This window comes from Pseudomonas arsenicoxydans, from assembly GCF_900103875.1.
Taxonomy (GTDB): Bacteria; Pseudomonadota; Gammaproteobacteria; order Pseudomonadales; family Pseudomonadaceae; genus Aquipseudomonas; species Aquipseudomonas arsenicoxydans.
The window spans coordinates 5523386-5580115 of record NZ_LT629705.1 but is presented as its reverse complement, the minus strand read 5'-3'; the positions used below and the strand labels follow the sequence as shown (position 1 = coordinate 5580115).

At 58.8% G+C, this 56730-nt stretch carries 49 protein-coding genes, 2 tRNA genes, 3 rRNA genes and 2 pseudogenes (2 of these 56 only partly in view); 32 read left to right on the top strand and 24 right to left on the bottom strand.

What is annotated here, in order from left to right:
- Positions 1–91, bottom strand: the start of a protein-coding gene (locus BLQ41_RS26045; RefSeq protein ID WP_090186294.1) for a tetratricopeptide repeat protein. The gene continues 860 nt to the left of window position 1, outside the view; only the first 91 of its 951 coding nucleotides appear in the window; its start codon is at positions 89–91; its stop codon lies off the left edge, out of view.
- Between the two features lie 186 nt (positions 92–277).
- On the opposite strand from BLQ41_RS26045, the pseudogene BLQ41_RS31180 reads away from it, so the two are divergent.
- Positions 278–590 (top strand): annotated as a pseudogene (locus BLQ41_RS31180) (DNA-binding response regulator); the annotation flags it as partial.
- 43 nt (positions 591–633) lie between these two features.
- Here the strand turns inward: BLQ41_RS31180 and BLQ41_RS26035 are convergent.
- Positions 634–1410 (bottom strand): hypothetical protein, encoded by a 777-nt coding sequence (locus BLQ41_RS26035; RefSeq protein ID WP_090186291.1) that lies wholly within the window; start codon positions 1408–1410, stop codon positions 634–636.
- Between the two features lie 319 nt (positions 1411–1729).
- Here BLQ41_RS26035 and BLQ41_RS26030 point away from each other — a divergent pair, with 319 nt between their 5' ends.
- The 3 genes from BLQ41_RS26030 (at position 1730) to BLQ41_RS26020 (ending at position 4470) form a co-directional block, all read left to right on the top strand.
- Positions 1730–2413 (top strand): response regulator, encoded by a 684-nt coding sequence (locus BLQ41_RS26030; protein WP_090186288.1) that lies wholly within the window; start codon positions 1730–1732, stop codon positions 2411–2413.
- On the top strand, positions 2410–3735 hold the full coding sequence (locus BLQ41_RS26025) for an ATP-binding protein (RefSeq protein ID WP_090186287.1): 1326 nt from the start codon (positions 2410–2412) through the stop codon (positions 3733–3735). The genes BLQ41_RS26030 and BLQ41_RS26025 overlap by 4 nt, the downstream gene beginning before the upstream one ends.
- Before the next feature lie 222 nt (positions 3736–3957).
- On the top strand, positions 3958–4470 hold the full coding sequence (locus BLQ41_RS26020; protein WP_090186284.1) for a GNAT family N-acetyltransferase: 513 nt from the start codon (positions 3958–3960) through the stop codon (positions 4468–4470).
- A gap of 351 nt (positions 4471–4821) precedes the next feature.
- Here the strand turns inward: BLQ41_RS26020 and BLQ41_RS26015 are convergent.
- The 4 genes and pseudogenes from BLQ41_RS26015 to soxR all read right to left on the bottom strand — a co-directional run.
- Positions 4822–5349, bottom strand: a pseudogene (locus BLQ41_RS26015) (cation:dicarboxylate symporter family transporter); the annotation flags it as partial.
- Between the two features lie 97 nt (positions 5350–5446).
- Positions 5447–6322 carry an alpha/beta fold hydrolase gene (locus BLQ41_RS26010; RefSeq protein WP_090186281.1) on the bottom strand — a complete coding sequence of 292 codons (876 nt, stop codon included), beginning with the start codon at positions 6320–6322 and terminating at the stop codon, positions 5447–5449.
- Positions 6323–6562: 240 nt separating this feature from the next.
- On the bottom strand, positions 6563–7021 hold the full coding sequence (locus tag BLQ41_RS26005) for a VOC family protein (RefSeq protein WP_090186279.1): 459 nt from the start codon (positions 7019–7021) through the stop codon (positions 6563–6565).
- Between the two features lie 198 nt (positions 7022–7219).
- Positions 7220–7693, bottom strand: coding sequence for a redox-sensitive transcriptional activator SoxR (gene soxR, locus BLQ41_RS26000; RefSeq protein ID WP_090186275.1), 474 nt, complete (start codon positions 7691–7693; stop codon positions 7220–7222).
- Between the two features lie 95 nt (positions 7694–7788).
- Here soxR and BLQ41_RS25995 point away from each other — a divergent pair, with 95 nt between their 5' ends.
- Entirely contained in the window at positions 7789–8154 is a 366-nt protein-coding gene (locus BLQ41_RS25995; protein ID WP_090186272.1) for an antibiotic biosynthesis monooxygenase, read from the top strand.
- Between the two features lie 12 nt (positions 8155–8166).
- On the opposite strand, the gene BLQ41_RS25990 is transcribed toward BLQ41_RS25995, so the two are convergent.
- From BLQ41_RS25990 to msuE, 4 genes are all read right to left on the bottom strand, one after another.
- Positions 8167–9270 carry a sigma-54 interaction domain-containing protein gene (locus tag BLQ41_RS25990; RefSeq protein WP_090186269.1) on the bottom strand — a complete coding sequence of 368 codons (1104 nt, stop codon included), beginning with the start codon at positions 9268–9270 and terminating at the stop codon, positions 8167–8169.
- A gap of 24 nt (positions 9271–9294) precedes the next feature.
- Positions 9295–10482 (bottom strand): acyl-CoA dehydrogenase family protein, encoded by a 1188-nt coding sequence (locus BLQ41_RS25985; RefSeq protein WP_090186266.1) that lies wholly within the window; start codon positions 10480–10482, stop codon positions 9295–9297.
- Positions 10483–10629: 147 nt separating this feature from the next.
- Positions 10630–11775: an FMNH2-dependent alkanesulfonate monooxygenase gene (ssuD, locus tag BLQ41_RS25980; protein ID WP_090186264.1), complete on the bottom strand. Its 1146-nt coding sequence runs from the start codon at positions 11773–11775 to the stop codon at positions 10630–10632.
- Positions 11776–11785: 10 nt separating this feature from the next.
- Positions 11786–12349 (bottom strand): FMN reductase, encoded by a 564-nt coding sequence (gene msuE / locus BLQ41_RS25975; protein ID WP_090188837.1) that lies wholly within the window; start codon positions 12347–12349, stop codon positions 11786–11788.
- A gap of 401 nt (positions 12350–12750) precedes the next feature.
- Between msuE and BLQ41_RS25970 the strand changes: the two genes are divergently transcribed.
- The 4 genes from BLQ41_RS25970 (at position 12751) to BLQ41_RS25955 (ending at position 16973) form a co-directional block, all read left to right on the top strand.
- Complete coding sequence (locus BLQ41_RS25970) at positions 12751–13020, top strand: hypothetical protein (protein WP_090186262.1); 270 nt, start codon at positions 12751–12753, stop codon at positions 13018–13020.
- Positions 13021–13121: 101 nt separating this feature from the next.
- Positions 13122–13736 carry a LysE family translocator gene (locus BLQ41_RS25965; RefSeq protein WP_090186259.1) on the top strand — a complete coding sequence of 205 codons (615 nt, stop codon included), beginning with the start codon at positions 13122–13124 and terminating at the stop codon, positions 13734–13736.
- 204 nt (positions 13737–13940) lie between these two features.
- Positions 13941–15098: a cysteine desulfurase family protein gene (locus BLQ41_RS25960; protein ID WP_090186256.1), complete on the top strand. Its 1158-nt coding sequence runs from the start codon at positions 13941–13943 to the stop codon at positions 15096–15098.
- Between the two features lie 66 nt (positions 15099–15164).
- Complete coding sequence (locus BLQ41_RS25955) at positions 15165–16973, top strand: aminopeptidase P family protein (protein WP_090186254.1); 1809 nt, start codon at positions 15165–15167, stop codon at positions 16971–16973.
- A 101-nt stretch (positions 16974–17074) separates the two neighbouring features.
- On the opposite strand, the gene BLQ41_RS25950 is transcribed toward BLQ41_RS25955, so the two are convergent.
- Together BLQ41_RS25950 and BLQ41_RS25945 are read right to left on the bottom strand one after the other, a co-directional pair.
- Positions 17075–17665: a 2-hydroxychromene-2-carboxylate isomerase gene (locus tag BLQ41_RS25950; RefSeq protein ID WP_090186251.1), complete on the bottom strand. Its 591-nt coding sequence runs from the start codon at positions 17663–17665 to the stop codon at positions 17075–17077.
- Positions 17666–17701: 36 nt separating this feature from the next.
- Positions 17702–18430 carry an SDR family oxidoreductase gene (locus BLQ41_RS25945; protein WP_090186249.1) on the bottom strand — a complete coding sequence of 243 codons (729 nt, stop codon included), beginning with the start codon at positions 18428–18430 and terminating at the stop codon, positions 17702–17704.
- Positions 18431–18522: 92 nt separating this feature from the next.
- On the opposite strand from BLQ41_RS25945, the gene BLQ41_RS25940 reads away from it, so the two are divergent.
- A complete protein-coding gene (locus tag BLQ41_RS25940; RefSeq protein ID WP_090186246.1) occupies positions 18523–19095 on the top strand; it encodes a TetR/AcrR family transcriptional regulator in 573 nt (190 codons plus the stop codon).
- Here BLQ41_RS25940 and BLQ41_RS25935 read toward each other — a convergent pair.
- Complete coding sequence (locus BLQ41_RS25935) at positions 19082–19363, bottom strand: hypothetical protein (protein ID WP_090186244.1); 282 nt, start codon at positions 19361–19363, stop codon at positions 19082–19084. The genes BLQ41_RS25940 and BLQ41_RS25935 overlap by 14 nt on opposite strands.
- 168 nt (positions 19364–19531) lie before the next feature.
- Positions 19532–20419, bottom strand: a complete 888-nt coding sequence (gene rhtA / locus BLQ41_RS25930) for a threonine/homoserine exporter RhtA (protein WP_090186242.1) — start codon at positions 20417–20419, stop codon at positions 19532–19534.
- 663 nt (positions 20420–21082) lie between these two features.
- On the opposite strand from rhtA, the gene BLQ41_RS25920 reads away from it, so the two are divergent.
- The 5 genes from BLQ41_RS25920 (at position 21083) to rrf (ending at position 26337) form a co-directional block, all read left to right on the top strand.
- A 16S ribosomal RNA gene (locus BLQ41_RS25920) occupies positions 21083–22619 on the top strand.
- 122 nt (positions 22620–22741) lie between these two features.
- Positions 22742–22818, top strand: a tRNA-Ile gene (locus tag BLQ41_RS25915).
- 9 nt (positions 22819–22827) lie between these two features.
- Positions 22828–22903, top strand: a tRNA-Ala gene (locus BLQ41_RS25910).
- A 250-nt stretch (positions 22904–23153) separates the two neighbouring features.
- Positions 23154–26045 (top strand): 23S ribosomal RNA (locus BLQ41_RS25905).
- Between the two features lie 176 nt (positions 26046–26221).
- Positions 26222–26337 (top strand): 5S ribosomal RNA (rrf, locus tag BLQ41_RS25900).
- Together the 16S, 23S and 5S rRNA genes with 2 tRNA genes alongside form the textbook arrangement of a ribosomal RNA operon.
- A 111-nt stretch (positions 26338–26448) precedes the next feature.
- Here rrf and BLQ41_RS25895 read toward each other — a convergent pair.
- Entirely contained in the window at positions 26449–27372 is a 924-nt protein-coding gene (locus BLQ41_RS25895) for a TIGR03571 family LLM class oxidoreductase (RefSeq protein WP_090188834.1), read from the bottom strand.
- 274 nt (positions 27373–27646) lie between these two features.
- On the opposite strand from BLQ41_RS25895, the gene mrdA reads away from it, so the two are divergent.
- From mrdA to qhpG, 5 genes are all read left to right on the top strand, one after another.
- A complete protein-coding gene (gene mrdA, locus BLQ41_RS25890) occupies positions 27647–29539 on the top strand; it encodes a penicillin-binding protein 2 (RefSeq protein WP_090186240.1) in 1893 nt (630 codons plus the stop codon).
- A gap of 141 nt (positions 29540–29680) precedes the next feature.
- A complete protein-coding gene (locus BLQ41_RS25885; protein WP_090186237.1) occupies positions 29681–31585 on the top strand; it encodes a sigma-54-dependent Fis family transcriptional regulator in 1905 nt (634 codons plus the stop codon).
- Positions 31585–33303 carry an ABC transporter ATP-binding protein gene (locus BLQ41_RS25880; protein WP_090186234.1) on the top strand — a complete coding sequence of 573 codons (1719 nt, stop codon included), beginning with the start codon at positions 31585–31587 and terminating at the stop codon, positions 33301–33303. The genes BLQ41_RS25885 and BLQ41_RS25880 overlap by 1 nt, the downstream gene beginning before the upstream one ends.
- A complete protein-coding gene (gene qhpE, locus BLQ41_RS25875) occupies positions 33293–33970 on the top strand; it encodes a subtilisin-like serine protease QhpE (RefSeq protein ID WP_090186231.1) in 678 nt (225 codons plus the stop codon). The genes BLQ41_RS25880 and qhpE overlap by 11 nt, the downstream gene beginning before the upstream one ends.
- Positions 33967–35256, top strand: a complete 1290-nt coding sequence (qhpG, locus tag BLQ41_RS25870) for a flavin-dependent monooxygenase QhpG (protein WP_090186228.1) — start codon at positions 33967–33969, stop codon at positions 35254–35256. Before qhpE ends, qhpG begins: the two co-directional genes overlap by 4 nt.
- A 139-nt stretch (positions 35257–35395) precedes the next feature.
- Here qhpG and BLQ41_RS25865 read toward each other — a convergent pair whose 3' ends face one another.
- Complete coding sequence (locus BLQ41_RS25865; protein ID WP_090186225.1) at positions 35396–36886, bottom strand: aldehyde dehydrogenase family protein; 1491 nt, start codon at positions 36884–36886, stop codon at positions 35396–35398.
- Positions 36887–37161: 275 nt separating this feature from the next.
- Here BLQ41_RS25865 and BLQ41_RS25860 point away from each other — a divergent pair, with 275 nt between their 5' ends.
- A complete protein-coding gene (locus tag BLQ41_RS25860) occupies positions 37162–37416 on the top strand; it encodes a DUF1652 domain-containing protein (protein ID WP_090186222.1) in 255 nt (84 codons plus the stop codon).
- A gap of 48 nt (positions 37417–37464) precedes the next feature.
- Here BLQ41_RS25860 and BLQ41_RS25855 read toward each other — a convergent pair whose 3' ends face one another.
- Positions 37465–37821, bottom strand: a complete 357-nt coding sequence (locus tag BLQ41_RS25855; protein ID WP_090188832.1) for a hypothetical protein — start codon at positions 37819–37821, stop codon at positions 37465–37467.
- A 347-nt stretch (positions 37822–38168) separates the two neighbouring features.
- Here BLQ41_RS25855 and peaA point away from each other — a divergent pair, with 347 nt between their 5' ends.
- From peaA to peaD, 4 genes are all read left to right on the top strand, one after another.
- Positions 38169–39749 (top strand): quinohemoprotein amine dehydrogenase subunit alpha, encoded by a 1581-nt coding sequence (peaA, locus tag BLQ41_RS25850; RefSeq protein ID WP_090186219.1) that lies wholly within the window; start codon positions 38169–38171, stop codon positions 39747–39749.
- 81 nt (positions 39750–39830) lie between these two features.
- Positions 39831–41261: a quinohemoprotein amine dehydrogenase maturation protein gene (gene peaB, locus BLQ41_RS25845; protein WP_090186216.1), complete on the top strand. Its 1431-nt coding sequence runs from the start codon at positions 39831–39833 to the stop codon at positions 41259–41261.
- 1 nt (position 41262) lies between these two features.
- Positions 41263–41586 carry a quinohemoprotein amine dehydrogenase subunit gamma gene (qhpC, locus tag BLQ41_RS25840; protein ID WP_008145336.1) on the top strand — a complete coding sequence of 108 codons (324 nt, stop codon included), beginning with the start codon at positions 41263–41265 and terminating at the stop codon, positions 41584–41586.
- A gap of 25 nt (positions 41587–41611) precedes the next feature.
- Positions 41612–42730, top strand: coding sequence for a quinohemoprotein amine dehydrogenase subunit beta (gene peaD, locus BLQ41_RS25835; RefSeq protein ID WP_090186211.1), 1119 nt, complete (start codon positions 41612–41614; stop codon positions 42728–42730).
- 87 nt (positions 42731–42817) lie between these two features.
- Here the strand turns inward: peaD and BLQ41_RS25830 are convergent, their stop codons facing one another.
- Both BLQ41_RS25830 and BLQ41_RS25825 read right to left on the bottom strand, forming a co-directional pair.
- Positions 42818–43219: a lysozyme inhibitor LprI family protein gene (locus tag BLQ41_RS25830; RefSeq protein ID WP_090186210.1), complete on the bottom strand. Its 402-nt coding sequence runs from the start codon at positions 43217–43219 to the stop codon at positions 42818–42820.
- A 63-nt stretch (positions 43220–43282) separates the two neighbouring features.
- Positions 43283–43681, bottom strand: coding sequence for a GFA family protein (locus BLQ41_RS25825; protein WP_090186207.1), 399 nt, complete (start codon positions 43679–43681; stop codon positions 43283–43285).
- 213 nt (positions 43682–43894) lie between these two features.
- Here BLQ41_RS25825 and BLQ41_RS25820 point away from each other — a divergent pair, with 213 nt between their 5' ends.
- Positions 43895–44383 carry an SRPBCC family protein gene (locus tag BLQ41_RS25820; protein ID WP_090186205.1) on the top strand — a complete coding sequence of 163 codons (489 nt, stop codon included), beginning with the start codon at positions 43895–43897 and terminating at the stop codon, positions 44381–44383.
- 585 nt (positions 44384–44968) lie between these two features.
- On the opposite strand, the gene inhA is transcribed toward BLQ41_RS25820, so the two are convergent.
- The gene (inhA, locus tag BLQ41_RS25810) at positions 44969–45646 is read right to left on the bottom strand and encodes an isonitrile hydratase (protein ID WP_090186200.1); all 678 of its coding nucleotides are present in this window, start codon (positions 45644–45646) and stop codon (positions 44969–44971) included.
- Between the two features lie 91 nt (positions 45647–45737).
- Here inhA and BLQ41_RS25805 point away from each other — a divergent pair, with 91 nt between their 5' ends.
- Complete coding sequence (locus BLQ41_RS25805) at positions 45738–46721, top strand: GlxA family transcriptional regulator (protein ID WP_090186198.1); 984 nt, start codon at positions 45738–45740, stop codon at positions 46719–46721.
- On the opposite strand, the gene BLQ41_RS25800 is transcribed toward BLQ41_RS25805, so the two are convergent.
- The 4 genes from BLQ41_RS25800 to BLQ41_RS25785 form a co-directional block, all read right to left on the bottom strand.
- Positions 46690–47592, bottom strand: coding sequence for an alpha/beta fold hydrolase (locus tag BLQ41_RS25800; protein ID WP_090186195.1), 903 nt, complete (start codon positions 47590–47592; stop codon positions 46690–46692). The two genes, BLQ41_RS25805 and BLQ41_RS25800, sit on opposite strands and share 32 nt — an antisense overlap.
- Before the next feature lie 34 nt (positions 47593–47626).
- Positions 47627–48016 (bottom strand): hypothetical protein, encoded by a 390-nt coding sequence (locus BLQ41_RS25795; protein ID WP_090186193.1) that lies wholly within the window; start codon positions 48014–48016, stop codon positions 47627–47629.
- Positions 48017–48431: 415 nt separating this feature from the next.
- A complete protein-coding gene (locus tag BLQ41_RS25790; RefSeq protein ID WP_090186191.1) occupies positions 48432–50258 on the bottom strand; it encodes a glycoside hydrolase family 15 protein in 1827 nt (608 codons plus the stop codon).
- Entirely contained in the window at positions 50251–51051 is an 801-nt protein-coding gene (locus tag BLQ41_RS25785; RefSeq protein WP_090186188.1) for a glucose 1-dehydrogenase, read from the bottom strand. The genes BLQ41_RS25790 and BLQ41_RS25785 overlap by 8 nt, the downstream gene beginning before the upstream one ends.
- Before the next feature lie 166 nt (positions 51052–51217).
- Here BLQ41_RS25785 and BLQ41_RS25780 point away from each other — a divergent pair, with 166 nt between their 5' ends.
- The 5 genes from BLQ41_RS25780 to BLQ41_RS25755 form a co-directional block, all read left to right on the top strand.
- Positions 51218–51952: a thioesterase II family protein gene (locus tag BLQ41_RS25780; protein WP_090186185.1), complete on the top strand. Its 735-nt coding sequence runs from the start codon at positions 51218–51220 to the stop codon at positions 51950–51952.
- Positions 51953–52353: 401 nt separating this feature from the next.
- Positions 52354–55056 (top strand): magnesium-translocating P-type ATPase, encoded by a 2703-nt coding sequence (gene mgtA, locus BLQ41_RS25770; RefSeq protein ID WP_090186180.1) that lies wholly within the window; start codon positions 52354–52356, stop codon positions 55054–55056.
- A gap of 102 nt (positions 55057–55158) precedes the next feature.
- Positions 55159–55593 carry a chemotaxis protein CheY gene (locus BLQ41_RS25765; protein WP_090186177.1) on the top strand — a complete coding sequence of 145 codons (435 nt, stop codon included), beginning with the start codon at positions 55159–55161 and terminating at the stop codon, positions 55591–55593.
- 142 nt (positions 55594–55735) lie between these two features.
- Positions 55736–56356: a response regulator transcription factor gene (locus BLQ41_RS25760; protein ID WP_090186175.1), complete on the top strand. Its 621-nt coding sequence runs from the start codon at positions 55736–55738 to the stop codon at positions 56354–56356.
- A 47-nt stretch (positions 56357–56403) separates the two neighbouring features.
- Positions 56404–56730 carry the beginning of a transporter substrate-binding domain-containing protein gene (locus tag BLQ41_RS25755; protein WP_231997068.1) on the top strand. The gene runs 2847 nt beyond the window's last position, so 327 of the gene's 3174 nt are visible here — the first part of the coding sequence; the start codon lies at positions 56404–56406; its stop codon lies off the right edge, out of view.

The window sequence follows — 56730 nt, the reverse complement described above, 5'->3', positions numbered from 1 at the left end:
TTTCCTGCTGCTGTTGCACGGATTTGATCAATAAAGTCAGGTTTTCGAGAAAACCGAACAGCATCGTCAGTGCATCGGGATGGGTATACATCATTGATTCCTGTGTTCATGGAGGGTTGAGGTGCTACCCGACACAGGCTATTGAATGAAGAGAAGTGAAGTGCGGTACATAGTTACCGCATGCCATGAAATGACGACTTGCCGGGACAGCCATCGTTGACCGCGACATAATCCCGGGTTGATCGGTAGCCGTTTTAATCAACGCATTTGCACGGGTAGAGCGATGCTCAAGGTCGCCGAGCTTGACGTAATGGTGCTCGACCTTGGCTTGCCTGATGAAGACGGCCTGGGACTCGGTCACCGACAGTGTCGACGGCTTGCAGGCCGGCGCCGACGATTACCTGCTCAAGCCATTCGACCTGCGGGAACTGGCAGCACGCCTGCACACGCTGTTGCGGCGAGTGGCGGGGCGCAGCGTCAACCTGATCGAACACGGCCGTTTGACCACAATCGACGCATGGGTAAGCCTTTTCCCTGTGCAAGTGAGGTGCACAATGGGCAGCGGCAAACCGATTATTAACCATCGCCGGACTGCCCACGAAGTCGCTCATGGACAGTCATCAACTTCAATCCTTAATTGCGCAATAGCCCTGGCCAGGATTCGTCGTTCACTGAATGGGGGCCAGACACCAGAGCATTTTCAGGAATGTTGTATATCAGGTACTGATGGTCAGTCAGAAAAATATAGTAATAATTATCGGCAAGCGTACGGTCTTTTTGCATCCCTGTAATAATTCGGTCTTTATAGGGCGCCAGGCCTGGCCAGGTAGTCTCTGTGATAGGTTCAAGCCTTGTTGTTTGAGTGGGTGTCACTACCGGTTTAAAGAGGTTGTCGTCGTATTTGTCGCTCGCATAGTCGACTTTATGATTTTGAGGGGTTTCGCCCCAGTCCAGATAAAGAGAGTTTCCGTCGTTCAAGATGAATCGAAACAATGAACTGCGATTTACTTGCCACCATGTGCCGGTGATGATCCGGTCGAAATAGGGAAGCAGCCGTTTCCATTTGGTAGCTTCAACCGGCCTGGCGTCCATGACTTTGTCGGTGTCTTGATTATAGGCGCAGACCATAGGGGTCTCGTGCTCGTAATAGAACAGCCAGAGGATATCAAGATCAGAACGGTCCATTGGGCGGTCAAGCGTTAACGCCGTAGTCGAAAATCCAAATCGCAGGTTTTTTACGTGTTCGTCGAATGTCGCCCATCTTCCTTTAACCGTCCAGGGGTATCCATCCGCGACTTTATTGTCATCGATATCAAAGCGGGAGTAAGTGTTGGTGTTTTTGTAGAAAAAGTAGAACTTGTCTTTCCCTGCGCGCCAGTCGACGGCAACCACGTTAGTTAGTTTGGACATGATCTGAATCCTTTCAGTCAAATGAAGTTTTTGTTTGGGAGGTTTTTTAAATAGGCGGCTGGTTGTTTGTGCCGGGTTTAGATTATCGCAATGTAATCGCTGTTCGGTGTGATTTTTAAAGGGAGGTTGTTTCGGTTTGAGACCAGGCTATGTGTTGCCAACTAACGCCTAAAACAACTGGGCGATTATCAAATACCCTTCTGGTACGCTGGTGCGATGGCTGAACCGCAGGCCGCGCTTCTCGTTGGCAGTGGGGCTTGCCATAATTGCGGCTTAATCCTCGCCTGCTTCACTCGCGTTTTTAGCTCATGGAGCGCCCATGCACGTACTGGTTTGCGAAGACGATGAGCTGATTGCTAGCGGCATTGTCGCAGGGCTCACCGCCCAGGGTCTGACCGTGGAGCATGTCGCCACGGCGTCCGCTGCGCGGGCGATGCTCAAGGTCGCCGAGTTCGACGTAATGGTGCTCGACCTTGGCTTGCCTGATGAAGACGGTCTGAAGCTATTACAGCAGTTACGCCATCAAGGTCTGGAAATCCCCGTGCTGATTCTGACGGCCCGGGACTCGGTCACTGACCGTGTCGACGGCTTGCAGGCCGGCGCCGACGATTACCTGCTCAAGCCATTCGACCTGCGCGAACTGGCCGCGCGCCTGCACACGCTGCTGCGGCGAGTGGCGGGGCGCAGCGTCAACTTGATCGAACATGGCCGTTTGACCTACGACCCGAGCAGCCGCGAAACCATGCTGGGCGGTCAGCCGGTGGACTTGTCCCGTCGTGAGCAGTCGCTGTTGCAGGCCTTGTTGCATAACCGTGGTCGGGTGCTGTCGACCGAGCAACTGAAAGACAGCGTTTATGGTTTTAACGATGAGCTGGAAAGCAACGCCCTCAACGTGCATATCCATCACCTGCGGCGCAAGCTCGGCAATGGCATTGTCGAGACAGTGCGCGGCCTGGGCTATCGCCTGGGGCCGGCCGATGGCGGAGAGGAATTGAAAAAGTGATGAGCCTGCGTTTGCGCTTGAGCCTGACGCTCGGCGCCGCCTTTGCGTTGATCTGGGCCTTGGCGGCAGCCTGGATGCTCAGCGACTTGCGCAATCAGATGATGTTTTCCCTCGATCAGCGGCTGGTGGCGTCGGCGCGTATGGTCGCCGGCCTGATGGAGCAATTGCCGCCGCTGCCGACCAAGGGCGAGGGTACGCATTTCAGCGCCGAACAATTGAACATCCCCGGTGGCATGGCCTGCCAGGTCAGTTCCTTGCGTGGCGAAATCCTCGCCCGCAGTCACAGCGAGCCGCAACAAACACTGGAAGCCGAGAAACTGGGCTTCCACGATCAGATGATCGATGGCGCGCCGTGGCGCAGTTTCACCCTGTCGCGCGGTGATCTGCGCATCACCACCGCCGACCGGCAGATTGAGCGTGAAGCTCTAAACATGTCGATCCTGCTGGCCGCGTCGGTGCCGGTAGGCGTCGCATTGCTCGGCTGCCTGTGCCTGCTCTGGCTCGGAATCGGCCAAGGGCTGGCGCCGCTCAACCGGATGCGTGATGCGTTGATGCGGCGCAGCGCCGACTCCCTTGAACCGCTGCAAATCCAGCCGCTGCCCAGCGAGCTGCAACCGCTGTTGGACACCCAGAATCAACTGTTCCAGCGCATCGGCAAGACAATCGAACGCGAGCGACGCCTGACGGGTGACGCGGCGCATGAATTGCGCAGCCCGCTGACCGCGATCAAGACTCACCTGCAAGTGGCACGCATGACCGACGGCGCCGCGCGGGATCAGTCCCTGGCCCGGGCTGAAGAAGGCGCCGACCGCATGCACCGCACCCTGGAACAACTGCTGTTGCTGGCGCGTGTCGAAGGCAGTTTGTCGTTCGATGACGGTGTGCAATGCAGCGCCGAGCAAGTGGCGAAACTGGCGATTCAGGATGCGGCCAGTGGCGATCGTCAGCGGATCAAGTTCCAAACGCCGGCGAAGTTCTCCGTTGCACCGGTGCAAATGCCGGCCGTGTTGTCGATTGCGGCGTTGCGCAACCTGCTGGACAACGCCCTGCGCCATACTCCGGGTGAAGGGCCGGTTGAGCTGACCCTGGAGACCACCGGTAATCGAGTTCGCTTTCTGGTCCGCGATCACGGCCCGGGCATTGCCGAAGACGACCTGCAACACCTGACCCAGCGATTCTGGCGCAATGGCCAGAGCACCGGCTGCGGCCTGGGGCTGGCAATTGTCCAGGCGATCGTTCAGCGCTGTGGCTGCACGTTGCACTTCGACAGCCGACCGGACGGGTTGCGCGTTGAACTGACCATGCCATTACAACCGCTCTAACCAACACCACACCCCGTAGGAGCTGTCGAGTGAGACGAGGCTGCGATCTTTTGATCTTGATCTTAAAAAATCAAAGTCAAAAGATCGCAGCCTCGTTTCACTCGACAGCTCCTACATTGGTTTGGGTTGCACATTAAAAGTAACGTCTCTCCATTAGTCGCGGGGCTCGAACGGCGCTATCGTCCCCGGCAGCTTTTTCTCAATGGATTGAGGTACAGCGCCATGGATGCACCCCTGAATATCTGTCAGGCAACCCCCGCCGACGCCAGCATTATCAGCCGGATCGTCGAGCGTTCCATTCGCGTCGGTTGCGCGCTCGACCACCGCAACGACCCGCGAACCGTTGCCGCCTGGACCCACAACAAAACCACCGAGCACATACGGTCCTGGCTGACGGATCAACGGCTTTACCTGAACATCGCCCTGTTGCAGGACAAGCCGGTGGGGGTCGCGATGGCGGCGATCAACGACAAAGTTGCGTTCTGCTACGTGCAGCCTGAATGGTTTCGTCGTGGTGCTGGTGAGGCGCTGGTACGCGACCTCGAAGGCTGGTTGATCGAGCGGGGCGCGCGTCAGGCTAGGCTCAACAGCACTCGGACAAGCGAGGCTTTTTATCTGCATTTGGGTTATCGACCCTGCGCCGACACCTTCGCCGTGGCAGGTCTTCATGCCATTCCGATGCACAAGACATTGGTGCCCCGTTTATATACCCAACCCCAAAATATTCTTACGTGAGCAGCATTACCTGTGGGAGCGAGCCTGCTCGCGATAGCGTCCTTCATTCGATATAGATGTTGGCTGACTCACCGCAATCGCGGGCAAGCCCGCTCCCACAAAGAACCAGTATTCAGTTCAGATTGGGATATTGCTCGATCCAACACGAAACATGGTTCACGAGATCACTGTCCGGCCATTGATGGGCAAATCCGACTCCCTAAGATGGATCGTAGACGCCTGAACCCCGCGAGCCCGAGCGAGCCTCTCCATGACCTCAGCAAGAACCCTTTACGACAAACACATCGATTCCCACACGGTGTGTCGCCTCGATGACCAGGGCCACGTCCTGTTGTACATCGATCGCCAGGTCAAGGGCCGCCCCTTTTCGCCGACCATCACCAGCGCAATGCCGAACAGCACCGAAACGAACAGCACCGGCAAGATTTCGCCCTGGGAGAACGCCTCGAAAAACGTCGTCGGAATCATATGCAACAGAAACCCGGTCACGCCTTCGCCGTGTTGCGCCTGGCCGACAAAACCGGCGATGGCGGAGGTGTCGAGGGTCTTCACATCAATGTTGAAACCGGCGCCCGGATGCAGCGCATGGGCGGCCAGCAAGCCGATCAACAGCGCGATGCTCGAGACCACTTCGAAATACAGCAACGCCTTGCCGCCAACCCGGCCCACCTGTTTCACGTCGTGCATGCTGGTGATCCCGGAGACCACGGTGCAGAAGATAATCGGGCCGATGATCATCTTGATCAGCTTGATAAAACCGTCGCCCAACGGCTTGAGGTCGATGCCGACTTGCGGCCAGTAATACCCGATAGCGATGCCCAGCGCGATGGCGATAAGCACCTGCACATAGAGGGTTCCCAGCAGTTTTCTGATTGTCATTTTTATTATCTCCAGACGTTTTTTGGGCGTGACGATTCCGCGCGGGCCAGTGACGGCCCGCGGCGGAAGGTGGGTTCAGGTCAGTGAGACGCGGCTGTCAGCGCAGGAAGCCGAGGACTTCGGCGAGCAGCAATTCAGGGGCTTCTTCGGCGATGTAATGGCCGGCGGGCAGGGCTTTGCCACGCACGTCGGTGGCGACGAGTTGCCATTCCTTGAGCGGTTCGAAACACCGGCCAACCGTGCCTTCGGCGCCCCATAGCACCAGCAGCGGCAGGTTCAAATCACGCCCGGCGTCGATGTCGGCGCGGTCGTGTTCAAGGTCGATGCTGGCGCTGGCGCGATAGTCCTCGCAGATCCCGCGCGCGGTGCCCGGCAGTTTCAGGCAGCGCAGGTATTCGGCGAAGGCTTCAGGCGTGAAGGGTTTGAGCCCGGCGCTGCGGCTGCCCATGACGCTGCGCAAGTAGGCTTCAGGATCGGCTTCGATCAGGGTTTCCGGCAACGGCGCCGGGCGGATCAGGAAGAACCAGTGCCAATAAGCACGGGCGAAGGCTTCGTTGGTTTGCTCATACATCGACAAGGTCGGAGCGATGTCCAGCAGCACCATGCGTTGCACGGCATCGGGATGGTCCAGCGCCAGTCGATGGGCCACACGGGCGCCACGGTCGTGGGCCAGCACCGAAAACTGGTCGAAGCCCAGGGACTTCATCAACTCGACGCCGTCCTTGGCCATTTCGCGTTTGGAATAGTTGGTGTGGTGATCATTGGCGGGTGGTTTAGCGCTGTCGCCATAACCGCGCAGGTCGGCGGCAACCACGGTGAAATGCTCGGCCAACTGCTCAGCGATTTTGTGCCAGATGACGTGGGTTTGCGGATGACCGTGCAGCAACAGCAAGCCCGGCCCTGTGCCGCCGATGCGGTAGGCGATATCAACGCCATTGACGTGGCGCTGGTCTTTCAGGAATCCGGCGAACATGGGGAATGACTCCTTGTTGTAGTTGCCTGCATCCTGAAATTGTTCAGCGGTTAGGGCAAGGCGCAAAGCGTGGAGGGCTTGTTCATGAAGTGTGTTCAAGGAAGGCAAGATCGTTCCAACGCTCTGCGTGGGAATGCCTCAATGGACGCTCTGCGTCTACTTTTGGGACGCGGAGCGTCCCAGGCTGCATTCCCACGCAGAGCGTAGGAACGATCAGCCGCATGGGAACGATCGGTGGGCTCAGCCCTGCTTGAACATCTCTTTGGCCCGCTGCTCAATCTGCTCCTGCGTCAGGTCTTCCTTGCGCGTGGCCAGAAACCACAAATGCCCGTAAGGATCTTTCAAGGTCCCCGAGCGATCGCCATAAAACTGATCCTTGACCTCGGACACCACCGTGCCGCCGGCCGCAATCGCCTGTTTATAGGACTTGTCCACATCGTTCACATACAGATGCAGCCCCACGGAGGGCGACTTGTCCGGATTGCTCAACGGCCCCTGATCGCACGGCGTGCCCAGCATGATCGGACAATCGCCAATCCTCAGCTCGGCATGCCCGATGCCGCCATCCGGCATGGTCAGGCGCATGACTTCGGTCGCACCAAAGGCTTTCTTGTAAAACTCGATGGCTTCGGCCGCTTTCTGGATGCCCAGGTAAGGTGTGATGCTGTGATAGCCCTCTGGAATGGGTTTGACGCTCATGACGGTTCTCCCTTTTTGTTGTGAATTGAAGGTGTTCCTTCGCCGATTTCCGGTCGGATAACTATAGGTCAGCGCCTTTACTGCGACCGAGTGCCCGACGAGCAGCACCACTGTTCAGCGGTCACTAAGCCTTCAAAGTGAAGATCATCGGCAGTGTTCACAAAGCCCGTGTGGGACCGGGCTTGCTCGCGAAGGGGCTCAATTCGTTCCCAGATCAGCCTTCGATTCCAGCAGCTGCGCCCCCGGCCCTTGCTCTCCGAGCACATCACCGAAGTTACGCAACGGACACGCCTCCATCGACAAACACCCGCACCCGATGCAGCCATTGAGCTTGTCCCGCAGCAACGTCAATTGATTGATCCGCTCATCCAGATCCAGGCTCCACTGCGCCGACATTACCTTCCAGTCCGCCGCCGTGGGCGCGCGGTTATCCGGCAAGGCTTGCAATGCCTCGCCAATCTCCGCCAACGGAATCCCCAAGCGCTGAGCCACCTTGATCAACGCCACCCGCCGCAACACTTCCCGTGGATAACGCCGCTGATTGCCCTGGTTGCGATTGCTCTTGATCAGCCCCTTGGACTCATAAAAGTGCAGGGCCGTGACCGCTACGCCACTGCGCGCGGCCAGTTGGCCGACGGTGAGTTCCTTGTGCAGGTTTTGCGCGGTGATCATTTAGAAAATGCTCCTTGACCTCTAGTTAAGTCGAGGTTTTACCCTGCAGGCCTTCGGATCGCAAGCTCCGGCATTCACGTAAGTGGGGATTATTTATGCAGACGCCAGAGAAAAACCGCAGCTTTACCCAACTGATCGAATTCGAGATCGAACCCCATCAGCAACCCGCGCTCGTATCGGCCTTATCGAGACAGACTGAACGTCTGGCCCAGTGCAACAGCGGTTTTCTTAACGCCAGCATCCAGGCCAGCGAGGATGGCAGGCGTGTGCTCAACTACCTGCAATGGCAATCTCGCGAAGCGGGGGAGGCTGCGTTTCAAAGCTTTGAAAGCGGCGAGCAGGATTTCTGGCAGTTGATTCGCGCGCACCGGGCGAAAACCGTAACGTTCGGCTCGTTCCAGGTGTTGCACAGCCTGGAACGCAGCCACGACGACGCACTGCATTGCACTCTGGTGCCATGACGGGGTAAGGGCCTAAATCGACAACTGCATCAAGCGCTCACCCTGCACGTTTTCCGTAGGCCTGCGCTTGTTCACCGCCAGCTCGCCGATCTTGATCAGGCGCGTGCGCGTGACGTTGCGGCTCAAGCCGAGCAGGGCGGCGGTGTGCACCTGGTTGTAATGGCTGAAGCGATAGGCTGCTCGCAACAAGGCGTCTTCGACTTTCTCGTGCAGCGCACCGGCCTGTTCCTCGAAGAGCTTCTGAAAGGCCCGGTCGAGCAAGGCTTCCGGTGAGTCGTCGACATTGGTGTGGTAATCGTCCTGACGCTCGATACGCATGTTCGACAGGCGCAGGTCATCACGTTCGATCACGCCGTTGCGGCAGATCAGCAGGGTGTGGTGAATGACGTTTTCCAGTTCGCGGATGTTGCCTGGCCAACTGTAGCCGCGCAGCTTCAGCTCGGCCTCTTTGCTGATCGTCACGGTGCCGTAGCCGAGGCGCTGGCTGTAGGCTTCGACGAAATGTCGGGTCAGCGGCAGGATGTCGCCGGGACGGTCGCGCAACGGGCTCAGTTCCAGGCTGACGACGTCGAGGCGATAGTACAGGTCCTCGCGAAAATGCCCGGCGTTGATGGCTTTTTCCAACTGCACGTTGGTCGCCGCCAGCACCCGAACGTCGATGGGGATGCTCTTGCGCGAACCCAGGCGCACCACTTCGCGCTCCTGCAACACCCGCAGCAATTTAACCTGGATCGCCATCGGCAAATCGCCGATTTCATCGAGGAACAAGGTGCCGCCGTCGGCCTCTTCGAACCAGCCGGCCTTGGCGCTCAACGCGCCGGTGAACGCACCTTTCTCATGACCGAACAGCTCGGCTTCCACCAGGGATTCGGAGAACGCACCGCAGTTCACCGCCACGAACGGCCGGTTGCGGCGGGCGCTGAGGTTGTGGATATGCCGCGCCACCAGCTCCTTGCCGGTGCCGGTTTCGCCGATGATCAGCACGCTGGCTTCACTCGGTGCGACCTGTTGAATGTGGGCCAGCAAGGATTGGGATTTAGGGTCTTCGAACACCTGTGCGGTAGCGCGGATCGAAGTGGCCAGAGCGGGCGAGGGCGGTAGGGTCAGAAGTTGCATTGGGCAGGCTCCAGCAATGGAAGGCTATGAATAAAAAGTCGGGATCGGCAGGGACTGGTTCAACGCCCAGTCGCCCAGTTCATGGAGTTTGTAATCCACCGGATCGTGCAGGGTTTGCGTGCGCAAGTTGCGCCAGTGACGGTCCAGTCGCAGAGAGGCGTGAGTCGAGCGCGCCCCGGTGACTTCGAACAACCGGCTACAGATGTCCAGGCCGTTGCGCGTTGCCGCGACCTTGGCGGTGGCGATGGCGGTAGCCAGGTGGCCGCGTTCTTCGGCGCTTAGATTCGGGCCTCTTGCCCACGCCTTGTCGAGCAAATCGGCGGCGCGTTCCACCAGCAAGCGAACGCCTTCGAGGGCGACCCAGAACTCACCGTAGTGACCGAGCACATAAGGATCCTGACGCACATCCTGCGCGCTGGATTTGTGCCACGGTCGGGTTTCGGTCAGCGTGTATTGCCGCGCCTCTTCGAAGGCACCTTCGGCGATGCCGAGGAACATATGGGTGAACGTCAGCTGGGCAATCAACGGCCGCAGGCAGGCAAACGGCGTGCTCAGTGGGCCGGGGTCGAGCAGCAATTCCGATTCCTCGACACGGACTCGTTCGAACGTTGCGCTGCCGCTGTCGGTCTGGCGCTGGCCCATGTTGTTCCAGTCGTTGTGCAAGGTAATGCCGCTGCGACCGCTGGGAATCGCGGCGATCAACAGCTTGCCGCCGGCGCTTTCATCCACCGCCGAGGCGATCAGCATTTCTGAATCGCTGGCGCCTGAGCAGAAACTTTTCTTGCCGGAAAACTCACGCCAGCCGCCGAGGTTTTTCACTACGGTGCGAGTGTCCAGCGGGTTGAGGGCGTTGCCCCAGAACCAGTTTTTGCGCGCCGTCTGCTCGAACCAGGGTTGCCACTGTTCGGGCTTGGCGAACAGGCGCACGGTGGCGAGCATCAAGTGATGAAAACCGAAAACATGGGCAATCGAGCTGTCGACCTTGGCGAACTCGCGCACGATGCTCAGGGTGTCACTCCAGCTGGCGCCGAGGCCGCCGTACTGAGTGGGAATGCTTAACGCGAGCAGACCACTGTCGCGCAGCGCGTCACGCTCGGCCTTGGGTGTGCCGCCACGCTCGTCGCGCTCGACAGCGGTCAGGGCAAATCCGGCGGCCAGTTGGCGGGCGGTCTGCAAGGGTGATAACAGGGCGCTTTGCGGCTTGGCTGTCACGCGGAGTTCCTCATTTCTGACGACATACGCTGATCGTTCCCACGCTCCGCGTGGGAATGCAGCCCGTGACGCTCTGCGTCACTGGACGCGGAGCGTCCCTTGAGGCATTCCCACGCCGAGCGTGGGAACGATCAGCAGGAGAGGTTTTCAAGCCGTGGCTTTGGTGGGCAGCACGTCATTGGCGATCATTTCGCCGAACGGCCCGGTGAGGTTGGTGACGCCCCGCCCCGCCAGGCTCGCGTACGGCTCAGGCAGCAACGGGAACACCAGTTCGGCAAAGCGATACGCCTCTTCGAGGTGCGGGTAGCCGGAGAAGATAAAACTCTCGATGCCCAGGTCCGCGTATTCCTTGATCCGCGCCGCCACTTGCTGCGGATCGCCTACCAACGCCGTCCCGGCACCGCCACGCACCAGGCCGACACCGGCCCACAGGTTGGGTGCGATTTCCAGGTTGTCACGTCGCCCGTCATGCAGCGCTGCCATGCGTCGCTGGCCTTCGGAGTCGAAACGCGAGAAGGATTTCTGCGCGGCGGCAATGGTCTCGTCGCTGATGTGCTCGATCAGTTTGTCGGCGGCTTTCCAGGCCTCTTCGGCCGTTTCGCGAACGATCACGTGCAAGCGAATGCCGAATTTCACCGTGCGACCGTTTCGGGCTGCCCGCTCACGCACATCCGCGAGTTTTTCCGCCACGGCGGCCGGCGGCTCGCCCCAGGTCAGGTAGACATCGACCTGCTCGGCGGCGAGTTCATGGGCCGCTTCGGAGGAACCGCCGAAGTACAGCGGCGGATACGGTTTCTGCACCGGCGGATACAGCGCCTTGGCGTTCTGCACTTGCAGGTGTTTACCTTCGAAATCCACCGATTCGCCTTGCAGCACGCGGCGCCAGATCTGCAGGAACTCGTCGGTGACTTCATAGCGTTCGCTGTGATCGAGGAAGATCCCGTCACCGCGGTTTTCATCGGGATCACCGCCGGTCACAACGTTGATCAGCAAACGGCCATTGGACAGTCGATCCAGGGTGGCGGCCATGCGCGCCGAAACCGTTGGCGAGATGATCCCAGGACGGATCGCCACCAGATAACGCAGGCGTTCAGTCAGCGGCACCAACGCCGAGGCAATCACCCACGAATCCTCGCAGGAGCGCCCGGTCGGAATCAGCACGCCGTGGTAGCCGAGGCTGTCAGCGGCCTGTGCCACTTGTTTGAGGTAATTGAGAGTGACCGGGCGGGCGCCCTGGGTCGTGCCCAGGTAATGACCATCGCCGTGGGTCGGCAGAAACCAGAAAACATCCATGAAGAAATCCTTAAGCGATTTTCAGCAGATTTTTGGGGTGCACGCCAAACAACGGCGCGGCGCGTTCTGCAGCAAGGCGAATGCGGGCCTTCAAGGGCTCACTGGTTATTTGGTAATTGGAGAAATCGGCTTCGGTGGCGTAGACGCCAATCGGCAAGGTCAAGGCCTGGAAGAAACTGAACAGTGGCCGCAACTGATGATCGAGCATCAGCGCATGACGCTCGCTGCCACCGGTGGCGGCGAGCAGCACGGGGGTGTCGATCAGCGCATTGAGATCGATGAGGTCGAACAGATGTTTGAGCAGGCCAGGGTAGGAACCGCGATACACCGGCGCGGCAACGATCAGCAGGTCGGCGTTCTCGATGGCTTGCAGCTCGGTCTCGATCTCGGCACTCAGTTCCTGACGCGACAGGGCGGCGCCCAGTGGCCGGGCGATGTCGCCCAGTTCGATCAACGTGCTCTCGATCGGCAAATGCTCGGCCAACTCGGCCAACAGTGCCTGAGTCAGCACCAGGGTACGGGACGGACGCCAGGTTCCGCCGGAGAGGGCAACGACTTTCAATGGGCGCGACATGATCAGTTCCTTTTTAAACAGTTGCTCAGCGAGCAGTGAGTAGTCACAGGGCTTGAGCAAGAGCTGTACCAATCCTTCAAAGCCACGTTTTCCGGGGCTTGCAGCGTGTTGAGCCACATGCACTGTTCAATTGGTGAGGCTGTTTGTTGAAACGCTGTTGCCTGACAAACAGTTGCGTGGACAACAGTTGCGTTGGCACTGACGTTGTTTATAAAGGCTGATCGTTATTCCTCAAAAGACCTTAAATTAATATTTATAGATCGTTTGAATATATTAAGTGCTGAAGCTGACTGGCATTAGTCGTAGTCGATAGCGACTATCGAGAGCGTTGATTTCTGCCCGTCGAGGGGGCCGGGTAGCCTGTGTTCATTGACCCGAACCCAGATGCCAGGACGCCCGACATGAAACCTCTAATCGCCACTTTCTTGATGCTCGCAGTCTCCGTTCTCGCCGGATGCGCCAGCCATGTTTCGCCGGAATTGCGGCCGTACACAGCGGAAGAAACCAGGGAATTGGCATTGGAAGACTTGAACCGTCGCGGTCTGTCCTTCGAGGAATACCACGCGAAAAAAGCTCAATTGCTCGGTCAGCCGCAAAAGTCGTTCAGTTTCGACAAACAAGGCGAGATGAACGCCGGGCGTGCTGTACAGCTTCACGGTCGCTCAAGCTGATCGAAAACTGTACCGCTCGAAGTTTTACCCAACTGTCCGTGGGTTTCCCTCGGGGCGTGCGATAGGGTCAACATCTGACTGACCCTGACGGATTGCCGCTCATGACCCTCTCATTCGATCTGCTACTGGGTTTCGCCCTGTTTGCACTTGTCACCTCGATTACGCCTGGCCCCAACAACACCATGTTGCTGGCATCCGGTGTGAATTTCGGCTTTAACCGCACCATTCCGCACATGCTCGGTATTACCTGCGGTTTCTTCGTGCTCGTCGTGGCGGTCGGCTTTGGCCTGGGTGCAGTCTTTCAAACCTATCCCATGCTCTATACGGTTCTGCGTTACGTCGGTGCGGCGTATTTGCTGTACCTGGCGTGGAAAATTGCCCATTCCGGACCGGTCTCGGAAAGTGAAAAGGGCGAGAGCAAGCCGATCAGCTATTTGGACGCGGCGGCATTTCAGTGGGTCAACCCCAAGGCCTGGATCATGGCCATCGGTGCCATCAGCACCTACACGCCGATGCAGGGTTATTTCACCAACGTGATCGTGATTGCGGCGGTGTTTGCTTTGATCAATTTGCCGAGCGTCAGTGTCTGGGCCGGGTGTGGCACGTTGTTGCGCAACGTGTTGAAGGATCGCCGCTGGTTGCGGCTGTTCAACTGGGGCATGGCCTTGCTGTTGGTGGCTTCGCTGTATCCGTTGTTGATTGAAAGCTTTAGATGACGCATTGCTTCAACCGGTTGCCCGATGCCTGTTAAGCTCGACTTCAGGAGCGTTCCTACGCACTTTTAAATGAAGTTGTTCTTCTTTAACGGCCTCCGATCAGGTATTTCTAACGCTCTGAAATATCAGCGCAGCTCACGAGGCTGCGCGTTGGCGTTTCAGTGACGAGCTTCCTGATCCCGGAACACGCTCTGCGAGTCTTATATGAATAAACGTCCTCTGTATTTCGACTACGCCGCCACCACGCCGGTGGATGAGCGGGTCATCAAGGTCATGGTCGAGTGCCTGGGTTTCAACGGCAACTTCGGCAACCCGGCTTCCAGCTCCCATGCATTCGGCCAACAGGCCCGGCAAACGGTAGAGCTCGCGCGGCACCAGGTCGCCGAACTGGTGGGTGCCCAGGCCGAGCAGATCGTCTGGACCTCCGGTGCGACCGAATCCAACAACCTTGCACTCAAGGGCGTGGCCCAGGCGCGCGGCGTGTCCGGCGGCCACATCATCACCAGCCAGATTGAACACAAAGCGATTCTCGACACAGCGAAACAGCTGCAAGACACCGGCGTCGCCGTGACCTATCTGGTGCCGGACGCCGAAGGGTTGATTACCCCGCAAGCGGTCAGCGAAGCGATGCGCGAAGACACCTTTCTGGTGTCGCTGATGCTGGTCAACAACGAGTTGGGCACAGTCAACGACATCGCCGCCATCGGCCAGGTGGTGCGTGATCGCGATGCGTTGTTTCATGTCGACGCCGCCCAGGGCGCGGGTAAAGTGGCGATCGATCTGGCCCGGTTGCCGGTGGACCTGATGTCGTTTTCGGCGCACAAGCTCTACGGCCCCAAAGGCATCGGCGCGCTGTATGTCGGCCCTCGCGCGCAGCAGCGATTGCAGGCGCAGATTCACGGTGGCGGTCACGAGGGTGGCCTGCGTTCCGGCACCCTGGCGACTCACCAGATCGCAGCCATGGGCGTTGCATTCGCGTTGGCGGGCGATTCGTTCGACGATGAAAAGGCCAAGATCGTGCGGCTGCGCGAACGCTTGCTTGATCAACTGCTGAGCATTCCCGGCGTTCGCCTGAATGGCAGCCCGACCCAACGCATTCCCCATACCCTGAGCCTGACCTTCAACGAAGGCGAGTTCAATTCCGCGGCGTTGAGCCACTCGATCGCGTTTTCCGCGACCTCGGCCTGCAACTCGGCCAGCAATGCTCCGTCCCATGTGCTGCTGGCGCTGGGGCATGACGCCCGCGCGGCGGGCCGCACCATTCGCTTGAGTCTCGGCCGGTTCACCTCCGACCAGGACGTCGACCAGGCGGCACAACTGATTAAAGCGGCCTGCGCCAGTGCTCCGGCATTTTGGCAGTAGGGCCTGAAAGTGCCGGCGTTTGATCGGCACTCAACAATAATGATGCAGTGATTAGCAGGAGACACGATGAGTACGCAGCCTTCGATCAATGGATCGGTGCCCGAACGCCTGGCGCAAACCCGCGAACTGATGAGCCGGGAGGGCATTCATGCCCTGCTGGTGCCGTCGGCCGATCCGCACTTGTCGGAATACCTGCCGGGCTATTGGCAAGGACGGCAGTGGCTGTCGGGCTTTCATGGCTCGGTCGGCACACTGATCGTGACGCCGGACTTTGCCGGTGTGTGGGCCGACAGCCGTTACTGGGAACAAGCGACCAAGGAACTCAAAGGTAGCGGCATCGAGCTGGTCAAGCTGCAACCGGGCCAGCCCGGTCCGTTGGACTGGCTGGCCGAGCAAACCCCTGAAGGTGGCGTGGTCGCGGTAGACGGTGCGGTGATGGCCGTGGCCTCTGCGCGTACGCTGGGTGGCAAGCTCGAAGAACGTGGCGCTCGCCTGCGCACTGACATCGACCTGCTGAGCGAAGTGTGGCGCGACCGTCCAAGACTGCCGAACGAGCCGATTTATCAACACTTGCCACCTCAGGCGACTGTCAGTCGTGGTGAAAAACTCGCGAAATTGCGTGAGGTCCTGAAAGATCGCGGTGCCGACTGGCACTTCATCGCTACCCTCGACGACATCGCCTGGTTGTTCAACCTGCGTGGTGGCGACGTGTCGTTCAACCCGGTGTTCGTTTCCTTCGCCTTGATCAGCCGGGAGCAGGCCACCCTGTTCGTGGCACTGAGCAAGGTCAATGCCGAACTGCGTGCGGTCCTCGAGCAGGACGGCGTGACCCTGCGCGACTACAGCGAAGTGGCGGCTGCGTTGAGTGCCGTGCCGAGCGGCGCGAGCCTGCAAGTCGATCCGGCGCGGGTGACTGCCGGTTTGCTGGATAACCTGAACAGCGGCGTGAAACTGGTCGAAGGCCTGAACCCGACCACCCTGGCCAAGTCGCAGAAGAGCCTGGCCGATGCCGGGCACATTCGCCAGGCCATGGAGCAGGACGGCGCGGCGCTGTGCGAATTCTTCGCCTGGCTGGACACGGCGTTGGGGCGTGAGCGGATCACCGAGTTGACCATCGATGAACACCTGACGGCCGCGCGTACCCGCCGTCCGGGCTACGTGTCGCTGAGTTTCAACACCATTGCCGCGTTCAACGCCAACGGCGCGATGCCGCACTACCACGCCACCGAAGAAGAACATGCGGTGATCGAGGGCGACGGCTTGTTGCTGATCGACTCCGGCGGTCAATACCTGGGTGGCACCACTGATATCACGCGGATGGTGCCGGTCGGTACGCCGACCGCCGAACAGAAACGTGACTGCACCCGGGTACTCAAAGGCGTAATTGCGCTGTCCCGTGCGCAATTCCCGCGTGGCATTCTCTCGCCGTTGCTCGATTCGATCGCCCGTGCGCCGATCTGGGCTGAAAGCGTTGATTACGGTCACGGCACCGGTCATGGCGTCGGCTACTTCCTTAACGTCCACGAAGGTCCGCAGGTCATCGCCTATCAGGCCGCTGCAGCACCGCAAACCGCGATGCAGCCGGGCATGATCACTTCTATCGAGCCCGGCACTTACCGTCCGGGTCGCTGGGGCGTACGGATCGAGAATCTGGTGTTGAATCGTGAAGCTGGCAAAAGTGAGTTCGGCGAGTTTCTGAAATTCGAAACCCTGACCCTGTGCCCGATCGACACTCGCTGCCTGGAGCCTTCGCTGCTGACGGCAGACGAAAAGCAGTGGTTCAACGCCTACCATGCCGAGGTGCGCGAGCGCTTGAGCCCGTTGCTTGATGGCGCGGCCCTTGAGTGGTTGAACACCCGTACCGCGGCTATTTGACCGGAGCCGTTCAGGCGCTGTTTCGAGCGCCTGACAGCTGTCGTCGATAAAGGATTTGACTCAGGCGGCGCCTTTTCCATCAGGCGCCTGAATATCAGAAGTTAACTCAGGGCTTCAAGGATGAAGTCCAGCCGATCCTGACCGAAGAACATCTGGTCACCGACAAACATGCTCGGTGCGCCAAACACGCCTCGCTGGACCGCTTTCTCGGTATTGTCCTTTAGAGCAGCTTTGACTTCCTCATCGGTGGTGAGCGCCAACACTTCGTTTGGGTCGAAGCCGTTTTGCGTAAGCACTGCCGCGACAGTCGCAGGATCATTGAGATTACGCCCCTCAACCCAAAGCGCGTGGAACAGGCAATCGATAAACGCCGCAAAGCGCTCGGGATGGCGCAACTGCATGCCCGTGACGGCGCGCATGAGCATTAGGGTATTGATAGGGAAATCAGCGGTGAACTTCAAAGGCACGCCGTAGCGTTTGGCGTAACGGTCCAGGTCCTGAAACATGTAGCGACCCTTGGCCGGGACGGTGGCCGGTGATGCATTGCCGGTGGCTTTGAACACTCCACCCAGAAGCATCGGCGTGTAGATCAGCTGACTGTCAGTCTGCTCGCAGATTTTCGGCAGTTGGGTGTAGGCCAGGTAAGTGGCGGGGCTACCCAGATCGAAAAAAAACTCCACGGTTTTGCTCATGGTCGGTGCACTCTGCTTATTGTTGTAGGGGAGGGCTTACCAGCGTTCATTCCAGGGGCGCAGATCCAGCTCGAACGTCCAGGCGTCCCGAGGCTGGCTGTGCAGATACCAATAATTCTCGGCGATGTGCTCGGGGTTGAGGATGCCATCCTCGTCCTTGGTCGCGTACTTCTCTGGAAAGCTCTCGCGGATGAAGTCCGTATCGATGGCGCCGTCGACTACGACGTGAGCAACATGGATGTTCATCGGTCCCAGTTCGCGGGCCATGCTTTGGGCCAGTGCGCGAATGCCATGCTTGGCGCCGGCAAAAGCGGCAAAGCCGGCGGCGCCACGCATCCCGGCGGTAGCACCCGTGAACAGGATCGTACCTCGTTGCCGTTTGGCCATCCGCTTGGCGACTTCGCGTGCGTTGAGGAAACCTGAGAAGCAGGCCATTTCCCAGATCTTGAAATACTTGCGAGCAGTTTCTTCGAGGATGCTGCACGGCACGTTGGCGCCGATATTGAAAACGAATGCTTCAATGGGGCCAATGCGGGTTTCGATCTCCTCGACCAGCGCAATCACATCCTCTTCCTTGCGTGCATCGCAGGCGAACCCGTGCGCATCGCCGCCATTAGCCTTGATTGCATCGACCAGCGGCTGGAGTTTGTCCGCGCTGCGGCGCGTGACACAGGCAATGTAGCCTTCCTGCGCAAAACGCTTGGCAATCGCGCCGCCGGTAGCGTCACCCGCGCCGACAACCAGTACGACCTTCTTGTTATTCATGGGTTGATCCCTTTGATGAACGATCGTTAACTGAACGAACGTTATGCTACGATTTGGTAGGCGTCAAGGCGATCAATCCTGAGGGCAAGGCAATGCGTTACTCGGCCAGTCACAAGCTGGAAACCAAAGAAAAGCTGTTGCAGAGCTGCGCGGTGTCGGCGAAGAAGGTCGGGTTTTCAGCCGTGGGCGTGGATGGCTTGATGAAGGCGATTGGCTTGAGTGGGGCGGCTTTCTATAGCCACTTTACGTCCAAGGACCAGTTGTTCGCGTCCATCGTCGAGCGTGAGCTGAGTCAGAGTCTGGAGCGATTAGGCGCTGATCAGGACTGCGACAAACTCGAACGTTGCTTGAAGCAATACCTGAGCATGGCCCATGTCGAGCATCCTGAGTCCGGTTGCGCGTTACCGACATTGGGAGCCGAGATCGCCCGATCAGATGTTCTTGTGCGCGAGGAGGCGCAGGTCTGGATTTGTCGGTTGCAGGAGAGTTGGGCGAAGATCCTGCAAAGCGACAGTCTTGCGTGGGCCATTCTGTCGCAATGCGTTGGTGCGCTGGTCGTGGCGCGAATGCTGGCCTCGACGGATATTCAACGTACGGTGCTGCAATCCAGTCATGATGAGATTGGCCGCCAGATTGCCGGGCGGCATCAACCTATTTGCAAATGACGATCATGCTACGGCTGGTATAACCGGCGGGGTTGAGGCCGAACGGATAATCGCCAGGTTCTTCCACAGCATCCCCGGACTTGGCAATGACCTTGTAGCCTTTGGGCGCACACGAGTCGGCGGCGCTGGTGTAACACTTGTCCCAGGACGAGGACAGCCCGGAACAGTTGATATGGAGCCCTTTCTTGCCATGCTTGACCTGGGTTTTCGATGTCGCCGCACAGCCCGCAACTGCGAGTACGGCGATCAGTAGCAAAATTCGTTTCATTGCTGTCCTTATAGCGTTCCCGGATCTTGTGTCCGGGTCTGGCTGCATTCGCTTTCACTTTAAGCGTTCTGATATCCCTATCCTGAAAAATCCATGCCTGGCACTGGGTTGCGGGCCTAAACATGGCCTAATTGAGCGGCAAATACCAGACTTGCGTCAAATACGGCATCAATCCGCGGCGACCGCAGGCTTGGCAGCGCTTCCCATAGTCATGGTCGCACCGACAGACGCCAAAATGATGCACATGATGGCCATCCACTGTGACAGTGAGAGGTATTCATGAAGGAACAGCAGGCCCGATAGGGCGCCAAACGCAGGTTCTATGCTCATCAGCGTGCCGAAAGTCCGGGCTGGCATTCGGGTCAGCGCGACCATCTCCAGTGTGTAGGGCAGGGCGGTCGACAAAATGGCGACGCCGATGGCCACGGGGATCAGTGATGGAGTCAACAGGGCGGCGCCTGCATGGACGATACCGATAGGGGCGACGAACAACGCGGCGATCATCACGCCCAACGCAGCGGTCTGCACGCCGTTGTCAGCACCGGCTTTCTGGCCGAACAGAATGTAAAGCGCCCAGCAGGCACCTGCACCCAAGGCATAGGCTGCGCCCATCAGATCAATTCCCGCTGCCGTTGCACCTGTCGGTATCAATAGCAGCAAGCCGACGGCTGCCAGGGCTATCCATAAGAAGTCGATTGCTCGGCGTGAGGCATAGATAGCCACCGCCAGCGGTCCGGTGAATTCCAGGGCGACAGCGATACCCAGCGGGACAGTGCGTAAGGACATATAGAAGAGGAAGTTCATGCCGCCCAATGCCATCCCGTAGACGATGACGGTGCGCAGGGATTTTGCAGTGAGCTTTGCCCGCCAAGGGCGCAGCAGGATAATCATGATCAGGCTGGCGAAGATCAGCCGCAGGGTCGTAGTCCCTTGGGCGCCGATGATCGGGAACATACTCTTGGCCAGGGAGGCTCCGGACTGGATCGACGCCATGGCTATTAATAGCAGTCCGACCGAGAACAGGGTCGAAGCAAGGCTGCGAGGCTGGTCATTCATTGTGTGGCATCGTCCGAAGGGGGGAGGGAGTAATGTGCACTGGGCAATATACTGCGCATTCGCACGCGACGCGTCTATATATAAGCAATGATTTCGACTGTCCTGATAGAAAAGCATAAATAGGTGTTGACGGCAGATTCTGGAAGTCTATAATTCGCCCCACTTCCGGCGCAGTCGAAACGGAAAACTCCTTGGTAAACAAAGAGTTACGCAGTTTTCGACAGCGAGTTGCTTCAGGTCATCGAAGCCCAGAAGGAGTCGGTAAGGCAGGTGGGTTTGGCCTTATGGACGTTTCGATCTTCTCGGTCGAAAGCGGAGAAAAAGAGGTGTTGACAGCAGCGAGTAACGCTGTAGAATTCGCCTCCCGCTAACGAGAGATCGGAGGCGCAAGTGGTTGAAGTTGCAAAGGAAACTTTGAAAACTTCTGAAAATAACCGCTTGACAGCAACAGAGGCTGCTGTAGAATGCGCGCCTCGGTTGAGACGAAAGATCTTAACCAACCGCTCTTTAACAACTGAATCAAGCAATTCGTGTGGGTGCTTGTGGAGTCAGACTGATAGTCAACAAGATTATCAGCATCACAAGTTACTCCGCGAGAAATCAAAGATGTAACCAACGATTGCTGAGCCAAGTTTAGGGTTTCTTAAAAACCCAAAGATGTTTGAACTGAAGAGTTTGATCATGGCTCAGATTGAACGCTGGCGGCAGGCCTAACACATGCAAGTCGAGCGGTAGAGAGAAGCTTGCTTCTCTTGAGAGCGGCGGACGGGTGAGTAATGCCTAGGAATCTGCCTGGTAGTGGGGGATAACGCTCGGAAACGGACGCTAATACCGCATACGTCCTACGGGAGAAAGCAGGGGACCTTCGGGCCTTGCGCTATCAGATGAGCCTAGGTCGGATTAGCTAGTTGGTGAGGTAATGGCTCACCAAGGCGACGATCCGTAACTGGTCTGAGAGGATGATCAGTCACACTGGAACTGAGACACGGTCCAGACTCCTACGGGAGGCAGCAGTGGGGAATATTGGACAATGGGCGAAAGCCTGATCCAGCCATGCCGCGTGTGTGAAGAAGGTCTTCGGATTGTAAAGCACTTTAAGTTGGGAGGAAGGGCAGTTACCTAATACGTATCTGTTTTGACGTTACCGACAGAATAAGCACCGGCTAACTCTGTGCCAGCAGCCGCGGTAATACAGAGGGTGCAAGCGTTAATCGGAATTACTGGGCGTAAAGCGCGCGTAGGTGGTTTGTTAAGTTGGATGTGAAATCCCCGGGCTCAACCTGGGAACTGCATTCAAAACTGACAAGCTAGAGTATGGTAGAGGGTGGTGGAATTTCCTGTGTAGCGGTGAAATGCGTAGATATAGGAAGGAACACCAGTGGCGAAGGCGACCACCTGGACTGATACTGACACTGAGGTGCGAAAGCGTGGGGAGCAAACAGGATTAGATACCCTGGTAGTCCACGCCGTAAACGATGTCAACTAGCCGTTGGGAGCCTTGAGCTCTTAGTGGCGCAGCTAACGCATTAAGTTGACCGCCTGGGGAGTACGGCCGCAAGGTTAAAACTCAAATGAATTGACGGGGGCCCGCACAAGCGGTGGAGCATGTGGTTTAATTCGAAGCAACGCGAAGAACCTTACCAGGCCTTGACATCCAATGAACTTTCCAGAGATGGATTGGTGCCTTCGGGAACATTGAGACAGGTGCTGCATGGCTGTCGTCAGCTCGTGTCGTGAGATGTTGGGTTAAGTCCCGTAACGAGCGCAACCCTTGTCCTTAGTTACCAGCACGTAATGGTGGGCACTCTAAGGAGACTGCCGGTGACAAACCGGAGGAAGGTGGGGATGACGTCAAGTCATCATGGCCCTTACGGCCTGGGCTACACACGTGCTACAATGGTCGGTACAGAGGGTTGCCAAGCCGCGAGGTGGAGCTAATCCCAGAAAACCGATCGTAGTCCGGATCGCAGTCTGCAACTCGACTGCGTGAAGTCGGAATCGCTAGTAATCGCGAATCAGAATGTCGCGGTGAATACGTTCCCGGGCCTTGTACACACCGCCCGTCACACCATGGGAGTGGGTTGCACCAGAAGTAGCTAGTCTAACCTTCGGGAGGACGGTTACCACGGTGTGATTCATGACTGGGGTGAAGTCGTAACAAGGTAGCCGTAGGGGAACCTGCGGCTGGATCACCTCCTTAATCGACGACATCAGCTGCTCCATAAGTTCCCACACGAATTGCTTGATTCATTGAAGAAGACGATAGAAGCAGCTTTAAGCTCCAAGCTGATAGCTCACGCTAACAGTTACGCGCTCGAAATTGGGTCTGTAGCTCAGTTGGTTAGAGCGCACCCCTGATAAGGGTGAGGTCGGCAGTTCGAATCTGCCCAGACCCACCAATTTTGTATGGGGCCATAGCTCAGCTGGGAGAGCGCCTGCCTTGCACGCAGGAGGTCAACGGTTCGATCCCGTTTGGCTCCACCACTAACTGCTTCTGATTGTGTAAAGCTTAGAAATGAGCATTCCATCGTGATGATGGTGAATGTTGATTTCTAGTCTTTGACTAGTTCGTTCTTTAAAAATTTGGGTATGTGATAGAAAGATAGACTGGACGTTACTTTCACTGGTAACGGATCAGGCTAAGGTAAAATTTGTGAGTTGCTCTTAATTGAGTATTATCGAATTTTCGGCGAATGTCGTCTTCACAGTATAACCAGATTGCTTGGGGTTATATGGTCAAGTGAAGAAGCGCATACGGTGGATGCCTTGGCAGTCAGAGGCGATGAAAGACGTGGTAGCCTGCGAAAAGCTTCGGGGAGTCGGCAAACAGACTTTGATCCGGAGATGTCTGAATGGGGGAACCCACCTAACATAAGTTAGGTATCTTAAGCTGAATACATAGGCTTAAGAAGCGAACCAGGGGAACTGAAACATCTAAGTACCCTGAGGAAAAGAAATCAACCGAGATTCCCTTAGTAGTGGCGAGCGAACGGGGACTAGCCCTTAAGTGGCTTTGAGATTAGCGGAACGCTCTGGAAAGTGCGGCCATAGTGGGTGATAGCCCTGTACGCGAAAATCTCTTAGTCATGAAATCGAGTAGGACGGAGCACGAGAAACTTTGTCTGAATATGGGGGGACCATCCTCCAAGGCTAAATACTACTGACTGACCGATAGTGAACTAGTACCGTGAGGGAAAGGCGAAAAGAACCCCGGAGAGGGGAGTGAAATAGATCCTGAAACCGTATGCGTACAAGCAGTGGGAGCCCACTTTGTTGGGTGACTGCGTACCTTTTGTATAATGGGTCAGCGACTTATTTTCAGTGGCGAGCTTAACCGAATAGGGGAGGCGTAGCGAAAGCGAGTCTTAATAGGGCGTCTAGTCGCTGGGAATAGACCCGAAACCGGGCGATCTATCCATGGGCAGGTTGAAGGTTGGGTAACACTAACTGGAGGACCGAACCGACTACCGTTGAAAAGTTAGCGGATGACCTGTGGATCGGAGTGAAAGGCTAATCAAGCTCGGAGATAGCTGGTTCTCCTCGAAAGCTATTTAGGTAGCGCCTCATGTATCACTGTAGGGGGTAGAGCACTGTTTCGGCTAGGGGGTCATCCCGACTTACCAAACCGATGCAAACTCCGAATACCTACAAGTGCCGAGCATGGGAGACACACGGCGGGTGCTAACGTCCGTCGTGAAAAGGGAAACAACCCAGACCGTCAGCTAAGGTCCCAAAGTTATGGTTAAGTGGGAAACGATGTGGGAAGGCTTAGACAGCTAGGAGGTTGGCTTAGAAGCAGCCACCCTTTAAAGAAAGCGTAATAGCTCACTAGTCGAGTCGGCCTGCGCGGAAGATGTAACGGGGCTCAAACCATACACCGAAGCTACGGGTATCACTTAGGTGATGCGGTAGAGGAGCGTTCTGTAAGCCTGTGAAGGTGAGTTGAGAAGCTTGCTGGAGGTATCAGAAGTGCGAATGCTGACATGAGTAACGACAATGGGTGTGAAAAACACCCACGCCGAAAGACCAAGGTTTCCTGCGCAACGTTAATCGACGCAGGGTTAGTCGGTCCCTAAGGCGAGGCTGAAAAGCGTAGTCGATGGAAAACAGGTTAATATTCCTGTACTTCTGGTTATTGCGATGGAGGGACGGAGAAGGCTAGGCCAGCTTGGCGTTGGTTGTCCAAGTTTAAGGTGGTAGGCTGGAATCTTAGGTAAATCCGGGATTCTAAAGCCGAGAGCTGATGACGAGTGTTCTTTTAGAACACGAAGTGGTTGATGCCATGCTTCCAAGAAAAGCTTCTAAGCTTCAGGTAACCAGGAACCGTACCCCAAACCGACACAGGTGGTTGGGTAGAGAATACCAAGGCGCTTGAGAGAACTCGGGTGAAGGAACTAGGCAAAATGGCACCGTAACTTCGGGAGAAGGTGCGCCGGTGAGGGTGAAGCATTTACTGCGTAAGCCCATGCCGGTCGAAGATACCAGGCCGCTGCGACTGTTTATTAAAAACACAGCACTCTGCAAACACGAAAGTGGACGTATAGGGTGTGACGCCTGCCCGGTGCCGGAAGGTTAATTGATGGGGTTAGCTAACGCGAAGCTCTTGATCGAAGCCCCGGTAAACGGCGGCCGTAACTATAACGGTCCTAAGGTAGCGAAATTCCTTGTCGGGTAAGTTCCGACCTGCACGAATGGCGTAACGATGGCGGCGCTGTCTCCACCCGAGACTCAGTGAAATTGAAATCGCTGTGAAGATGCAGTGTATCCGCGGCTAGACGGAAAGACCCCGTGAACCTTTACTATAGCTTTGCACTGGACTTTGAATTTGCTTGTGTAGGATAGGTGGGAGGCTTTGAAGCGTGGACGCCAGTTCGCGTGGAGCCAACCTTGAAATACCACCCTGGCAACTTTGAGGTTCTAACTCAGGTCCGTTATCCGGATCGAGGACAGTGTATGGTGGGTAGTTTGACTGGGGCGGTCTCCTCCTAAAGAGTAACGGAGGAGTACGAAGGTGCGCTCAGACCGGTCGGAAATCGGTCGTAGAGTATAAAGGCAAAAGCGCGCTTGACTGCGAGACAGACACGTCGAGCAGGTACGAAAGTAGGTCTTAGTGATCCGGTGGTTCTGTATGGAAGGGCCATCGCTCAACGGATAAAAGGTACTCCGGGGATAACAGGCTGATACCGCCCAAGAGTTCATATCGACGGCGGTGTTTGGCACCTCGATGTCGGCTCATCACATCCTGGGGCTGAAGCCGGTCCCAAGGGTATGGCTGTTCGCCATTTAAAGTGGTACGCGAGCTGGGTTTAGAACGTCGTGAGACAGTTCGGTCCCTATCTGCCGTGGACGTTTGAGATTTGAGAGGGGCTGCTCCTAGTACGAGAGGACCGGAGTGGACGAACCTCTGGTGTTCCGGTTGTCACGCCAGTGGCATTGCCGGGTAGCTATGTTCGGAATAGATAACCGCTGAAAGCATCTAAGCGGGAAACTAGCCTCAAGATGAGATCTCACTGGGACCTTGAGTCCCCTGAAGGGCCGTCGAAGACTACGACGTTGATAGGTTGGGTGTGTAAGCGCTGTGAGGCGTTGAGCTAACCAATACTAATTGCCCGTGAGGCTTGACCATATAACACCCAAGCAATTTGCTTGCTTCGAGCTGAAAAGCGAAAGAGCACCAGATTGCGGTGTGTGAAGACGAAACGAACCGAAAGTTCGAGAAGACTCGCAAAACACCGAAAACTATCACATACCCATTCGCTGGAGCGTGACCTCGCAAGAGAGCACGACCTGGCTACCGAATTTCTTGACGACCATAGAGCATTGGAACCACCTGATCCCATCCCGAACTCAGCAGTGAAACGATGCATCGCCAATGGTAGTGTGGGGTTTCCCCATGTGAGAGTAGGTCATCGTCAAGATTAAATTCCGAAACCCCTATCTGCGTATGCAGGTAGGGGTTTTGTTTTGCCCGCAGGAAAGTGCTGCGAAGGGAAGGGCGGCCCTAAGGCTGCCCATGGATCCCCTGACACTTAGTGAAACTTCGGCAGAACGTGCTCTGCAATCTCTTCAATGACCTCTGCCACAGGGCGTTCGCTACGACGCAAGTGCAAGCCAACGTGTTGTACACCGGCCTCGCGCAATGCTTGAAGCTCATCGATCAATGCCAATCGTCCGCAACTTCCACCGAAGCGCACGCGCCGCATGGGGGCATGAGGATTCGCTGCCAGATCCAGGTGTACGAAGCTGATATAGGGTTTATCGCCCCCGACCTCCCGCCACAGCCCCACTCGCCGACGATGCTCATCGGGCGTGCCAGGGTAGGCAAGCCAGCCATCCATGTGTTCGCCGATCCAGGCAGGTGATTGCTGACCCAGGCCTGCCACCAGTAACGGCGCAGAATGTTTGCGCTCTGGAAGCAGTCGAGCCCCCTCAGGCAAACGACCTTCACCTTGGCTGCGTATCAATTCAACCGTGTCGCGAAAGACCTCTCCTCGCTGAGCATAATCCACCCCAAACAACGGGTACTCCATCGGTCGGTCACCACTGGCGACTCCCAATAGCAAACGTCCATCACTCAACTCATCGACACTGTTTGCGGCTTTGAGGGTTAGCCAAGGCTGACGCAATGGCAGCACCACCGCCGCGGTACCCAGCATGATGTGTTCTGTAATTCCGGCGAGATACCCAAGGTAGGAAAAGGTCTCGAAGACCTGCGCCGCGTCGCCAAAGTCGGGGTCGTAAATCGGCACATCACGCACCCATAGGGCACGAAAACCTGCCTTGTCTGCCAGGCGCGCCATCGTGGCGTGCTGCTTTAAATCGGGAACACCGAACGGCCGATCCTCAGCCAGACGACCCCGCTGCCCATCACTGGACCAATCGTTATCCAGTGGGAGTTCAAGCCCTATGGAAAAACCGTTCGAGCCAAGTAGACGTTGAAAGCGTGGATGCATGAAAAGACTCCCCAAAAAGAAATGGAATGACATGCACCCAGTATCTATAGGCGGATCAGCAAGAAAAATGCATGAATCGGAATATCAGTCTTGAACAAAATGCACGAGTCGGCGAAACACCGACTGTCGTTTTGACCTTTGAAGGACAACCCTTATAGGAAATCGCACTAAAGTGACCGCATGGTTTTTGGTATGGTGCAGCTCGTTTTTTTACGGACTGATTTCAGGCCCACGGATCGGCGCCCCTTTTTATCGTCATAGAGTTGCTACAGAAATGCCTGAACCCATACCTATCAAGGACCATGAAAAAGAGACGCGTCTGGTCAATAAACGGTTGATCGCCTGCGCCTTGTTCGTCGTCGCCATATCCTGCGCACTCGTGGTGCGCATGTATGTGTTGCAGGTGGTCGAGTTCGACTATCACTCCACCATCTCCGAAAACAACCGTGTCCATGTGTTGCCGATCACCCCTACGCGAGGGCTTATCTTCGACCGCAACGGTGTCGTCCTCGCAGACAACCGTCCCAGCTTCAACCTGACCATCACCCGCGAACGCACCACCGATGTCAAAGAAGAACTGGATGAAGTGGTCAACCTCCTGCAGCTTCCAGCAGAAGACCGGACACTGTTCGACAAGGCCATGAAGCAGGCGCGTCACCCGTTCGTGCCGGTCACCCTGTTCTACGAGCTCAGTGAACAGCAAATCGCTGTGCTCGCGGTCAACGAATTCCGTTTGCCGGGAATTGATGTCGAGCCACAATTCGTCCGCCATTACCCAATGGGCGCGCACTTCGCCCATTCGATCGGCTATGTCGGTCGCATCAACGAAAAAGAATCCAAGACCCTCGATAACGTCGAATACCGTGGCACCCAGTCCATCGGTAAAACCGGTATCGAAAAGTTCTACGAGTCAGAGCTGCACGGTCACGTCGGCTATGAAGAGGTTGAAACCAACGCGCAGGGCCGCGTATTGCGAGTGCTCAAGCACACCGATCCGATCCCTGGCAAAAACATCGTGCTGAGCCTGGACGTCAAACTTCAGGAGGCGGCCGAGGAGGCCCTGGGGGATCGTCGCGGCTCTGTGGTCGCGCTCGATCCGTCGACCGGCGAAGTATTGGCCATGGTCAGCAAGCCGAGTTTCGATCCGAACATGTTCGTGACCGGCATCAGCTTCAAGGAATACGCGGCACTGCACGACTCCATCGACCGGCCGCTGTTTAACCGCGTGCTGCGCGGCCTCTACGCGCCAGGTTCGACCATCAAGCCTGAAATGGCGATTGCCGGCCTCGATGCCGGTGTCGTGACCCCGCAGACACGTGTCTTCGATCCAGGTTACTACCAGCTCCCGGACTTCGATCATAAATACCGCAACTGGAACCACAGCGGTGACGGTTGGGTGGACATGGACGCGGCGATCATGCGCTCCAACGACACCTACTTCTATGATCTGGCGCACAAGCTGGGCATCGATCGCCTGCATGATTACATGGCGATGTTCGGCCTTGGCGAGAAGGTCTCGCTGGACATGTTCGAAGAGTCTGCCGGCTTGATGCCGTCCCAGGCCTGGAAACGTGCCACACGCCGACAGCCGTGGTTCCCCGGTGAGACCGTCATCCTCGGCATCGGTCAGGGCTATATGCAGGTCACACCGCTGCAACTTGCCCAAGCTACTGCGCTGATTGCTAACAAAGGCGTCTGGAACCGGCCGCACCTGGCCAAGACCGTGGATGGTGTGGCGCCTGTGGACGAGCATCCGATGCCGAACATCATGCTCAAGGATCCGCGTGACTGGGAGCAGGTCAACCACGGCATGCAGTTGGTTATGCACGACCCTCGGGGGATTGCCCGAGCGGCGGCGTTGGGCGCTCAGTACCGCATCGCCGGCAAGAGCGGGACCGCGCAGGTGGTGGCGATCAAACAAGGCGAGCGCTACAACCGGGCGAAAACCCTGGAGCGTAACCGCGACAACGCCTTGTTCGTCGGTTTCGCTCCGGCCGAACACCCCAAGATCGTCATTTCGGTGATGATCGAAAACGGTGAGGCTGGTGGTCGAGTCGCCGGTCCAGTGGTGCGGCAGATCATGGACGCCTGGTTACTCGATCAGGACGGTCATCTCAAGCCGCAGTACGCCACCCCAGCCAAACCGCCGGGCGATCCTCACGTCTAAGCGATCAAGCTTCACAGCACAGGCTCACGAATGCTGAGCATGTGCTGTAAGGCACTTGCCATCGCCCTTACGTTAACGTAAAGATTGCGGCAGGGCGCTGAACTTAAAAAAGCGCAGGGCGGACCGATCCGGAGCGCTTTGATGACGCTAATAAAAACAACTCCACCCAAGCTGCACCGCGAAGCCCGGCTGGCCCGGGAAAAGCTCCATCTGGAGGGCGAAGTCCCCGATGGCGTGTTGCGCGCGGAAATCGATGCCTCGTGGCGGCGCAGCCTCAGTCATGGTGTGCATTTCAATGGCAAGTACGAGCTGGCGCTGGAATCGGGCGCCAGCCTCGACGTGCTGCTGGCGAGCAATCGCTTGCTGATCGACGCGGCATTGCCGGCAATCGATTACTTGGCCGAACGCCAGGGCAAGGAAGGCCTGATCATCCTCGCCAATTCCGACGCCACCATTCTGTCTGTCGAAGGTCGTGCCGACCGCCTCAAGGGCAGCGGCCTGCAAGACATTACCCTTGGCGCCTGCTGGAGCGAAGCGGCTCGCGGCACCAATGCCCTGGGCACCGCGCTGGTCGAATCGCGGCCGACGATGATTGATTGCGGCGAACACTACCTTGATCGCCTGACCGATTTTTCCTGCACATCGGTGCCTATTTATTGCCCCCAGGGCGAGATCCTCGGCGTGCTCGACTTGACTCGCGAAGGCCCGCTCGGCCGCGTTCATGACAGCACCGCATTGTTGTCCATGGCCGTCAGCCAGATCGAAAGCCGCGTGTTCAACGCCAGTTATCCAAACGAAATTGTCCTGGCCTTCCACAGCCGTCGGCAATACCTCGAATCCCCTTGGCAGGGTTTATTGGCGGTGAGTCTTGGCGGGCAGATCCTCGCGGTCAGCGCCCAGGCCTGCCAGTTGTTGCATGCCGAGCGTTCAGCGCTGGTCGGGCGGCGTTGCGAAGAGTTTCTGGGCGTCGACGGCTTGCAACTGCTGTCGCGACTGCATCAGGGTGGCGTCGGCAGTTTGCAGACTGCCAAAGGTGAATTTTTCTATAAGGCCCTGCGTGCGCCGCAGCGCTCGATCAACGTCAGCACACCGCCGCGCAGCACGGCCAAAACCGTCAAGCCACCACCGGATCTCGAAGCCTTGGCCGGCAGCAATGTGCGTTATGCCCGCGCGTTGCGCATGGCCCGCCAAGGCCTGGCCAATGAGTTGCCGGTATTGCTGCTGGGTGAAACCGGCACCGGTAAAGAAGTGATTGCCCGTGCCTTGCACATGGCCGGCAGCCGCTGCGACAAACCTTTCGTTGCGGTGAACTGCGCGGCGATTCCCGAAGGCCTGATCGAGTCGGAGCTGTTCGGCTACCGCGAAGGCGCGTTCACCGGATCGCGCCGGGGCGGCATGATCGGTCGCCTGCAACAGGCCCACGGTGGCACCTTGTTCCTCGATGAAATCGGCGACATGCCGCTGGCCTTGCAGGCACGCCTGCTGCGGGTATTGCAGGACCGAAAAGTGGCACCGTTGGGCGCTGGCGAAGAACAAGACATCGACGTCGCGCTGATCTGCGCCACCCACCGCGATCTCAAGCGTCTGGTCGAAGAAAAACACTTCCGCGAAGACCTGTTCTACCGGGTCAACGGCATCAGCGTGATGCTCCCGGCCTTGCGTGAGCGTGAGGATTTCAGTGGCCTGGTCACGCGACTGCTGGCCAAACTCAACGCACCAGGCGTTCTCCTGCATGACGACTTGAACCGATTGCTCGGTGGCTATCACTGGCCGGGTAACATCCGCCAACTGGAAATGGTGTTGCGCACTGCGCTGGCCATGCGCGAGCCGGGAGACACGGTGCTGACCCTCGACCACCTGCCCGACAGCATGCTCGACGAGTTGTCCGCGACCGAACGGCCATCGTCGGGCAGCATTCGCGAAAACGAACTGGAGTTGATTCGCCAGTCCCTGGACAGTCATCAGGGCAACGTCTCGGCCGCCGCCGATGCCTTGGGCATCAGCCGTGCGACCTTGTATCGCAAGCTCAAACAGTTGCGCTCGTGATGCAGCGCCTGATCGTGCGGCTGATCGACAGCCAAAACCCCGAAGCGCTGCAATCGGCATTGCGCTGGCTCTACAGCTTTGTGCGACCGCATCGTCTGGCAATCGCCGGACTGCTCGGGTTGTCGGTCTGCGCTTCGTTGCTGGTGCTGGTGCAACCGTGGCTGACCAAGCTGCTGATCGACGATGGCTTGCTGGCGCGCAACTTTCCGAAGCTGGTGCTGATTGCCGGGTTGATGATCGTCGCCGGGCTGCTGGGCACGGCGCTGTCGGGGATCAATCGTTACCTGCACACGCGCTTGTCCGGGCGGATTCTGTTCGCCCTGCGCGACGACCTTTATCGACATCTGCAAACCCTTTCGCCGAGTTTCTACGGGCAGCGGCGCATCGGTGATTTGATGTCGCGTCTGGATGGTGATGTTGCGGAGATCCAGCGCTTCGCCGTCGACTCGTTGTTCTCGGCGGTGTCGAGCGTGATCGGTCTGGTCTGCGCCGTGGCGATGCTGTTGACCCTGTCGTGGAAGCTTTCGCTGCTGGCGTTGGTGCTGATTCCCCTTGATGTGCTCTGGCTGCGCTGGATGCGGCGCAAGGTCGAGCGCGATGTGCGGCAGTTGCGCGAACGCTCGGCGGACATGTCCTCATTCATGGTCGAGACCTTGCCGGTGATGAAATTCATCCAGTCCGCCGGCCAGCAACAGCGTGAATCGCGCCGGCTGGAGACGCTCGGCCAAGGCTACATGAGCCAGTTGTTGCGCCTGCAAGTCACCGAGTTTTTCACCCAGGCCGTACCGGGCACGCTGACGTCGCTGTCTCGGGCCTGTGCGTTTTTGATCGGGGGTTATTGGGTGGTACAGGGGACCTGGCAGCTGGGCGCCCTGATTGCGTTTTCCACCTACCTGGGGATGGCGGTCGGGCCGGTTCAGAGCTTGCTCGGGCTGTACGTGGCGATTCAGCGGATGACCGTCAGCCTCGGTCGCGTGATGGAATTGCGTGGCGAAGAGCCGACCGTGCTCACGCCTGCCGAACCGAAGCCGATGCCGGCCTCGGGTGAACTGCGTTTCGACGCCGTGCACTTCAGCCATCCCGGTCGGCCGACGACGTTGCGCGGTATCGAAGCACGAATTCCCTATGGTTTGAAAGTCGCCCTGAGCGGCGGCTCCGGTGTCGGCAAATCAACGCTGATCGATCTGCTGCAACGCCACCATGACCCGCAGTCCGGTCGGGTGTTGCTGGGTGAGGTGGATCTGCGGGAACTGGACCTGTTCCAGTTGCGTCGGCGGATTGCCGTGGTCAGTCAGGACATCGTGTTGTTTCGCGGCAGCCTTGCCGACAACCTTGCTTATGCCGTGCCGGACGCCAGTCGTGAAGCGATTGCCGAAGTCGCGCGACTGGCGCAACTGGACAGCCTGATCGAATCCTTGCCCGAGGGCCTCGACAGCCCGTTGGGCGAGCGCGGCCAGCAGTTGTCCGGCGGGCAGAAACAGCGCATCGCCATTGCCCGGGCGCTGCTGCAGGACCCGCTGATTTTGGTGCTGGACGAAGCGACCTCGGCGGTGGATGAAGCCACCGAGCGCGAAGTCATCGAGGCCATCGATCGACTGTTTGCCGGGCGCACGCGGATCCTGATCAGCCATCGCCCTTCAACCCTGGCCGATGCCGATTTGCGCTTTGAGTTGCTCGACGGCGTGCTCACTTCAAAAACGGTGTTGCATGAAGCCTGAACTGAGGATTGGCGTCGTCGACAGCGGCCATTCGGCGGCGCAACGGGTGCAGGTGATCGCGGGACGGCGATTCTCACTGCTTGAAGATGGATTGGCCGAAAGCGCCTTGCGCGACGATCCGCTGGGCCACGGCAGCGCGGTGATCGAGGCCATCAGCCGGCGGGCGCCTTCGGCGGTTTTTTGTGTGGGGCAGGTGTTCGACCAGCGTGGCGTCACCAGTGCCTTGCAGATCGCCACGGCTATAGACTGGCTAGTGGCTCAAGATGTGCGGCTGATCAATTTGAGCCTGGGGTTGCGACAGGATCGAAGCCTGCTGCGCGAAGCCTGCGCGGCCGCCGTGGCCCGAGGTATTTTGCTGTGTGCTTCCAGCCCGGCGCAGGGCGAGGGCGTGTTTCCGGCGAATTATCCACAGGTGCTGCGGGTCACTGGCGATGCGCGTTGCGCCGAGCATGAATGGTCATGGCTTAACAGCGCTCAGGCCGATTTCGCCGCGTGTGTGCACGGGACGTATCCGGGGCAGTCGGGCGCCAGCCTGGGGTGTGCGGCGTTGAGCGGGCATATTGCGGGTTTTCTGGCTATGCACCCCGACGCGAGCAACCAGCACGTTATCGAGTGGTTGCGTGAACACGCCCGGTATCGCGGCCCTGAACGGCGCGTCGGGCCATGATTGTGATTCTTGGCGCGGGGCCGGCGGGGGCTGCGGTTGCCTTGGGTTTACGAGCGCTGGGTTATGCGGTGACGCTGGTCAGCGAGTGGCGCCGGTTCGCGGCGCTCGAAGGCGTGTCGGTGCGGGTGCTGGATGCCTTGCGGGGCGCGGGTCTGCATCAGGCGCTGGCGGACGCGACGTTACCGTCCCAGCGGCAGGTCGCGTGGAACGGCCAGCAGCATGCGCAGAACGTTGAATTTCTGGTGGATCGCCCACGCTTCGACCAAGGCTTGCGCGAAGACCTGCGACGGGCCGGCGTTGAACTCATCGAAGGACGGGTGCTGAGTGTTCAGGCCTTGGCGGCGGGACACCGCATCGAGATGGAAGGGCGCGAAGCGTTGCTGGCGGACTTTCTGGTGGAGGCCCGTGGACGTCAGGCGCCTGCACTCGGCAAAGGCCTGCGCGGGCCGGAGACGGTCAGCCTGCTCAATCGCTGGCAAGGCACGCCGGGCAGCACCGCCAGTGCCGTGGAGAGCCTTGAGGACGGTTGGGCCTGGATGGCGCGACGGGCTGACGGTCAGTGTTATTGGCAATGGACCGTGGACGTGGCCAGTGCCCAATTGCCGGGCAAGGCGCAATTACTCGATTACTGCCGCCAGAGACGCCAGGAGTCGGCGCTGGTGCGTGAGTTTTTCGGGGGCGAACCGCAAATCGACCTGCAACTGCACGCTCGCAGCAGCACAGCGATCCTGTGCCCGCAGGTGTGTGGCGATAACTGGATTCGGGTCGGCGATGCGGCGATGGCGGTGGACCCGCTGTCGGGCAACGGCATTTTCCAGTCGCTGTCTTCGGCATTGCAGGCGCCGACCGTGATCAACACATTGTTGCGTAAACCGGAGCGAGCAGCGCTGGCGCAGCGGTTTCATCAGACGCGAGTGGAACAGTTGTTTTGGCGTTTTGCGCGAATCGGGCGGGATTTTTATGCCGATGAGCAGCGCTGGCTGGAGCAGCCGTTCTGGAAGGCCCGCCGGCATTGGCCGGATGCTCAACCGGCACACGCCGAGCCGGACTTTCAGGCGCTGAGAATCGAGCGGGCGCCGGTGTTGAAGGACGGCTATGTGGATGAAGCCGACGTGGTGATCACCGCGGATCAGCCGTTGGGAATCTGGCATGTCCAGGGGGTTGAACTGGCGCCGCTGGTGCGACGGTTACAAACCGAGCCGGCCGAACAGGCGTTGGCCGGGTTGACGGTGGAGCAGGGCAGGATGGTTCGCAGTTGGTTGTTGGCTCAGGGTTTCAAGCCCTGAAGTTTGAGGTGGCCGGCCTGGCGCTATCGCGGGCAAGCCCGCTCCCACAGTGATTTGTGTGATGCCAGAAATTGCAGCTTCACCCCAAAACCTTGTGGGAGCGGGCTTGCCCGCGATGGCGCCCGACAGGCCGCCGCAATTACAACTTGATCAACACCGACTTCAACTCGGTGTAATGCTCAATCGCCGCATACCCCATCTCACGCCCGACCCCAGACATTTTGTAGCCGCCAAACGGCAGCGCCGGGTCCAGGGCGCTGTGGCAATTGACCCACACCGAGCCTGACTTGATCCGCGGAATCATCCGGTGCACCGCCGCCAGGTCATTAGACCAAATGCTTGCCCCCAACCCGTACGGGCTGTCATTGGCCATGCGCAAGGCATCGGCTTCGTCATCAAATGGAATCGCCACCAGCACCGGGCCGAAGATTTCTTCCTGCACCAGCGAATGCTTCTGATCGACGTCGACAATCACTGTCGGCTTGACGAAAAACCCCGGGCCGAATTGCTCGCCGCCGCAAGCGATGGTCGCGCCACTTTCCCGGCCCTTTTCGATATAGCCGTAAACCCTTTCCTGTTGGCGCGCGGAGATCAGTGGGCCCATATCGACGCTTGGGTCCAGGCCATTGCCAAGCTTCATGGCGTTGGCAATGTCGGCGATGTCCGCCACCACATTGTCGAAATGCTTGCGCTGCACGTACAGCCGCGACCCTGCGCAGCACACCTGGCCCTGATTGAAGAAAATCGCGCTGGCGGCACCGGCTGCGGCGGTTTTCAGGTCGGCATCGCCCATGACGATGGTCGGCGATTTGCCGCCCAGTTCCAGGGTGACACGGGTCATGGAGTCCATGGCGATCTTGCCGATCTGCTTGCCCACAGCGGTGGAGCCGGTGAAGGTCAGCTTATCCACCAGCGGATTGTGGGTCAGCGCCGATCCGGCGGTGATGCCGGTGCCGGTGACCACGTTGAACACGCCTTCGGGGTAGCCGGCTTCCAGCACCAGTTCAGCGAGTTTCAAGGCAGTCAGCGGCGTTTCGTCGGCGGGTTTGAGCACCACCGTGCAACCGGTGGCCAGGGCCGGGCCGAGTTTCCAGCAGGCCAGCAGCAGCGGGAAGTTCCAGGCGACAATGGCGCCGACCACGCCCACCGCTTCACGGCGAATGAAGCTGTGGAACTGATCGTTGGGCATCAGCGGCAACGACACTTCAACGCTGGAACCTTCGATCTTGGTCGCCCAACCCGCCATGTAGCGCAGGAAGTCGATGGACAGTTGCACATCCATCACTTGGGCCACCGCAGCGCTCTTGCCGTTGTTCAGGCATTCCAGCTGCGCCAGCTGCTCGGCGTCGCGCTCCATCAGGTCAGCGAGTTTCCACAACAGGTTCTGCCGCTCACGAGGGCGAGTGCGGGTCCAGGCGGAATCATCAAAGGCCTGACGAGCAGCAAGCACTGCCCGGTCGACATCCTCCGGCGTGGCCCGTGGCACCACGCACAGCACTTCACCGGTGGCCGGGTTGTGCAGGGGCATGGTCTGGCCGTCAGCGGCTTCGACCCAGTCACCGCCAATAAGCATGCGTGGGGCGCGCTGGATAAATGCCGAGGTGGCGGGAAGCAGATAAGGGAGCGTCATGGCGAGGCCTCTTGTTATTCGTGAGAACCGGGCTTTCGCAATGGCTGTGCCAAGTGCCAGGAAACGCAGCCCCGCCCTTGGTCGGCGGGGTTTGGGAACACTCAAGGGAAAGGGCGATTGCCCGCGGCTTGTTGCAAATTGCGACAACGATGAGACGACGAGCAACCTGTTGCGACCTTGAGACACTCACTATTGAGGACTAGAATTTTCTGGCTCGGTGGATGACGCGATGGACCGTTCATCTGGCCACACATCTGGTGTGAGGGAGGTTAGTGATGTTCCTTTCAACCCTGGAAATTCAAAGCATCATTGAACAGAAAATGCTGCCCGCCGTGTGCACGTGCAGCATGGAGGCAGATCAGTCCTTGACCATACGGGTCTGCGACTGCGTAACGGGAAAAGTCGATCTGGTGGCGACCCATGTTCCGCTATGGACACTGGACAGCCCTCACGCAATCGCCTCGCTGGTGGCGGATATGCGGCACGAAATAGAAGCCCACAAAGGCATTCAGCCAACGTTTTTCAGCTGAATCGCCGTCACGCCGCACCACCGAGGTGGTGCGGCGCGTGCTGACGGTTCAGGCGGGGATTTTTCGGGAAAGTTCCTCGAATGTGTTGCCATCTACAGCAGCCAGGAGTTTTCTGTCGTCCTTGAGCGTCGCCAGAAACGTCACTTCGGTCTCCTTGCCCGCCAACATGAAGCCGGCAATTGCGCCGATCGGGCCCAGCAACATCGCACCCGCCACGCCGAAGCCGATGGCATCCTTGATGTTGTTGATCGAATCTTCGTTGGCCACTTCTACACACTTGAACGCTGAGAGCGGGAGGGTGATGCCGGGCCACGGGTGGAGCGAGGTCCTGAGGGTGAAGACGTCATCTATGTACTCTCCATCACCCTGCAGAAAGTCCCCCGCCAGGACAGTGATGCTTGCCATTTTGTTATCCCCTGCTTGGCAATCGGTGAACACCCATTTCGCTCCCGCAGGGGATAGCCGTCAATCGTCGACCGATGAACTGTTCCGGCCACGCCATCTATGCTTTGTCTCAGACTGAAACAAGTGTCGCGATATTAGACGCGGGCGATCTTGCCTGGATGCCGATCACGCCCCTGTTTTTGACCTAACGGCTTGATTTAAAAGGATATCGTCAAGCTGGCACGCTCCGTGTATTGCTCATCGCAGACGTTTCTCTTGCCTCCGTCAGCGGTGCGCCGCCGACGGTAGAAACCAAAAAAAACGATAAGCCACAAAAATAAGAAAGCACCGTGCGAGGTTCGACGTTGATGAAGAGAAGACTCCGATCAGGCCTGAGCGCCAGTCTGCTGGCCGTGGCCGCTTGTGTAGCGCTGCATTCGCCTTACAGCCTGGCCGCCCGTGACGCCCAGACCATCCTCAAGGAAACCTGTCAGGGCTGTCACACCCCCGAAGCCGATAACGCCCTGAGCCGTATCAGCCACCAGCGCAAGACCCCGGAAGGTTGGCTGATGAGCATCGCCCGGATGCAGACCATGCACGGTTTGCAGATTAGCGATGACGACCGCCGAACCCTGGTCAAATACCTGGCCGACACCCAGGGTCTGGCGCCCAGCGAGACAGACGGCGTGCGTTATGCGCTGGAACGTCGACTCAATACCGTCGAGAAGTTTGACGACCAGACCAGCCAGATGTGCGGCCGCTGCCACTCCGGTGCGCGGGTGGCCCTGCAACGGCGTCCGGCCCAGGAATGGGAGCGTCTGGTGAACTTCCACCTCGGCCAATGGCCGTCCCTCGAATACCAGGCCCTGGCCCGGGATCGCGACTGGTTTGATCTTGCCCGCAAGGACATGGTGCCGCTGCTGGCCAAGCGTTATCCGCTGGATAACCCGGCCTGGAAAAAATGGCTGAGCAGCGCGCCGAAAAGCGCCGCACTGGTGGGTGACTGGAGCTTCAGCGGCCACTTGCCCGGCAAGGGTGAACTGGCCGGCGTGATGAGCGTCACCGCCGATGGCAGTGACACGTTCAAAGTCAGCGTCAAAGGCCAATACGCCGACGGCAGCCCGTTCAATGGCGATGGCAGCGCGATTCTCTACACCGGCTACGAATGGCGCGGCAACGTGACCATCGATGGCGTGACCATGCGCCAGGTGTTCGCCGCCCAGGGCAATGCCATGCAAGGCCGGATGTTCGAAGCCGAGCATGATGAGCGCGGTCTGGACTTCGTCGCCGCCAAGCAGGGCAGCAGTCGTTTGCTGGCGGTGCAACCGGGTTACCTCAAGGCTGGCGCCGAAACTGAAGTCACCCTTGTCGGCAGCGGTCTCACCGGCAAACCGAACTTCGGTAAAGGTGTGGAAGTGGTCGAAGTCGTCGAGCAGAGCCCGCAGCGGATCAGGGTCAAACTCAAGGCCGCGGCCAATGCCCAGCCGGGTCTGCGCGCGGTCACCGTCGGCACGCTGAAAGGCCCGACCCTGTCGGTCTACAACTCAATCGCCGAAGTCAAAGTCGTGCCCGCGTTCTCGGTGGCGCGGATCGGCGAGGGCGGCGGTTCTACGCCGAAAGTCCAGGGCCGTTTCGATGCTGAAGCCTGGGGCAAGGGCGCTGACGGCAAACCGTATCGCATCGGCGTGTTCCCGGCGCAATGGAAGGTCGAGGCCTTCGACGACCGCGCCAAGGAAGACGAAGACGTCAAGTTCGCCGGCACCATGCAAGCCGACAGCGGCGTGTTCACTCCAGGTGATGCCGGGCCGAACCCGCAACGCAAGATGTCCACCAACAATGCCGGCAACCTCAAGGTGATTGCCGCCGTCGACGACGCAGGGAAATCCCTGACCGGCGAAGGCCACATGATCGTCACCGTGCAACGCTGGAACAATCCACCCATTCCATGAGTTGGCTGATTCAAAAAGGCTTCAGACACTTTTCGGAATGACCGCAGGCCCCGCCAGGCGGGGTTTGCACAGGAGGTTGCAATGGGCGCTATTTTGAATCTGGTCGAGCGGAATCTGCACGAAGTGCACGTCGATGCCGACCGCATGCTGTTTCACATCCCCAGCAGTTCGCTGTTCGCCAGCGATGAGCTGACGGGCACCATCATCGATACCTTGCGCGGTCCCGGCTGTTCGTCGGAGGACCTGATCGAGCGTTTGGCTTCACGTTTCAACGGTGAAGAAATCACCGAGACCCTGCGCGAGTTGATGTCCCTGGAACTGGTCAGCGACGGCTCGCCGCTGACGCCGGACATCGGCACCAAACGGGTCGAACGCACCGCGATCAATACCGTGGTGCTCAACGTCAACACCGGCTGCAATTTGAGCTGCACCTACTGCTACAAGGAAGACCTCGACAAGCCGTCGGCCGGCAAGAAAATGGACGTCGAAACGGCGGTCGCTTCGGTAGAAATGCTGCTGCGCGAATCCCCGGACGAAGAGCGTTTCACCGTGGTGTTCTTCGGTGGTGAACCGCTGAGCAATCGCAAGCTGATCGAGTACATGGTCGACTATTGCGAGAAGCGTTTCCGTGAGGCGGGCAAGTTCGTCGAGTTCGTCATGACCACCAACGCCACGCTGCTCACCGAAGAGACCGTGGACTACCTCAACGCTCACCGCTTCGGTTTGTCAGTCAGCATCGACGGACCGAAAACCGTGCACGACCGCAACCGCATCACCGTGGGCGGGCAGGGCACGTATGACGTGGTGCGGCGCAAGGCCGAGATGTTGCTGTCGCGCTACAACAGCCGTCCGGTGGGCGCGCGGGTGACCCTGACCACCGGCGTCACTGACGTCGAAACCATCTGGGATCACCTGTTCAACGAACTGGGTTTTGCCGAAGTCGGATTCGCCCCGGTGACCTCCGGCGACATCAGCACCTTCAACCTGTCCAGCGACGAACTGATCGAAGTCTTTGCCAGCATGAAGAGACTTGGCCGGCGTTATCTGGAAGCGGCGCTGGAGCACCGCAACATCGGTTTCTCCAACCTGCACCAGTTGATCACCGACATTCACGAAGGCCATAAAAAAGCCCTGCCGTGCGGCGCGGGCCTGAAGATGCTGGCGGTGGATCACAAGGGCGAACTGAACCTGTGCCACCGTTTCACCGGATCAAGCCTGCCGACCTTCGGCAACGTCCACACCGCCGTGAAGCAAGTGGAGTTGAACGACTTCCTGTCCCAGCGCCTGGACCGCACCAACACCGGCTGCGAAGACTGCCAGATCCGCAATCTCTGCTCCGGCGGCTGCTACCACGAGAGCTACGCCCGTTACGGCGACCCGACCCATCCGACCTATCACTACTGCGAACTGATGCGTGACTGGGTCGACTTCGGCATCGAGGTCTACACCCGGATCATGGCCCACAACCCTGCGTTTATCAGCAGCTACATCACTCCGCGCAAGGCTCACTGATATGAAACATCTCAAGGCAATCAATAATAAAGCGCTGAAACTCGATGAGGCCGCGGCCGAAAACCGCATTGAAGAAGTGGTGGCGATGAGTTCCGTCGCCGGCTGCGCCTCGACCACCGACCCGGGTTGGGAAATCGATGCCTTTGGCGGTGTGTCATCGCTCTGCCAGCCGATGGAGGCCGACCTGTATGGCTGCTCCGATCCGTGCTGGTGGCCGGCCCAGGTGCCGGACATGATGAGCACCTACCCGGACTGGAACAAGGATGCCCAGGCGTCCAACGAAAACTGGCGCAACCTCGGGACTGTCTTTCCTAAAGACAAGTGATCGGACAGAGAAGAAGGATTCCAGCATGCATCGCATCAAAGCCTGCGGCCTGGCCGCATTTGCCGTCCTGAGCGTCTGTTCGTTCAACGTTCTGGCCGATGAAAACACTGCGCTCCAAGATGGTCACGAGTACATGTTGACCACCAATTACCCGAACAACCTGCACGTCATCGATCTGGCGACCGACACCGTGTTCAAGACCTGCAAGATGCCGGACGCCTTCGGCCCCGGCACCATCCAGTTGTCGCCGGACCGCAAGACCGCTTACGTGTTGAACAACCACTACGCCGATGTCTACGGCGTCGAGCTGGACAGCTGCAAGCAGGTGTTCCACGCCAGCATCACGCAGAAACCGGGGGAGAAGGCGCGCTCGATGTTCGCCTTTACCCTCAGCCATGACGGCAAGGAACTGTTCACCGTCGCCAACCCGACGCTGATGCTCAATGACCGTTATGAAGTGCAGCAACCACGGCTCGACGTGTACGCCACCGACGCTGGCATGGACGCCAAACCCGTGCGCAGTTTCCCGGCGCCACGGCAACTGACCATCATGCAAAGCGGCGACGACGGCACGCTGTACGTGGCCGGGGCGGATGTCTATAAGGTCGACGTGAAAACCGGCAAGTTCGACGTGCTGATCCCCAGCCGTCACTGGAAACGCGCGAACTACGCCGCGCCGGACGTGCTCTACGTGTGGAACCAGCAGACCTATCGTCATGATTTCTCGCTGCTCTACACCACCGCGAAATTCAAGGACAAGAAGCAGGATCCATTGACCGCCGAGTACCTGTACGGGCTGTTCAGCATTGACCTGAAAACCGGCAAGACCGAAACCACCGACTTCGGCCCCCTGACGGAAATCTATTTCAGCGGCATGCGCTCACCCAAGGACCCGAACCTGATGTACGGCGTGCTCAACCGTCTGGCCAAGTACGACATCAAGGAGAAGAAAATGCTGCAGTCCGCGACGCTGGATCATTCCTACTACTGCATTTCCTTCAACAAGGACGGCAGCAAGATCTACCTGGCGGGGACGTTTAATGACGTGGCGATCTTTGATGCCGACAGCCTGAAGCAGATCGGCAGCATCAAGATGCCAGGTGGGGATATGGCGATTACCACGGCGCAGATATTTGTCCGGTAATTGCGTCGCCTGAACTGACGCCATCGTCAGATCGCTGCCTGGTCCGGGCGGCGATCTGACGAAGAGGCCCTCAAAATCACCGGAGCATCAAGCCCCCGGCACCGGGCAACTCAAATCCCCCTCCTGACATTTCAAGTAGTTCTTGAAAGTCTGCACCCGCGCCTTGGTCAGCTCAGTGACACAGTTGCTGTAGATCAGCGGATAAGCACTCCCGCCCTCTACCCCGGCGCTCGAGAACTTGCACTCGGCATCCCGAAACGCAACCCATGAACGCTGCGCGCCAACCAACAGCTTCTTGCTGTCCGGAGTGCTCTTCAAGCGGTTGGTTATCTGCTGGTAAAGCGCATTCAGCTCCTTGTCCGCCGCCTTGTTCTGCTGCGCTGCACACTGGTTCATTGTGGACTGGTCAGTGGCGTTGTCGCAGTCTGCGGCATGGACGATGGAGCTGAGCAGTAACGGCGTCAGCGCCAGAAGGAAGCGTGGGTGCATGAGGGAGGCTCGCTGTGACGTGGGAAGTGGCGGTAGTGTAGCGCTCTGGAATATCCGGGATATCTACACCTGCCATTCGGGGTGTTTTTCAATCGATTGATATTCAAGCCACGGCACGTCATGTGAAGTCCAGATATGGGCTTGAGGCGTCATGCCCGGATCATCATCCAGCGTCGCCACACGAATGATGACGTGAGGCTGGGCCAGGCGTTCCGCCATCAAATGTGAGCCACAGACCGAACAGAAATGCCGCAGCTTGCCCGGCGAGGATTCATAACTGTTCAGCAAATGCTGGCCCTTGATCCAGCGAAAGTGTTCGCGCATCACCCCGGCTGTCGAGGCAAATGCCGCTGCGTGTGCTTTGCGGCAGGTTTGGCAGTGGCAGTGGCTGATGGGCATGTCGAGGTTGTCGAGTTCGTACTCGATGGCTTTGCATAAACAGCGGCCATGCAGGCTTTTCATCGCGTGGATCCTGTGCAGTGAGTCTTGTTTGTATAAATGACGGCGCTGTGCACGTTAGCAGTTTCAGTGATTGACCAACGTTCCACGCCAGAACCTGGCATCAGAAATGCGGCCGAATATTACAGGCACACTTGATAACAACTCCCCGTTGATACAACTTTAGGGTTGGTCTTGTGGTCTTACAGGCCTACTGTTCAGTACAGGAGGTGGCTTATGAACCCTGCATCAGATCGCATTGAAAGGAAGATTTTGCTCAAAGTGCCGCGTTCGAAGGTGTGGCGCGTGCTGGCCAATGCCGAGGCCTTTGGGCAGTGGTTTGGCGTTTCGCTGGAGGGCAAGCGTTTCGTTTCCGGTGAATGGACCCAGGGGCAGATTACGTACCCCGGCTATGAACACTTGTTGTGGAATGTGTTGGTGGAGAGGGTCGAGCCGGAGCGGGTGTTTTCCTTTCGCTGGCACCCCTATGCGGTGGAGCCGGAAGTCGACTACTCCCAGGAGCCCACTACCTTGGTGAAGTTTGAACTCGAAGACTTAGATGAAGGCACCTTGCTGAAGGTTACCGAGTCCGGCTTCGACCACATCCCGCAACACCGCAGGCTCAAGGCGTTCCGCATGGACAGCCGTGGCTGGGATGAGCAGATGAACAATATCGAAGAGTTTCTCAAGACCAGCGCCAAGAGCCACGAGCCTCAGGAAGAGTGACGGCGGTGGCAATGGGTTGGCGTTTGCCCTGACAGCGCAAAGTCCGCTACAGGCCGCGGAAACCGGGGCTCGCCTGCTTGATACCTTAGATGTCTAAGGGTTTACGGAAGGGTGGCTATAGCGAATGTCTTACACGCGATGGTAGCTATGTCGTCTATTGCACATTGGATCCGAAGCGTAATCTAGCCTCATCAACTGAAGCACAGGAAGTGCTCCAGGATCACGGATGATCGACCATCAGCAAGGATTCGCTACCGACAGGGAGTCGACATGGTCTTGGGAAAACCCGCTTCGGCGGGTTTTTTTTCGTCTGTTGAAAAACTGCGGTCTCCTGCCGCTGCCTTCGACAGCTTCAGCAGCGCAGGTTTGTGACGTCAGTGGTCAAACGCTTACACCCGCTAGCGGGTATGTCGTCTTTTTATACTTCAGCGATGCCGTTAATCTGGATCCATCAACTGAAGCACAGGGAGTGCTCAGGATCACGGATGATCGACCATTGGCCAGGATGGCTGCCGACAGGATGTCGAAAATGGTCTTGAGAAACCCGCCTAGGCGGGTTTTTTTTCGCCTGTGAAAAAGTACGACTTACAGCCTGGCCGCTGCTCGCTCGGTAATTTGCGTTCGTTGCTGGAGCGACTGTGCCGCACGCCGTTGCGCTTCCGCCAGGACGCTCGACGGCGCTGTGTCAGGGCTGCCGGACTGGAACGGTGGTGCCGGCGCGTATTCCAGCTGTAACTGCACCAGCTCGGCCGTGTCCTTGTCGAACAACTCGGCCGCCAGGGTCAGGGCAAAGTCGATCCCTGCGGTAATCCCGCCGCCGGTCAGCAGATTGCCGTCACGTACCACCCGATCCTTCACCGGGATCGCCCCCAACGGCGCCAACAGTTCGTGATAAGCCCAGTGCGTGGTTGCACGTTTACCCTTCAGCAGACCTGCCGCACCGAGCACCAGCGCCCCGGTGCAAACCGACGTGACGTACCGTGCATTCGCGGCTTGCGCCTTGATAAAGGCCAGCGTCTGCTCATCTTCCATCAACGGCCCGACACCGCTGCCACCGGGGATGCAGATTACATCTAGCGCCGGGCAATCGTCGAAGGTCGTGGTCGGTTTCAGCACCAGCCCAGTGCTTGCGGTGACCGGCACCAGGTCCTTCCAGATCAGATGCACCTTCACGTCCGGCAGCGAAGCCAGCACGTCGTAAGGGCCAGTGAGGTCCAGTTGTTGAACCTGTGGAAACAACAGAAAACCGATCTGCAACGTCATGGCATTTTTCTCATGAAGTGGGGTGGACGACTTCACTCTAGGCTCGTAGGATCTGGCGCATACGCCAATAACCCCACGAATTACGCCAATTATGCCGAAAACCATTCATGTGCTCGCATTCGCCAACGTGCAATTGCTGGATGTCACCGGGCCGTTGCAGGTGTTCGCCTCGGCGAACGACATCGCCCGCCAGCACGGTGTGCCGCCGCCCTATGCACCGACGGTGATTGCCAGTGGCGGCGGGGCGGTGATGTCGTCGGCGGGATTGGCGCTGCTGGCCGAACCGTTGCCCGAGCAAGGGAGCGACACCCTGATCATCGCTGGCGGCTGGGGCGTGTATGCCGCAGCGGAAGACGCACCGCTGGTGGCGTGGGTGCGAGAACACGCGAAGGCCTGTCGGCGGGTCTCGTCTGTCTGCACCGGAGCCTTTTTGCTGGCGGCGAGTGGCTGGCTTGACGGTCGGCGAGTCGTCACCCACTGGACCCGTTGCGAGCAGTTGGCGCAGAAGCATCCGCAACTGCGGGTGGAACCCAATCCCATCTTTATCAACGACGGCCCGGTGTGGACCTCGGCCGGAGTCACCGCGGGCATCGACCTGGCGTTGGCGATGGTCGAAGAAGACCTCGGCCGCACGATGGCCCTGGAAGTCGCGCGACAATTGGTGGTTTTTCTCAAGCGACCGGGTGGCCAGTCGCAGTTCAGCGTGACCTTGTCCCTGCAAAAGGAAGGCAGCCGGTTCGACGAGCTTCACGCCTGGATCAGCGAAAACCTGACCAAAGACCTCGGCATTCCGACCCTGGCCCTGCAGGCGGGCATGAGCGAACGCAGTTTCGTGCGGCACTATCGCGCTGACACGGGCCAGACCCCGGCCCGGGCCATCGAACTGATCCGGGTCGAGACGGCGCGCCGGTTACTCAGCGACACCGGCGTGCCGATCAAACGCATCGCCGTGCAGTGCGGATTCGGCAGCGAAGAAACGTTGCGCCGCAGCTTTCTGCGCGGGATGGGCGTGACGCCACAAGCCTACCGCGAGCGGTTTTCCGTCAGCCCTTCAGCAGATCCAGTAATGCCTTGAGCGTCGCTTCAGGCGCTTCTTCGGGGATGTTATGCCCCACGCCTGCCAGCACTCTTCGCTCGTAGCGCCCGGTGAAATGCTCGGCGTCTTCGTCTATTTCAGGCGCCGGGCCAACACCATCATCGGCGCCACACAGTGAGATCGTCGGTACGCTGATGGCCGGTTGTCGGGTCAATGCCTCTTCCATCCACTCCAGCGCCGGGTCGCCGGGCGCATACATGAACCGGTGGCGATAGGAGTGAATCACCACGTCGACGAAGTCCGGATTGTCGAAGGCCGGGGCACTCAGCGGATACAACTCGGGACCTTTGGCCCAAGTGGGTGACCACAATTTCCAGAGCACTTCACACAAGGCTCGACGATTGTTTGTCAGGCCTTCGACCCCGCGCGGGGTGTGGAAGTAGTACTGATACCAGAGGCGATGCTCGGTTTGCGGGTCCAGCGGTCGCACCGAATTCGGGATGTCCTGGAGGTTGTAACCGTCGCCGGTCACCAGGCAACGAACCCGCTCCGGCCTCAACGCCGCCACGATGCACGCCGCCCGACCGCCCCAGTCGTAACCGCACAGCGCGGCCTGCGGGATGGCGAGGGCGTCCATCAGGTCGAGCAAATCCTGGGCGAGCGCGGCTTGCTGGCCGGAGCGCAGGGTATCGGGGCTGTTGAAACGGGTCGGGCCGTAACCGCGCAGGTACGGGACGATGACGCGGTAGCCCTCGGCGGCGAGGGCTGGAGCGATTTCATCGTAGGCGCGTGGGGAGTAGGGGAAGCCATGGAGAAGGATCACGGGCTCGCCGGTGGTCGGGCCGTGTTCTTCGTAGGCGAGCTTCAGACTCGCGGTCTTGGTGAAATGCACCTGTGTGTCATTGTTCATTTGACCCTCCCGCGTGGCTGTTTCGGCCCTTTGCCTAGGCTTCGGTTTCCGCCACCTGATTGAAATATTTCGACCGGTCCGGCGTAAACGTCACCACCATCCTGGTCCGTGAACAGGTCAGCGCCCGCTCTCTCTCCAGATCAACATCCAGATCTTCCCCGCGCAAACCCTGCCACTGGGCGAGGTATTTGAGGGATCCGTATTTTTCAAGTTTCTTCAGGCTGCGGCTGACGCCACCTTTCCATCCCAGTACCGGCAGCTCGCCGGCAAGACAACGTTGGGAGAGGTCGGGGAATCGGGCAGCACGTTGGCGGCCGATTTCCCAGCATTTGATCAGGCCTTTGTCGTGGTCTTCCCACAATTCATCGCGGTTCAGACCTGACCGCAGGGGGGAGTCGATGGGGCGGTGGATGCGTTGAGTCATTCTGGTTCCTTGAATTCGGGTTTTGTTGGACAGCTCCGCTGTACCCGTTGACCGTCGATGGTAGGTGGGGTTGTAACAGCTGGCAACAAGGTATTTCCGGGTGTAGGAACCAGTGTCGGGCAGGTAAACAGCAAAGTTCGTTTAGTCGTTGTAGGGAAATGGCCTGCGTTCCTTGTGGCGAGGCGTGTTTATTCAGTAAGGCCGTGTTTAAGTGCATCGAGAGCCACTATCGGTCCTACAAACTGCACCCTGAAACGGGAAATTTCCGACAGGTTGCGTCGGTTGCAGATGGGCTGTCCCATCTGCTTTGTGTTGCGGCTGATGGCCCTATCGCGGGCAAGCCCGCTCCCACAGGGCTCTGAGTGAACACGGTCAATGTGGGAGCGAGCTTGCTCGCGATGGGGGCGACGCAACCTCAAGGCTGCCAGTAATTCTTCTCCCCACTCAATTTGCGATCGAGAAAACTTGCTGCACTGATCAATGCCAGGTGCGTCAACGCTTGCGGCGTGTTTCCCAGATGCCGCGCCTGGCTGTCGAACTCTTCGGCATACAAGCCCAACGGGTTGGCGTACCTCAGCAGTTGTTCGAACTCCAGATGGGCCTTTTCCACGCGACCCGCCCGGGCCAGGCATTCGACGTACCAGAATGAACACGCGGCGAAGGCGCCTTCCGTGCCGTCGAGGCCGTCGATCTGGCTGTCATCGTTGCGATAGCGGTAAACCATCCCGTCACGCACCAGATTCTTTTCGATCGCATCAAGGGTGGCGAGCCAGCGTGGATCCTTGGCGCTGACGAAGCGCACCAGCGGCATCAGCAACATCGAACCATCCAGCGCGGTGCCGCCAATGTACTGGACGAAATGTCCGCGTTCTTCATTCCAGAAGTTTTCCCAGATGTCGGCGTAGATGGCTTGGCGGGTCTGGTCCCAACGGGCGAACGGGGCGGGCAGTGAGCGTTTCGAAGCGAGGCGAATGGCACGGTCCAGAGCGACCCAGCACATCAGCCGCGAATGCAGAAAATGATGCTGCTCGCCGCGCATTTCCCAGATGCCTACGTCTTGTTGCTGCCAGGTTTCGCAAACCTGATCCACGATTTCTATCGCGTGTTTCCAGCCCTCATGGGAGATGGCGTCGCCGTACTTGTTGACCAGGTATACCGCATCCATCAACTCGCCGAAGATATCGAGCTGGACCTGATCGTAAGCCTGGTTGCCGATCCGCACCGGCTTCGCGCCGCCATGGCCGGACAGGTGCGACAGTTCGGTTTCCGGCAATTCCTGGCGGCCGTCGACGGCATAGAGGATGTTGAGTTTCATGGAGTTGCCGTGGCAATCGCTGACCCGACCGCGCAACCAGCTCATGTAGGCGTTGGCCTCGTCGACATAACCCAGGCGCATGAAGGCGTAGACGGTGAACGAGGCGTCGCGGATCCAGGTGTAGCGGTAGTCCCAGTTGCGTTCGCCGCCCGGGGTTTCCGGCAAGCCGAATGTCGCGGCGGCGAGGATCGCGCCGTGTTTGCGCGAGGTCAGCAGCTTCAGCGCCAGGGCCGAGCGGTTGACCATTTCTCGCCAGCGGCCACGGTAGCTGGATCGGCCGGTCCAGTCGCGCCAGAATTTCAGTGTGCGTTCCATGCACAGCGCAGAGGCGCCTTCCTTGAAACGCGGATCGTCGAGGCCGCCGAGCAGGAATTCGGCGAACTGGTCTTGTTTGAGGGTGAATTCGGCCACCGCCGCGTTCGCGTCAACGTGCACAAGCTGATCCGAGGCGAGCCGCATGGACGGCTGGCCGTCGGCCTCGAAAACCACGTCTTGTTCATCGAGGCGTGCCCGGGTGTTGGCGCGGGCGTAGTCATGACGCACCGCGCAGCGCATGCGAAACGTTGCCTGGCCGCTGACCACGCGAACACGGCGCATCAGCATCGGCAGATCATCTTCGCTGTCGCCAATGGGGAGTAGGTCGGTGATTTCGACCACGGCGCGCTCGCTGAGCCAACGGGTTTGCAACACGTTGGTGTCGGGCAGGTAAATCTGCTCGCGACGCGCATCAGGCAAGTCCGGTGACAACTGAAAAATCCCGGCCTCGGGTGTGTCCAGCAGCGAGCAGAAAATGGACGGACTGTCGAACTCCGGCCAGCAGAAAAAATCCACGCTGCCCCGGTCATTGACCAGTGCTGCGCTGCGCATGTCGCCGATGATGCCGTGGGCATCGATGGCGCTCTGTCGTTCGGGATGATGATCAGCCATTGCCGCGAAACTCCGGATAGAGGCTCATGCCGCCGTCGATGAACAGTGTGGTGCCGACGATGTAGTCGGAGGCATCGGAGGCGAGAAAAACCACCGCATTGGCGACGTCCTCGACATCACCAACCCGGCCATAAGGGATCAGTTTGAGCAAATCCTGCTCAGCCGCGCCTTCGGTGGCGGCGCGATTGATTGCGGTGCGAATCGCCCCCGGCGCGATGCCGTTGATGCGGATGCGCTGGTGGCTGACTTCCTGGGCAAGGGTTTGCATCAGCATGTCGACGCCGCCCTTGGAGGCTGCGTAGTTGACGTGCCCGGCCCAGGGGATGCGTTGATGCACCGAACTCATATGGATGATTTTACCGGCTGCCCGGGACACCCCTTCACGAACACCCTGGCGGTTGAAAATACGCAGGGCGGCGCGGGCGCAGAGGAACTGTCCGGTGAGGTTGACGCCGATCACCTGGTTCCAGTCGGCGAGGCTCATTTCCATGGCAGGTGCGTCTTTTTGCATACCCGAGTTGGCCACCAGAATGTCCAGCGAACCGAAGGCTTCAACGGTGTGCGCGAACAGGCGTTCGACCTCTTGTTCTTTTGAAACATCAGCGCCGATGGCGATCGCCCGACCGCCTTCAGCGATGATCTGCCGGGCCAGTTCTTCGGCGGGTTCAGCCTCGGAATTGTAATTGAGCACCACCGCGGCACCGGCATCGGCCAGGGCCTTGGCGCAGCCTGCTCCGATGCCGGAACTGGCACCGGTCACCAGGGCGACTTGTTGCTTGAGGGAAATCTGCATCAGCGTGAGCGCCTTGAAGTGAGGGCTTATTTAGCTGACTGGCAGGTGATGGCGAGAGTTCACGTCGATCCATGAAAGTTTCGTCAGGTGATTGTTCCGCGCACCACGACTAATTCCCCGCCGCGCTCATCCGTTCTCTTAACAGACAACTTTCGAGGTAAGCCCGGTGACCCAGCTGACATTGCTGTGCCTGCCATATTCAGGCGCCAGCGCCATGGTCTACAGCCGCTGGCGGCGCAAGCTGCCGCAGTGGATCAAGCTGCAACCGGTGGAGCTGCCGGGGCGTGGCGCACGGTATGGCGAGCCGTTGCACACCGACATGCGGCGCCTGGCGCTGCAACTGGCGCAGGAACAAAAAGCCACGCTGAAGGCGCCGTACGCCTTGTTCGGCCATAGCCTGGGCGCCTTGCTGGCCTGTGAGATGGCCCATGCGCTTCGCTCGCTCGGTTGCCCGGAGCCGGCGGCGCTGTTCGCCTCGGGCACGGCCGCGCCGACGATGCGGGCCGACTATGACCGTGGTTTCGCCGAACCCAGATCCGATGCCGAACTGATCGAGCAATTGCGCACCCTCAATGGCACGCGTGAAGAGGTGCTGGCCAACGAGGAGCTGGTGAGCCTGACGCTGCCGGTCTTGCGCGCGGATTTTCTCCTGTGCGGCCGCTTCGAGCCGCAGCAGCGGCCCTTGCTCAAGTGCCCGGTGCATGTGCTGGGCGGCAAGGCTGATTGCGCCACCATCGAGCAGTTGATTGGCTGGTGCAAAGAAACCCACGGCAGTTTCTCGGTGGACATGCTGGCTGGTGGTCACTTCTTTATCCATGAACATGAGGCCAAGGTGCTGCGGCTGATCAAGGATCAGCTCAACGTGCACCATCGCCGGCACGCCCTGGCCGCCAGCGCTTGATCTCCTCTCAACATCACACAGACCTCGATCCTGAACCCTTCCTGAAGAACCTTTCAATTCCCCGATCCGAAGCCTTGGCATCGTTTACTCTCTGGAAATCGGGGCGTAAGCTTCGCGCGTTTTCAACCATTACGGAGACCCACAGTGGGTACTTGTTCGAGTGACAGTAGTCGGCCGGTTTCGATAACCGGCACCTTCCCGGCAAGATAACGCACCCCTTGTGTGCCGTTGTCTCGCCTGATAGCGAGCAGCGGCCTCCCGATCGCAGTCAGTCCTGACCTGCGCCCCGATGCCTCTCTCATCGATGCTGAACCGTGTGTGGTGCTCGACTTTGCTGTCGACATCGCACCGACTCGACACGCCTGCTTGACGGTTTCCTGGCCGACCCTGGGGGAACTGCCATGAACCTGACCCTGCTCAAAGAATTCTTCGCCGGATTCTTGCGCACCCGCCACATCGCCCGGCACTTCCGTCGCCTGGCGCTGCTGGAAAACTTCACCGACATCCCTGTCAGCCGTGAAGTGCCGCCGACGCTCGCGCAAACCCTGGTCAGCGCCGCCAACAGCGACACAGGCCAATTACTGGAAAACCTCGGTAGCCACACCGACGGCTTGAGCGAACTCGAAGCCGACACCCTGCGCGAGCAATTCGGCCTCAACGAGGTCGAGCACGAGCAACCGCTGCCGTGGTGGACCCATTTGTGGCACTGCTACAAAAACCCGTTCAACCTGCTGCTGACCTTGCTGGCGGTCATCTCCTGGCTGACCGAGGACATGAAGGCCGCCATCGTGATTTTCTCGATGGTGGTGCTCTCGACCTTGTTGCGCTTCTGGCAGGAAACCAAATCCAACCAGGCCGCCGACGCCCTCAAGGCGATGGTCAGCAACACCGCCACGGTGCTGCGCCGGGATGCGTTGCGCTGCGAATTGCCGATCAAGCAATTGGTCCCGGGGGATCTGATCGTCTTGTCGGCCGGCGACATGATTCCTGCCGATTGCCGTGTGCTCAGCGCCAAGGATCTGTTCGTCAGCCAGGCGGCGATGACCGGTGAATCGATGCCGGTGGAAAAATTCCGTCACCAGCAGAACGGCGATACGCACAATCCGCTGGACCTGGACAACATTCTGTTCATGGGCACCAACGTGGTGTCCGGCACGGCCATCGCGGTGATTCTGACCACCGGCAACAACACCTATTTCGGCGCCCTGGCCCAACGGGTCAGCGCCACGGATCGCGCACCGACTTCATTCCAGACCGGGGTCAACAAAGTCAGCTGGCTGCTGATTCGCTTCATGTTCGTCATGGCGCCGCTGGTGCTGTTCATCAACGGCTTCACCAAGGGTGACTGGACCGAGGCGCTGCTGTTCGCGCTGTCGATTGCCGTGGGCCTGACCCCGGAAATGCTGCCGATGATCGTGACCTCGACCCTGGCCAAGGGCGCGGTGTTCCTGTCGCGCAAAAAGGTCATCGTCAAGCGCCTCGATGCGATCCAGAACTTCGGCGCCATGGACGTGCTGTGCACCGACAAGACCGGCACCCTGACCCAGGACAAGATCTTTCTGGCGCGCAACGTCGATGTCTGGGGCAACGACTCCGATGACGTGCTGGAAATGGCTTACCTCAACAGCTACTACCAGACCGGCCTGAAAAACCTGCTGGACGTGGCGGTGCTGGAACACGTGGAAATCCACCGTGAGCTGAAAGTCGGCACCGCATTTCACAAGGTCGATGAAATCCCGTTCGACTTCAACCGTCGGCGCATGTCGGTGGTGGTCGCCGAGCGTGATCAACCGCACCTGCTGATCTGCAAAGGTGCGGTGGAAGAAGTGCTGGCGGTATGCACCCGGGTTCGCCATGGCGAAGCCGACGAAGCACTGACCGATGAACTGCTGGCGCGCATTCGTCAGGTTACTGCAACGTTCAACGCCGAGGGCTTGCGGGTGGTGGCCGTGGCCGCGCGGTCGATGATCGAAGGCGGGGAGACGTACAGCCTGGCGGATGAACAGGCACTGACGCTGATTGGTTACGTGGCGTTCCTTGACCCGCCCAAAGAAAGCACCGCGCCGGCGCTCAAGGCCCTGGCTGCTCACGGCGTGGCGGTTAAAGTGCTGACCGGCGACAACGAACTGGTGACCGCCAAGATCTGCCGTGAAGTCGGCCTGGAGCAACAAGGCCTGCTGATGGGCAACGACATCGAGCGCATGAGCGACGCAGAGTTGGCGGTGGCGGTGGAGACCACCAATGTCTTCGCCAAACTCACGCCTTCACACAAGGAACGCATCGTGCGCCTGCTCAAGGGCAACGGTCATGTGGTCGGTTTCATGGGCGACGGCATCAACGACGCCCCGGCCCTGCGCACCGCCGACATCGGCATTTCGGTGGACAGCGCCGTGGACATCGCCAAGGAAGCGGCGGACATCATCCTGCTGGAAAAGAGCTTGATGGTGCTGGAGGAAGGCGTGCTGGAAGGGCGCCGGACGTTCGCCAACATGCTCAAGTACATCAAGATGACCGCCAGCTCCAACTTCGGCAACGTGTTCTCGGTGCTGGTGGCCAGTGCGTTCATTCCGTTCCTGCCAATGCTGCCGATGCACCTGCTGGTGCAAAACCTGCTCTACGATATTTCGCAAATCGCCATTCCGTTCGATAACGTCGATGACGAAATGCTCAAGCAACCACAACGCTGGCAGCCGGCGGATGTCGGGCGTTTCATGCTGTTTTTCGGCCCGATCAGCTCGATCTTCGACATCACCACATTTGCCTTGATGTGGTACGTGTTCGACGCCAACACCCCGGATCACCAGACCCTGTTCCAGTCCGGCTGGTTCGTGGTCGGGCTGCTGACCCAGACGTTGATCGTGCACATGATTCGCACGCCGAAAATCCCGTTCCTGCAAAGCCGCGCGGCTATGCCGCTGCTGGTGATGACCGGCGTCATTATGGCCGTGGGCATTTTCCTGCCAATGGGACCGCTGGCGCATTACTTCAAACTGCAGGCACTGCCGTCTCTGTATTTCGTGTTCTTGCCGGTGATTCTGCTGGCTTACATGGGCCTGACCCAGGCGGTGAAGGGGTTCTACATTCGTCGGTTCGGTTGGCAGTAACGGAGGTGGCCGCGGATTTTTAGGAAAAGTCCTACAGAAACCTTCGTGCATCTCCCGTAGCCTCCTGCGCCTCCAACATCTGCCATATCCAGGGAGGCTACGATGCCGAACAAAGCGCTGCGTATCCTGATCGCCGACGAGCAGCATTTCCACCAGATGATAATCGAGCGGCTGTTCAACCAGCTCGGCTATTACCGGGTAGCGCCGGTGCAGGGCCTTGCGCCCATGCTGTCCCTGGTCGAGTACGGTGGCGAGCCGTTCGATCTGGTGGTCGTCAATGCCTCGCTGGTCTGCGGCGAACTGGATGCGCTCAGCTACTTCCTCGATAACCAGCAGGTGCGCAACACACTGATTTTCGACGGCCAGCGGGCGCAATTGCCACCGACGCCGGCGGGTGAGCCACAGAGGGTTCAGGTGAGCCATGCACCTCTGCCTGATTTGACGTGCATCCAGCGGCTGATGACGATGATCGATCCGCCGCTGAACGAAGACCAATACCCTTGGCCGAGCGTGCGATCTGCGCAGACTGTAGGTTGATTCGCTATTACCGTTCGTCGCCACTGTCATTTCTTACAGGTAGATTCCTGCTTTCGCCCATGCAAGAGTCTTGGCGCAGCCGTTGCGTCTGCCCCGTCGTTGTCCGGCGGGCATTCGTCGAGTCATTGCACAGGGAGTTGCCATGAAGTCAGTGCTGATTGTCGACGATCATCCGGTGGTTTGCGCTGCAGTGACGCTTGTACTCGAGCAGGAAGGCTTCAAGCGGATTCTTGAAGCGGCCAGCGTTGGCGAGGCATTGTCGATATTGCGTGAGCATACGGTCGATCTGGTCATCCTCGATCTGGTCATGCCCGGCGGAAACGGGCTGGATTTGCTGGAGCGAATCAGAGGCAACCAATGGAAGTGTGTGGTGCTGGTATTCACCTCCCTGGATCCGCTGTTCTTTCAAGAACGCTGTATGCGCGCCGGGGCCTTGGCGTATGTCTCCAAGACCAACAACTTGAGTCAATTGCACAAAGCTGTTCAAGCCGTCATGGCGGGGTATACCTATTTCATGCAGCTATCCGCTGTATCGCTGGATACGGTGCAACACAGCGAAAGACAGATGATCGAAAATCTTTCCAACCGAGAGTTGACCATCCTGCAATACCTGGCCCGGGGGATTAAAAACAAGGAAATTGCCGAACTCATGCATTTGAGCCACAAGACCGTCAGCACCTACAAGACCCGTCTGATCGAGAAACTGCGGCTGAACTCGGCGGTGCATCTGCGCGACTTCGCCATACGCAACCACCTGATCTGAGTGCGCCGACCGTGCGTTTCCTGCAGCTGTTCCTGATGTTTTGCCTCATGACCCCAGCGTCGGCCACAATCGCCGACGAGCCCAAGTTATTGCACTTGCTGGGGCGTTCGACCGTAGACGGCTACCGGGTCACGCTGGATGAAAAGGACCGGCAATGGCTGCGCGACAAGCGGGTCTTGCGTCTTGGGGTGACCGGGCCGGACTACCCGCCGTTCGAGGTGACGCGCAATCACGATGAGCTCGAAGGCATCACCGCCGATTACGCCGTGCTGGTGGCACAACTGCTGAACGTGCAAATCGAGGTGCTGCGCTATGTCACGCGTGAAGCGGCCATGGAGGCGCTCAAATACGGCGAGCTGGATCTGCTCGGCACC

Bases quoted from the DNA above. Each gene is read 5' to 3' on its own strand.
- peaA (WP_090186219.1), top strand. From the start codon at position 38,169: ATGAAGAGAAGACTCCGATCAGGCCTGAGCGCCAGTCTGCTGGCCGTG.
- BLQ41_RS25865 (WP_090186225.1), bottom strand. From the start codon at position 36,886: ATGACGCTCCCTTATCTGCTTCCCGCCACCTCGGCATTTATCCAGCGC.
- BLQ41_RS26020 (WP_090186284.1), top strand. From the start codon at position 3,958: ATGGATGCACCCCTGAATATCTGTCAGGCAACCCCCGCCGACGCCAGC.
- BLQ41_RS25860 (WP_090186222.1), top strand. From the start codon at position 37,162: ATGTTCCTTTCAACCCTGGAAATTCAAAGCATCATTGAACAGAAAATG.
- BLQ41_RS25765 (WP_090186177.1), top strand. From the start codon at position 55,159: ATGCCGAACAAAGCGCTGCGTATCCTGATCGCCGACGAGCAGCATTTC.
- soxR (WP_090186275.1), bottom strand. From the start codon at position 7,693: ATGATCACCGCGCAAAACCTGCACAAGGAACTCACCGTCGGCCAACTG.
- msuE (WP_090188837.1), bottom strand. From the start codon at position 12,349: ATGTCGCGCCCATTGAAAGTCGTTGCCCTCTCCGGCGGAACCTGGCGT.
- mgtA (WP_090186180.1), top strand. From the start codon at position 52,354: ATGAACCTGACCCTGCTCAAAGAATTCTTCGCCGGATTCTTGCGCACC.
- BLQ41_RS25825 (WP_090186207.1), bottom strand. From the start codon at position 43,681: ATGAAAAGCCTGCATGGCCGCTGTTTATGCAAAGCCATCGAGTACGAA.
- peaB (WP_090186216.1), top strand. From the start codon at position 39,831: ATGGGCGCTATTTTGAATCTGGTCGAGCGGAATCTGCACGAAGTGCAC.
- BLQ41_RS25940 (WP_090186246.1), top strand. From the start codon at position 18,523: ATGCGTTACTCGGCCAGTCACAAGCTGGAAACCAAAGAAAAGCTGTTG.
- ssuD (WP_090186264.1), bottom strand. From the start codon at position 11,775: ATGGATGTTTTCTGGTTTCTGCCGACCCACGGCGATGGTCATTACCTG.
- BLQ41_RS25885 (WP_090186237.1), top strand. From the start codon at position 29,681: ATGACGCTAATAAAAACAACTCCACCCAAGCTGCACCGCGAAGCCCGG.
- BLQ41_RS25760 (WP_090186175.1), top strand. From the start codon at position 55,736: ATGAAGTCAGTGCTGATTGTCGACGATCATCCGGTGGTTTGCGCTGCA.
- BLQ41_RS25960 (WP_090186256.1), top strand. From the start codon at position 13,941: ATGAATAAACGTCCTCTGTATTTCGACTACGCCGCCACCACGCCGGTG.
- BLQ41_RS25855 (WP_090188832.1), bottom strand. From the start codon at position 37,821: ATGGCAAGCATCACTGTCCTGGCGGGGGACTTTCTGCAGGGTGATGGA.
- BLQ41_RS25950 (WP_090186251.1), bottom strand. From the start codon at position 17,665: ATGAGCAAAACCGTGGAGTTTTTTTTCGATCTGGGTAGCCCCGCCACT.
- qhpG (WP_090186228.1), top strand. From the start codon at position 33,967: ATGATTGTGATTCTTGGCGCGGGGCCGGCGGGGGCTGCGGTTGCCTTG.
- BLQ41_RS25970 (WP_090186262.1), top strand. From the start codon at position 12,751: ATGAAACCTCTAATCGCCACTTTCTTGATGCTCGCAGTCTCCGTTCTC.
- BLQ41_RS25990 (WP_090186269.1), bottom strand. From the start codon at position 9,270: ATGCAACTTCTGACCCTACCGCCCTCGCCCGCTCTGGCCACTTCGATC.
- BLQ41_RS25965 (WP_090186259.1), top strand. From the start codon at position 13,122: ATGACCCTCTCATTCGATCTGCTACTGGGTTTCGCCCTGTTTGCACTT.
- BLQ41_RS26030 (WP_090186288.1), top strand. From the start codon at position 1,730: ATGCACGTACTGGTTTGCGAAGACGATGAGCTGATTGCTAGCGGCATT.
- BLQ41_RS25880 (WP_090186234.1), top strand. From the start codon at position 31,585: ATGCAGCGCCTGATCGTGCGGCTGATCGACAGCCAAAACCCCGAAGCG.
- BLQ41_RS25795 (WP_090186193.1), bottom strand. From the start codon at position 48,016: ATGACTCAACGCATCCACCGCCCCATCGACTCCCCCCTGCGGTCAGGT.
- BLQ41_RS25995 (WP_090186272.1), top strand. From the start codon at position 7,789: ATGCAGACGCCAGAGAAAAACCGCAGCTTTACCCAACTGATCGAATTC.
- peaD (WP_090186211.1), top strand. From the start codon at position 41,612: ATGCATCGCATCAAAGCCTGCGGCCTGGCCGCATTTGCCGTCCTGAGC.
- BLQ41_RS26005 (WP_090186279.1), bottom strand. From the start codon at position 7,021: ATGAGCGTCAAACCCATTCCAGAGGGCTATCACAGCATCACACCTTAC.
- qhpC (WP_008145336.1), top strand. From the start codon at position 41,263: ATGAAACATCTCAAGGCAATCAATAATAAAGCGCTGAAACTCGATGAG.
- inhA (WP_090186200.1), bottom strand. From the start codon at position 45,646: ATGACGTTGCAGATCGGTTTTCTGTTGTTTCCACAGGTTCAACAACTG.
- BLQ41_RS25955 (WP_090186254.1), top strand. From the start codon at position 15,165: ATGAGTACGCAGCCTTCGATCAATGGATCGGTGCCCGAACGCCTGGCG.
- BLQ41_RS25805 (WP_090186198.1), top strand. From the start codon at position 45,738: ATGCCGAAAACCATTCATGTGCTCGCATTCGCCAACGTGCAATTGCTG.
- BLQ41_RS25790 (WP_090186191.1), bottom strand. From the start codon at position 50,258: ATGGCTGATCATCATCCCGAACGACAGAGCGCCATCGATGCCCACGGC.
- BLQ41_RS25830 (WP_090186210.1), bottom strand. From the start codon at position 43,219: ATGCACCCACGCTTCCTTCTGGCGCTGACGCCGTTACTGCTCAGCTCC.
- BLQ41_RS26010 (WP_090186281.1), bottom strand. From the start codon at position 6,322: ATGTTCGCCGGATTCCTGAAAGACCAGCGCCACGTCAATGGCGTTGAT.
- BLQ41_RS25820 (WP_090186205.1), top strand. From the start codon at position 43,895: ATGAACCCTGCATCAGATCGCATTGAAAGGAAGATTTTGCTCAAAGTG.
- BLQ41_RS25785 (WP_090186188.1), bottom strand. From the start codon at position 51,051: ATGCAGATTTCCCTCAAGCAACAAGTCGCCCTGGTGACCGGTGCCAGT.
- qhpE (WP_090186231.1), top strand. From the start codon at position 33,293: ATGAAGCCTGAACTGAGGATTGGCGTCGTCGACAGCGGCCATTCGGCG.
- rhtA (WP_090186242.1), bottom strand. From the start codon at position 20,419: ATGAATGACCAGCCTCGCAGCCTTGCTTCGACCCTGTTCTCGGTCGGA.
- mrdA (WP_090186240.1), top strand. From the start codon at position 27,647: ATGCCTGAACCCATACCTATCAAGGACCATGAAAAAGAGACGCGTCTG.
- BLQ41_RS25935 (WP_090186244.1), bottom strand. From the start codon at position 19,363: ATGAAACGAATTTTGCTACTGATCGCCGTACTCGCAGTTGCGGGCTGT.
- BLQ41_RS25800 (WP_090186195.1), bottom strand. From the start codon at position 47,592: ATGAACAATGACACACAGGTGCATTTCACCAAGACCGCGAGTCTGAAG.
- BLQ41_RS25945 (WP_090186249.1), bottom strand. From the start codon at position 18,430: ATGAATAACAAGAAGGTCGTACTGGTTGTCGGCGCGGGTGACGCTACC.
- BLQ41_RS26035 (WP_090186291.1), bottom strand. From the start codon at position 1,410: ATGTCCAAACTAACTAACGTGGTTGCCGTCGACTGGCGCGCAGGGAAA.
- BLQ41_RS25895 (WP_090188834.1), bottom strand. From the start codon at position 27,372: ATGCATCCACGCTTTCAACGTCTACTTGGCTCGAACGGTTTTTCCATA.